General features: G+C 72.4%; 47 protein-coding genes (2 of these 47 only partly in view). 21 read left to right on the top strand and 26 right to left on the bottom strand.

Annotated features, from left to right (window positions below; all coding sequences use genetic code 11):
- Positions 1-1,343, bottom strand: the 5' portion of a protein-coding gene (locus EDD33_RS06510) for a WS/DGAT/MGAT family O-acyltransferase (protein WP_123389614.1). It extends 64 nt beyond the left edge of the window; 1,343 of the gene's 1,407 nt are visible here — the first part of the coding sequence; it begins with the start codon at positions 1,341-1,343; its stop codon lies beyond the left edge, outside the window.
- Positions 1,344-1,466: 123 nt separating this feature from the next.
- On the opposite strand from EDD33_RS06510, the gene EDD33_RS06515 reads away from it, so the two are divergent.
- Positions 1,467-2,594, top strand: coding sequence for an FUSC family protein (locus EDD33_RS06515; protein ID WP_246003396.1), 1,128 nt, complete (start codon positions 1,467-1,469; stop codon positions 2,592-2,594).
- A 13-nt stretch (positions 2,595-2,607) separates the two neighbouring features.
- Here EDD33_RS06515 and EDD33_RS06520 read toward each other — a convergent pair whose 3' ends face one another.
- The 4 genes from EDD33_RS06520 to EDD33_RS06535 are packed head-to-tail and all read right to left on the bottom strand — an operon-like array spanning position 2,608 to position 6,734.
- Entirely contained in the window at positions 2,608-3,720 is a 1,113-nt protein-coding gene (locus tag EDD33_RS06520) for a glutamate--cysteine ligase (RefSeq protein ID WP_123389615.1), read from the bottom strand.
- A gap of 25 nt (positions 3,721-3,745) precedes the next feature.
- Entirely contained in the window at positions 3,746-4,291 is a 546-nt protein-coding gene (locus tag EDD33_RS06525) for a ribonuclease FAU-1 family protein (RefSeq protein ID WP_123389616.1), read from the bottom strand.
- Between the two features lie 44 nt (positions 4,292-4,335).
- Positions 4,336-5,187: an SDR family NAD(P)-dependent oxidoreductase gene (locus EDD33_RS06530; RefSeq protein ID WP_123389617.1), complete on the bottom strand. Its 852-nt coding sequence runs from the start codon at positions 5,185-5,187 to the stop codon at positions 4,336-4,338.
- A complete protein-coding gene (locus tag EDD33_RS06535) occupies positions 5,184-6,734 on the bottom strand; it encodes a flavin-containing monooxygenase (protein ID WP_123389618.1) in 1,551 nt (516 codons plus the stop codon). The genes EDD33_RS06530 and EDD33_RS06535 overlap by 4 nt, the downstream gene beginning before the upstream one ends.
- A gap of 72 nt (positions 6,735-6,806) precedes the next feature.
- On the opposite strand from EDD33_RS06535, the gene EDD33_RS06540 reads away from it, so the two are divergent.
- Positions 6,807-7,412: a TetR/AcrR family transcriptional regulator gene (locus EDD33_RS06540; RefSeq protein ID WP_246003397.1), complete on the top strand. Its 606-nt coding sequence runs from the start codon at positions 6,807-6,809 to the stop codon at positions 7,410-7,412.
- A gap of 55 nt (positions 7,413-7,467) precedes the next feature.
- Here EDD33_RS06540 and EDD33_RS06545 read toward each other — a convergent pair whose 3' ends face one another.
- The 4 genes from EDD33_RS06545 to EDD33_RS06560 form a co-directional block, all read right to left on the bottom strand.
- Positions 7,468-8,685 carry a bifunctional glycosyltransferase family 2/GtrA family protein gene (locus EDD33_RS06545; RefSeq protein WP_246003398.1) on the bottom strand — a complete coding sequence of 406 codons (1,218 nt, stop codon included), beginning with the start codon at positions 8,683-8,685 and terminating at the stop codon, positions 7,468-7,470.
- Positions 8,682-10,730 carry an ArnT family glycosyltransferase gene (locus EDD33_RS20665; protein ID WP_123389620.1) on the bottom strand — a complete coding sequence of 683 codons (2,049 nt, stop codon included), beginning with the start codon at positions 10,728-10,730 and terminating at the stop codon, positions 8,682-8,684. The genes EDD33_RS06545 and EDD33_RS20665 overlap by 4 nt, the downstream gene beginning before the upstream one ends.
- 81 nt (positions 10,731-10,811) lie before the next feature.
- Positions 10,812-12,242 carry a sensor histidine kinase gene (locus EDD33_RS06555; protein ID WP_123389621.1) on the bottom strand — a complete coding sequence of 477 codons (1,431 nt, stop codon included), beginning with the start codon at positions 12,240-12,242 and terminating at the stop codon, positions 10,812-10,814.
- A 1-nt stretch (position 12,243) separates the two neighbouring features.
- Positions 12,244-12,990, bottom strand: a complete 747-nt coding sequence (locus EDD33_RS06560; protein ID WP_056538412.1) for a response regulator transcription factor — start codon at positions 12,988-12,990, stop codon at positions 12,244-12,246.
- Between the two features lie 137 nt (positions 12,991-13,127).
- On the opposite strand from EDD33_RS06560, the gene EDD33_RS06565 reads away from it, so the two are divergent.
- Together EDD33_RS06565 and hrpA are read left to right on the top strand one after the other, a co-directional pair.
- A complete protein-coding gene (locus tag EDD33_RS06565) occupies positions 13,128-13,715 on the top strand; it encodes a hypothetical protein (protein ID WP_123389622.1) in 588 nt (195 codons plus the stop codon).
- Positions 13,716-13,784: 69 nt separating this feature from the next.
- Positions 13,785-17,582 (top strand): ATP-dependent RNA helicase HrpA, encoded by a 3,798-nt coding sequence (gene hrpA, locus EDD33_RS06570; RefSeq protein WP_123389623.1) that lies wholly within the window; start codon positions 13,785-13,787, stop codon positions 17,580-17,582.
- 130 nt (positions 17,583-17,712) lie between these two features.
- Here hrpA and EDD33_RS06575 read toward each other — a convergent pair whose 3' ends face one another.
- From EDD33_RS06575 to EDD33_RS06585, 3 genes are all read right to left on the bottom strand, one after another.
- The gene (locus tag EDD33_RS06575) at positions 17,713-18,204 is read right to left on the bottom strand and encodes a DUF2243 domain-containing protein (RefSeq protein WP_123389624.1); all 492 of its coding nucleotides are present in this window, start codon (positions 18,202-18,204) and stop codon (positions 17,713-17,715) included.
- Between the two features lie 25 nt (positions 18,205-18,229).
- On the bottom strand, positions 18,230-18,790 hold the full coding sequence (locus tag EDD33_RS06580; RefSeq protein WP_123389625.1) for a type II toxin-antitoxin system PemK/MazF family toxin: 561 nt from the start codon (positions 18,788-18,790) through the stop codon (positions 18,230-18,232).
- A gap of 189 nt (positions 18,791-18,979) precedes the next feature.
- Positions 18,980-19,591 carry a hypothetical protein gene (locus tag EDD33_RS06585; RefSeq protein ID WP_123389626.1) on the bottom strand — a complete coding sequence of 204 codons (612 nt, stop codon included), beginning with the start codon at positions 19,589-19,591 and terminating at the stop codon, positions 18,980-18,982.
- 136 nt (positions 19,592-19,727) lie between these two features.
- Between EDD33_RS06585 and EDD33_RS06590 the strand changes: the two genes are divergently transcribed.
- Positions 19,728-21,131: an ABC transporter substrate-binding protein gene (locus EDD33_RS06590; protein ID WP_211332441.1), complete on the top strand. Its 1,404-nt coding sequence runs from the start codon at positions 19,728-19,730 to the stop codon at positions 21,129-21,131.
- On the opposite strand, the gene EDD33_RS06595 is transcribed toward EDD33_RS06590, so the two are convergent.
- Complete coding sequence (locus EDD33_RS06595) at positions 21,132-22,466, bottom strand: HRDC domain-containing protein (RefSeq protein ID WP_123389628.1); 1,335 nt, start codon at positions 22,464-22,466, stop codon at positions 21,132-21,134. It abuts the gene before it with no gap.
- On the bottom strand, positions 22,466-23,065 hold the full coding sequence (locus EDD33_RS06600) for a DUF3000 domain-containing protein (protein WP_123389629.1): 600 nt from the start codon (positions 23,063-23,065) through the stop codon (positions 22,466-22,468). The genes EDD33_RS06595 and EDD33_RS06600 overlap by 1 nt, the downstream gene beginning before the upstream one ends.
- A 69-nt stretch (positions 23,066-23,134) precedes the next feature.
- Between EDD33_RS06600 and hemE the strand changes: the two genes are divergently transcribed.
- Positions 23,135-24,187: a uroporphyrinogen decarboxylase gene (hemE, locus tag EDD33_RS06605; RefSeq protein ID WP_123389630.1), complete on the top strand. Its 1,053-nt coding sequence runs from the start codon at positions 23,135-23,137 to the stop codon at positions 24,185-24,187.
- Positions 24,188-24,238: 51 nt separating this feature from the next.
- On the opposite strand, the gene EDD33_RS06610 is transcribed toward hemE, so the two are convergent.
- Entirely contained in the window at positions 24,239-25,183 is a 945-nt protein-coding gene (locus EDD33_RS06610) for a DUF4349 domain-containing protein (RefSeq protein WP_123389631.1), read from the bottom strand.
- A 115-nt stretch (positions 25,184-25,298) separates the two neighbouring features.
- Between EDD33_RS06610 and hemG the strand changes: the two genes are divergently transcribed.
- Entirely contained in the window at positions 25,299-26,699 is a 1,401-nt protein-coding gene (gene hemG, locus EDD33_RS06615; protein WP_123389632.1) for a protoporphyrinogen oxidase, read from the top strand.
- Positions 26,696-27,409, top strand: a complete 714-nt coding sequence (hemQ, locus tag EDD33_RS06620; RefSeq protein WP_123389633.1) for a hydrogen peroxide-dependent heme synthase — start codon at positions 26,696-26,698, stop codon at positions 27,407-27,409. The genes hemG and hemQ overlap by 4 nt, the downstream gene beginning before the upstream one ends.
- A gap of 18 nt (positions 27,410-27,427) precedes the next feature.
- On the opposite strand, the gene msrB is transcribed toward hemQ, so the two are convergent.
- Entirely contained in the window at positions 27,428-27,847 is a 420-nt protein-coding gene (gene msrB, locus EDD33_RS06625) for a peptide-methionine (R)-S-oxide reductase MsrB (protein WP_123389634.1), read from the bottom strand.
- Between the two features lie 117 nt (positions 27,848-27,964).
- Here msrB and EDD33_RS06630 point away from each other — a divergent pair, with 117 nt between their 5' ends.
- Genes EDD33_RS06630 through EDD33_RS06640 form a run of 3 tightly spaced genes read left to right on the top strand, consistent with a single transcriptional unit; the run spans position 27,965 to position 30,724 of the window.
- Positions 27,965-29,074 carry a ferredoxin reductase gene (locus tag EDD33_RS06630; protein WP_123389635.1) on the top strand — a complete coding sequence of 370 codons (1,110 nt, stop codon included), beginning with the start codon at positions 27,965-27,967 and terminating at the stop codon, positions 29,072-29,074.
- 55 nt (positions 29,075-29,129) lie between these two features.
- Positions 29,130-30,326 carry a fatty acid desaturase family protein gene (locus EDD33_RS06635; RefSeq protein WP_123389636.1) on the top strand — a complete coding sequence of 399 codons (1,197 nt, stop codon included), beginning with the start codon at positions 29,130-29,132 and terminating at the stop codon, positions 30,324-30,326.
- On the top strand, positions 30,323-30,724 hold the full coding sequence (locus EDD33_RS06640) for a hypothetical protein (protein WP_123389637.1): 402 nt from the start codon (positions 30,323-30,325) through the stop codon (positions 30,722-30,724). Before EDD33_RS06635 ends, EDD33_RS06640 begins: the two co-directional genes overlap by 4 nt.
- 66 nt (positions 30,725-30,790) lie before the next feature.
- Here the strand turns inward: EDD33_RS06640 and EDD33_RS06645 are convergent, their stop codons facing one another.
- Positions 30,791-31,915: a CDP-glycerol glycerophosphotransferase family protein gene (locus EDD33_RS06645; protein WP_123389638.1), complete on the bottom strand. Its 1,125-nt coding sequence runs from the start codon at positions 31,913-31,915 to the stop codon at positions 30,791-30,793.
- Between the two features lie 253 nt (positions 31,916-32,168).
- Between EDD33_RS06645 and EDD33_RS06650 the strand changes: the two genes are divergently transcribed.
- Positions 32,169-33,248: a DNA polymerase domain-containing protein gene (locus tag EDD33_RS06650; RefSeq protein ID WP_123389639.1), complete on the top strand. Its 1,080-nt coding sequence runs from the start codon at positions 32,169-32,171 to the stop codon at positions 33,246-33,248.
- 16 nt (positions 33,249-33,264) lie between these two features.
- Here EDD33_RS06650 and EDD33_RS06655 read toward each other — a convergent pair whose 3' ends face one another.
- The 3 genes from EDD33_RS06655 to EDD33_RS06665 are packed head-to-tail and all read right to left on the bottom strand — an operon-like array spanning position 33,265 to position 35,286.
- Positions 33,265-33,600, bottom strand: a complete 336-nt coding sequence (locus EDD33_RS06655; RefSeq protein ID WP_123389640.1) for a hypothetical protein — start codon at positions 33,598-33,600, stop codon at positions 33,265-33,267.
- Positions 33,600-34,175, bottom strand: a complete 576-nt coding sequence (locus EDD33_RS06660) for a hypothetical protein (protein ID WP_123389641.1) — start codon at positions 34,173-34,175, stop codon at positions 33,600-33,602. Before EDD33_RS06660 ends, EDD33_RS06655 begins: the two co-directional genes overlap by 1 nt.
- Before the next feature lie 10 nt (positions 34,176-34,185).
- Entirely contained in the window at positions 34,186-35,286 is a 1,101-nt protein-coding gene (locus EDD33_RS06665) for an ATP-dependent DNA ligase (protein WP_123389642.1), read from the bottom strand.
- A gap of 109 nt (positions 35,287-35,395) precedes the next feature.
- Here EDD33_RS06665 and EDD33_RS06670 point away from each other — a divergent pair, with 109 nt between their 5' ends.
- On the top strand, positions 35,396-36,121 hold the full coding sequence (locus EDD33_RS06670) for a CDP-alcohol phosphatidyltransferase family protein (protein ID WP_123389643.1): 726 nt from the start codon (positions 35,396-35,398) through the stop codon (positions 36,119-36,121).
- On the opposite strand, the gene EDD33_RS06675 is transcribed toward EDD33_RS06670, so the two are convergent.
- Positions 36,112-37,314, bottom strand: coding sequence for a hypothetical protein (locus EDD33_RS06675; protein ID WP_148076956.1), 1,203 nt, complete (start codon positions 37,312-37,314; stop codon positions 36,112-36,114). The genes EDD33_RS06670 and EDD33_RS06675 overlap by 10 nt on opposite strands.
- Before the next feature lie 280 nt (positions 37,315-37,594).
- On the opposite strand from EDD33_RS06675, the gene EDD33_RS06680 reads away from it, so the two are divergent.
- Positions 37,595-38,005: a DapH/DapD/GlmU-related protein gene (locus EDD33_RS06680; RefSeq protein ID WP_246003399.1), complete on the top strand. Its 411-nt coding sequence runs from the start codon at positions 37,595-37,597 to the stop codon at positions 38,003-38,005.
- Positions 38,006-38,043: 38 nt separating this feature from the next.
- A complete protein-coding gene (locus tag EDD33_RS06685; RefSeq protein WP_211332442.1) occupies positions 38,044-39,153 on the top strand; it encodes a glycosyltransferase in 1,110 nt (369 codons plus the stop codon).
- Here EDD33_RS06685 and EDD33_RS06690 read toward each other — a convergent pair.
- A complete protein-coding gene (locus EDD33_RS06690; protein ID WP_123389645.1) occupies positions 39,142-40,611 on the bottom strand; it encodes an oligosaccharide repeat unit polymerase in 1,470 nt (489 codons plus the stop codon). The two genes, EDD33_RS06685 and EDD33_RS06690, sit on opposite strands and share 12 nt — an antisense overlap.
- 141 nt (positions 40,612-40,752) lie before the next feature.
- Between EDD33_RS06690 and EDD33_RS06695 the strand changes: the two genes are divergently transcribed.
- Positions 40,753-42,186, top strand: a complete 1,434-nt coding sequence (locus EDD33_RS06695) for a tyrosine-protein kinase domain-containing protein (RefSeq protein ID WP_123389646.1) — start codon at positions 40,753-40,755, stop codon at positions 42,184-42,186.
- Positions 42,187-42,255: 69 nt separating this feature from the next.
- Here the strand turns inward: EDD33_RS06695 and EDD33_RS06700 are convergent, their stop codons facing one another.
- Both EDD33_RS06700 and EDD33_RS06705 read right to left on the bottom strand, forming a co-directional pair.
- The gene (locus EDD33_RS06700) at positions 42,256-42,936 is read right to left on the bottom strand and encodes an SGNH/GDSL hydrolase family protein (RefSeq protein ID WP_170169717.1); all 681 of its coding nucleotides are present in this window, start codon (positions 42,934-42,936) and stop codon (positions 42,256-42,258) included.
- Positions 42,937-43,028: 92 nt separating this feature from the next.
- Complete coding sequence (locus tag EDD33_RS06705) at positions 43,029-44,432, bottom strand: endo-1,3-alpha-glucanase family glycosylhydrolase (RefSeq protein ID WP_170169718.1); 1,404 nt, start codon at positions 44,430-44,432, stop codon at positions 43,029-43,031.
- A 266-nt stretch (positions 44,433-44,698) separates the two neighbouring features.
- Between EDD33_RS06705 and gmd the strand changes: the two genes are divergently transcribed.
- From gmd to EDD33_RS06720, 3 genes are read left to right on the top strand one after another with little or no spacing between them, the layout of a single operon-like run.
- Positions 44,699-45,820 carry a GDP-mannose 4,6-dehydratase gene (gene gmd / locus EDD33_RS06710; RefSeq protein ID WP_123389649.1) on the top strand — a complete coding sequence of 374 codons (1,122 nt, stop codon included), beginning with the start codon at positions 44,699-44,701 and terminating at the stop codon, positions 45,818-45,820.
- Between the two features lie 7 nt (positions 45,821-45,827).
- Entirely contained in the window at positions 45,828-46,799 is a 972-nt protein-coding gene (gene fcl / locus EDD33_RS06715; protein WP_123389650.1) for a GDP-L-fucose synthase, read from the top strand.
- Positions 46,792-48,012, top strand: a complete 1,221-nt coding sequence (locus EDD33_RS06720; protein ID WP_211332443.1) for a glycosyltransferase — start codon at positions 46,792-46,794, stop codon at positions 48,010-48,012. The genes fcl and EDD33_RS06720 overlap by 8 nt, the downstream gene beginning before the upstream one ends.
- A 31-nt stretch (positions 48,013-48,043) precedes the next feature.
- On the opposite strand, the gene EDD33_RS06725 is transcribed toward EDD33_RS06720, so the two are convergent.
- Both EDD33_RS06725 and EDD33_RS06730 read right to left on the bottom strand, forming a co-directional pair.
- Positions 48,044-50,734, bottom strand: coding sequence for a glycoside hydrolase family 71 protein (locus tag EDD33_RS06725; protein WP_123389651.1), 2,691 nt, complete (start codon positions 50,732-50,734; stop codon positions 48,044-48,046).
- A gap of 230 nt (positions 50,735-50,964) precedes the next feature.
- Positions 50,965-56,463 (bottom strand): LamG-like jellyroll fold domain-containing protein, encoded by a 5,499-nt coding sequence (locus tag EDD33_RS06730; RefSeq protein ID WP_211332444.1) that lies wholly within the window; start codon positions 56,461-56,463, stop codon positions 50,965-50,967.
- 223 nt (positions 56,464-56,686) lie between these two features.
- Between EDD33_RS06730 and EDD33_RS06735 the strand changes: the two genes are divergently transcribed.
- Both EDD33_RS06735 and EDD33_RS06740 read left to right on the top strand, forming a co-directional pair.
- Positions 56,687-57,130: an FAD synthase family protein gene (locus EDD33_RS06735; protein WP_123389653.1), complete on the top strand. Its 444-nt coding sequence runs from the start codon at positions 56,687-56,689 to the stop codon at positions 57,128-57,130.
- A 29-nt stretch (positions 57,131-57,159) separates the two neighbouring features.
- On the top strand, positions 57,160-57,671 hold the 5' portion of the coding sequence (locus EDD33_RS06740; RefSeq protein ID WP_123389654.1) for a PPK2 family polyphosphate kinase. The gene runs 355 nt beyond the window's last position; the window shows 512 of its 867 coding nt (coding positions 1-512); its start codon is at positions 57,160-57,162; the stop codon falls past the right edge of the window.

Consider the following 57,671-nt stretch of genomic DNA (forward strand, 5'->3'; position numbering starts at 1 on the left):
TGCAGCGACGGCACGCTGCGTCGGCACCCGGTGAGCCCGAAGCACATGTCGTCGACGTAGCTGTTGCAGGTGATGTTCAGCGCCATGCCGTTGATCGGGATCGACAGCGGGTAGGTGCCCACCATCCTGGCGCCGTTGAGGTACTGCGTCTTCCTGGGTCCCGGGACGTTGCTGATGATGAGGTTGAACGGCGGGCGCAGCAGGCCGTGCAGCCGCAGCGTCGGGATCACGATCGAGGGGGCCATGCCCAGCGCCGTCATGGCGGTGATCTGGAGCGGTGTCATCGAGCTCAGCGCCTGCTTGCCGGTGACCATCGAGGCGTGGATCGACGACAGCCGGTCGGCCGCGTCGGGCAGCTCGGTGCCCAGCTTGACCATGACGGCCCCCACGGCGTTGCCGCCGTCCCCGGAGGCCTCGCCGGCCTTCTTGGCGTTGAGGCCGACCGGGACCATCGCGACCAGGCTCGTGTCGGGCAGGGCCTGGCGCTCCACCAGGTAGCTGCGGATGGCGCCCGAGCACATCGCGAGCACGACGTCGTTGAGCGTGGTGCCGCTGGCCCTGCCGACCGCCCGCAGCCGCTCCAGGGGCCAGCCCTGCGCGGCGAAGCGCCGCGACCCGGTGATCGTGGTGTTGAACATGGTGCGCGGGGCGTAGAGCGAGAGCGCTGAGGTCTCGTTGCGGACGCCGTGCAGCAGCGTCCTGACCAGCGCACCGGGCAGGCCCGCCGCGTCGGCGGTGATCCCCAGCGCGGTGCGGAACGCCTCGACCGGGACGCCCGCGACGCTGCGCTCGGCGTCCGCGCGCGCCGCGCGGGTGCGGGCCCGGGGGCGGGCGGCCCACATCGGGGCCATGCCGCGCTCGTCCGGGTCGGTCGACATCACGCTCTGCAGCAGCCGCATCGCCGAGACGCCGTCGACCAGCGAGTGGTGCAGCTTGGTGTAGAGCGCCACGCGGCCGTCGTCGAGCCCCTCGATGAGGTGGGCCTCCCACAGCGGTCGCTCCCGGGCCAGCCGGGTGCTGTGCAGCCGGGAGCACAGCTCGAGCAGCTCGCGCACCCGTCCGGGCTCGGGCAGCGCGCTGTGGCGGAAGTGGTACTCCAGGTCGAAGTCGTCGTCCTCGGTCCACACCCACTGCCCGGCCGTGGTGATGCCCCGGGTCGGGCGGCGCAGGAACAGGGGGGCGATGTCCCCGGCCTCGCTCATCGACTCGTAGATCTGCCGGGCGTAGTCCTCGGCGGCGCCCTCGGGGCGCTCGAAGAGCTGCAGGCCCCCGACGTGCATCGGCATCTGTCGGTTCTCGGCGAACAGGAACGCAGCCGAGGTCGGGTCGATCGGAACCACCACAGGTTTGGCCTCTCTTGGGTTGTCCTGATCCTCTCGGCTGGTGACGCCCGGCACAACCGGCCGGTAACCCCCGTCCGACCTGCGGTCACGAACGGCCGTCCCGCGCTTGGGTAGGTTCACCGGGTGGACCAGCCCCGTCGCCGCGCCGCCGGTGCCTCGCCGATGATGGGCACCGCCCTGGCCGCGGGTCGGCTGAGCATGCGGCAGCGGCGCGCACGGCTGCGGGCCAAGTCGTGGCAGGTGGCGCAGTGCGCCGTCGCGGCCGGCGTGGCGTGGTTCGTCGCCCGCGACCTGCTGCAGCACCCCACGCCGTTCTTCGCCCCGGTGGCAGCGGTGGTCAGCCTCGGGACCAGCTACGGCCAGCGGCTGCGGCGGGTTGCGGAGGTGACCGTCGGGGTGGCCGTGGGCGTCCTGCTCGGCGACGTCATCACCTACACGCTCGGCAACGGCCCGCTGCAGATCGTGCTGCTCGTGGCGCTGGCCATGACCGCCGCGCTGCTGCTCGACGCCGGCACGCTGCTGGTCACCCAGGCCGCCGTGCAGGCGATCATCGTGGCCACCCTCGCGCCCGCCCCGGGCGCCTCGCTGCTGCGCTGGACCGACGCGCTGGTGGGGGGTGGGGTGGCGCTGGTCGCCGCCGCGGTGGTGCCCAGGGCACCGCTCCGACGACCGCGCGAGCAGGCGGCGGTCGTGGTGCGCAAGATCTCCGCGCTGCTGCGCGCGGCCGCCGAGGGGGTCCTCGACGGCGACGCCGAGCGCTCGATGGAGGTGCTGCGGGACGCGCGCACCACCGACGGGCTGGTCGAGGAGCTGCGGGCGGCCTCGGCCGAGGGGTTGTCGGTGGTGGCGTCCTCGCCCTTCCGGCTGCGGCACCGTGGCGGCGTACGGGCGATGGCGGAGCTGGTCGAGCCGCTGGACTTCGCGCTGCGCAACACCCGGGTGCTCGTACGCCGCGTGGCCGTGGCCGGCATGCGCGACGAGCCCGTCCCCGCGTCGTACGCCGCGCTGCTGCGCGAGCTCGCCGAGTGCAGCGACGCCGTCGCCGAGGAGCTCGCCGCGGGCAGGCTCCCGGGGTCGGTGCGCGCCCGGCTGATCGAGCTGGGCCGGGCGACCTCGCGGGCCGAGCGGGTCCACGACCTCTCCGCCGAGGTGGTGCTCGCCCAGGTCCGCTCGATCGTGGCCGACCTGCTGGCCGTGAGCGGCATGGATCCCGTGGTGGCGACCAACCAGATCCCGCGGCTGCCCGACTGAGGCGTGGGGCGGGCTACAGCTCGCCGACGACCGACTCGACGACCGAGACGAGGTCGCCGCCGGTGCGCTCGGCGACGCGCCGCTGGCGTTGGTAGGACGCCCCCTGCCGGGGGATGTCGGCGACCGAGGCGAGCTCCTCGACGCAGTCCAGCCGTTCGGCGACGGGGGCCAGCTCCACGAGGAGGTCGGCGAGGTCGTCGCGCAGCAGCCGCTCGGCCGAGGTGTCGTCGAGGATGATCCAGGCGTCGAGGCCGTAGCGCGCCGCCCGCCACTTGTTCTCCTGCACGTGCCACGGCGGCAGCGTGGGCAACGTCTCGCCGCGCTCGAGCCGGTCGACGAGGTGGACGACGAGGCAGTGGGTCAGGGCGACCAGGGCCCGCATCTCGCGCAGCGTGGAGACGCCGTCGCAGATCCGGACCTCGACGGTGCCCAGCGTGGGGGCGGGGCGGACGTCCCAGCGGATCTCGTCGATGTGCTCGATCACCCCGGTGGTGATCAGGTCGTCGGCGTACCGCTCGAACCCGGCCCAGTCCTCGAAGGCGAAGGGCAGGCCGGCGGTCGGCAGCTGCTGGAACATCATCGCGCGGTTGCTGGCGTAGCCGGTGTCGGTGCCGGCCCAGATGGGGGAGGAGGCCGAGAGGGCCTGGAGGTGGGGGTACCACTTCAGCAGCGCGGAGACGACGGGCATCGCGTGCTCGCCCTTGACGCCGACGTGGACGTGGACGCCCCAGATGAGCATCTGGCGACCCCACCACTGGGTGCGGGCGATCAGCTCCTCGTAGCGCTGGCCGGCGGTGAGCTGCTGGCGCGACCACTCGGCGAAGGGGTGGGTGCCGGCGGAGTAGAGGTCGACGCCGAGCTCGGCGGCCAGCGGTCGGACCAGGTCGATCAGCTCGGCGAGCTGGTCGACGGCCTCCCCGGTGGTGCGGCAGATGCCGGTGGTCAGCTCGACGGTGTTGCGCAGCAGCTCGCGGTGGATGCGGGGCTGCTCGCCGTGGCGCTTGTGGACGAGGTCGAAGAGCTGGGAGGCGGCGTTGACGAGGTCGCGGGTGTGCCGGTCGACGAGCCCGAACTCCCACTCGACCCCGAGGCTGGGGGTGGGGGAGTCGTGGAAGTCGATGGGCACCGGCTCATCGTTCCACGGCCCGGTCTCAGCGCTGCGTGCGGCGCAGCCGGTCCAGCCAGCCGAGGTGGGTGCCGTCGAAGGCGCCGGTGCGGTCGGTGACGGCGGCGAGCACCTCCTGGCAGCTGCGCACCGCTCCCTCGACGACCTCGTCGGGGTAGTCCAGCTCCACCCGGTGGGCGGCGAACTCGTCCTCGTCGTCGACCCAGACGCGACCCGTGGTGCCCCGGATGACGTCGAGGTCGAGGTCGACGGCGCGCACCAGGTGGTCGTCGTGCCAGGTCGCGGGGGTGGCGATGTCGACGTAGACGTCGAAGGGTCGGCGGGCGTCGTCGCCGTAGAACGTGGCCAGCCACCAGGCGTCGTGGGGCACCAGCGTCACGTGGTCGGCGGCGGCGTGGAAGGCGCGGGTGGGGCTGGCCAGGAGGGTGCCCTCGGTGATGCCCACCCAGGTGCCGTGGCCGTCCTGGCCCAGGCGGACCGCGTCGAACTCCCAGTGCGGCGAGTCGGGCCACTTGCGGCACTCCACCCGCGCGGCGGCGGCCGCGCGGGTGGAGTCGGGTGCGGGAGGCATGCGGGCGAGGATACGACCAGCGGGGCCGGTCGTCCCGGAGCCCGTCAGACGATCTTCTTGCCGGGGTTCATCCGACCGGCGACGCGGGCCACGACGTCCTGGTAGCGGGCTCCCGCGATGCGGCCGAACTGGTGCAGCGCGTGGGCGTCCAGGCCCACCAGCTGGCGCGGCTTGCCGGCCAGGGCGCCCTCGAGGATGATCCGGGCGGCCTTGTCGGCCGTCATCTTGGCCAGCTTCTGGTCGAAGAAGTCGTCGGTGGCCTGCACGTCGGTGCCGGCGACCTTGCGGCCGTTGCGCGCGATGCCGGTCTTGATGCCGCCGGGGTGCACGCAGGTGACCTTGACCGGGTGGCGGTTGACGATCATCTCCTCGCGCACCGCCTCGGTGAAGCCGCGCACGGCGAACTTGGTGGCGTTGTAGGCGCTCTGGCCGGGGATGCTGATCAGGCCAAAGAGGCTGGAGATGTTGACCAGGTGGCCGTCGCCGGAGGCGATCAGGTGCGGCAGGAACTCCTTGGTGCCGTGGACGACGCCCATGAAGTTGATGCCGACGATCCAGTCGAAGTCGTCGTACGGCATCTCCTCGAAGTCGCCGGCATAGCTGACGCCCGCGTTGTTGACGACCACGTTGACGGTGCCGAACTGCTCGGCCACGGCGGCCGCCCAGTCGATGACCTCCTGCCGGGCGGCCACGTCGACGCGGTCGCTGCGGACCTCGGCGGCGCCGGCATGCTTGAGCAGGTCGACGGTCTCGGCCAAGCCCTGCTCGTTGACGTCGCTGACGGCGACGCGGGCACCGTGCTGCGCCGCGAGCAGCGCGACCTCGCGGCCCATGCCGGAGCCGGCGCCGGTGACGACGACGACCTTGCCCTGGAGTCGGTCCAGTCGTGAGCTCATGCTGCGTTCTCCTCGGTGTCGGTGGTGTGCTGCTGGGGTGTCGCGACGTACGCCGCGGGGTCGAAGCCGGCGAGCTGGCGGCGCAGCGTGAAGAGACTGCGCGGCCAGAGCGTGGTGTTGCGGCCGTGCTCGTCGAGGTACCAGCTGGCGCAGCCGCCCTGGTGCCACACGGTGTGCTGCATCCGGCGCTGCAGGCGCTTGTTCCAGCGGCGCTGGGCCTCCGGACGCGGCTCCACCGTGGCGACGCCGTGCTCCTCGAGGTGCGCCAGCGCGGCCCGGATGTAGCGGATCTGGCTCTCGATGACGAAGACCATCGAGGAGTGGCCGAGCCCGGTGTTGGGGCCGACGATCTGGAACAGGTTGGGGAAGCCGGCGATCGTGGTGCCCTTGTACGCCGTCATGCCGTGCTCGCGCCACACGTCGGCCAGGGTGCGGCCGTCACGACCCTTGATGTGGTGCGCGATCGGCTGGTCGGTGGTGTGGAAGCCGGTCGCGACGACGAGCACGTCGATCTCGCGCTCGGTGCCGTCGGCGGTGACGATGCCGGTCGGGGTGACCCGGGCGATCCGGTCGGTGACCAGCTCGACGTGGTCCTGGGCCAGCGCGGGGTAGTACTCGTTGGAGATCAGCACCCGCTTGCAGCCGAGCTTGAAGTCCGGCGTCACGGCCTGGCGCAGCGCGGGGTCGGAGATGCCCTTGCGGATGTTGGCCCGGGCCATCAGCTCCGCCGGCTTGGCGATGTCGGGAGCGGCGGTGAAGGCCGGCACGTAGGTCTCGCGGGCCAGGAACACACCGAGCCGGTAGAGCCGCTGCAGCCCGGGGACGTGGCGCAGGGCGGCGCGCTCGAGGGCGGGGTAGGCGCGGTCCTGCCGCGGGACGATCCACGGCGCGGTGCGCTGGTAGACGTCGAGGTGGCCGACGGTCTCGGCGAGCCGCGGCACGATCTGGATGGCCGAGGCGCCGGTGCCGATCACGGCGACGCGCTTGCCGGCGAGGTCGGTGTCGTGGTCCCAGCGCGCCGAGTGGAAGATCCGGCCGCCGAAGGAGCCGATGCCCTCGATGTCGGGGAGACGCGGCTCGGACAGCCCGCCCGAGCCCGTCACCAGGACCTCGGCGGTCACGGTGCCGTGGTCGGTCACGACCTGCCACACCCGGTCGGTCTCGTCCCAGGTGGCGTCCTCGACGGTCACGCCGAAGGCGAACCGGTCGAGGACGCCGGCCTCGCGGGCGGTGCGCTCGAGGTAGGCGTGGATCTCCGGCTGCTGGGAGAACGAGCGGGACCAGTCGGGGTTGGGCGCGAAGCTGAAGCTGTAGAGCTGGCTCGGCACGTCGCACGCGGCACCGGGGTAGGTGTTGTCGCGCCAGGTGCCGCCGACTCCTGCGCCCTTGTCGACGACGACGAAGTCGGTCACGCCGTCCTCGTCGAGCTTGATCGCGGTGCCCAGTCCGGCGAACCCGGCGCCGACCACCAGGACCCGCACCCGGGAGGGGAGCGAGGGGCCGCCGGACTGCTGCGCGTCCTTCGTGCTGGTCTGCTGCTGGCTCATGTCCCCTACGCTCCCAGCCTGTTGAACGCGCGTCAACAACGTTGTTGAAAGAAGTTCAGTAAGATGGCCCACATGACGTCGTCACGGGTCCGCATGTCCCCGGACGCCCGCCGCGAGCAGCTGCTCGAGCTGGGCGTGCGCCTGCTGGGCTCCCGGTCGCTGGAGGACCTCTCGATCGAGGTGCTGGCCGAGGAGGCCGGCATCTCGCGCGGGCTGCTCTACCACTACTTCGGCGGCAAGCAGGAGTTCCACGTGGCCGTCGTACGCCGTGCCGCGGACGACCTGTTCGCCGTCACCGCCCCCGACGGCGTCGGCACCCAGCTCGAGCAGCTCGCCGGCTCGCTGGAGCGCTACGTCGACTACGTGGCAGCCAACTACCGTGGCTACGTCTCCCTGGTCCGCGGCGCCGCCGGCGGCAGCGCGGAGCTGCAGGAGATCTACGAGCAGTCCCGCAACGCGCTCACCGACCGGCTCTTCGACGGCGCGGTGGCCCAGGAGGCCGCCCAGCTCGGGCTGACCGACACCCCCGCCGTACGGCTCCTGGTGCGCGGCTGGGCCGCCTTCATGGAGGAGGTCGTCGTGGAGTGGGTCCGTGACGACCGCGGCGTCTCCCGCGACGAGCTCCTCGCCCACCTCGCCGCCTCCCTCCCCGGCATCCTGGCGCCGCTGCGCCCCTGAGGGCGGGCGCGGCGGGCGTCGGTCTGCCTGCCCGGGAGTCCTGCTGTCGGCCCACCTACCGCCGCACGAACACCCACCACCGCAGCGCGACGAACCGCAGCACCGTGACGGCGAGGTTGGCCGCGGTGAGGACGACGACCTCGGTGGTCGGGCCGGGGTCGGAGACGCGGTGGACGAGGTGGAGGGCGCCGGTGGTGACGGCGAGGCCGACGGCGAGGACGACGAGCCCCTGCACCTGGTGGCGTACGACGTCACGGCGACCGCGCACCCCGAAGGTGAACCGCCGGTTGGCGGCCGTGTTGGCCACCGCGGTGACGAGCAGCGCCAGGGCGTTGGCCCACCACGGCGACAACGTGGAGCGCAGCAGCACGAACAGCAGGGCGTAGGCCAGCGTCGAGGCGGCGCCGACCAGCACGAACATCCCCAGCTGGAGCCCCAGCCGACCGCGACCCGCCCCGGCGCTGGTGCGGCCGAGGCGCTCGCCGACCTCGCGCAGCGGCAGCGTGCCGCGCAGCAGCGCGGTGCCGAGCCGGGCGACGCCGCGCAGGTCGTCGAGCGCGGTGCGGACGAGGTCGACGCTGCTGTCCGGGTCGTCGACCCAGTCGACCGGCACCTCGTGGATCCGCAGCCCGGCGCGCTCGGCCACGACGAGCAGCTCGGTGTCGAAGAACCACGCGTCGTCGCGCACCAGTGGCAGCAGCTCCCGGGCGGCGTCGCGCCGGATCGCCTTGAACCCGCACTGCGCGTCGCTGAACCGCGCCCGCAGCGCCTGCCGCAGGACCAGGTTGTAACCGCGCGAGATCAGCTCACGCTTGGCGCCCCGCTGCACCCGCGAGGTGCGGGCGAGCCGGGAGCCGATCGCCAGGTCGGAGTGGCCGCTGACCAGCGGGGCGACCAGGGGCAGCAGCGCCGCCAGGTCGGTGGACAGGTCGACGTCCATGTAGACGAGGACCTCGCTGGCCGAGGCGTGCCACACCCGCTTCAGCGCCCGGCCCCGCCCCTTCTCGGCCAGGTGCACCACCTCGACGTCGGCGTGGGCGTGGGCCAGGCGGCGGGCGATCAGCGCCGTCTGGTCGGTGCTGGCGTTGTCGGCGATGGTGACGCGGGCGCTCCACGGCAGCGTCCGCAGGTGCTCCAGCACCCGCGCGACCGACGCCTCGAGCTGCGCCTCCTCGTTGTAGACCGGGATGACCACGTCGAGCACCGTCGCCAGGGCCGTGCGCTCCGACCCGGCGGGGAGGGGACCCCCCGCCGGCTCGAGCAGGGCGCTCACCGGATCCCGGCCGAGAGGTCGTAGACCGCCGTGCCGTCGACCGTCCGTGCGGTGAAGCTCTCGCTCACCCAGGTGGCGATCTCGCTGCTCCCGGCGCCGCCGACCCCGTCGCCGTTGCCGCCGGAGGCGATGAACCAGTGCACCTGGCCGTCGGCGACGTACTGCTGGAACTGCGCCAGCGTGGGGCTCGGGTCGCTGCCGTTGAAGCCGCCGATCGCCATCACCGGCTCCTCGCTGGCCAGCTGGTAGCCCGAGGCGTTGTTGGCGCCCACCGTCGCCGCGACCCAGGTGTAGGCGTCGGCGTCGGCCCGGAGCAGCGCGGTCATCTCGGCCGAGGACTCGCTGGCCTGGAGCAGCCCGCCCGTCCCGCCGCCCGTCCCGGCGCCGGGAGCGCCGGCCGCGGTGGCGCCGGGCATCCCACCGGGCATCCCTCCGGGCATCCCACCGGGCGCCCCACCGGGCGCACCCCGGCCACCGGGACCGGTCGACGACGCCGGGCCGGCGCTCGGGATCGAGCCGGTGTGGGGCGTGGCGGCCGTGCTGACGGCGTACGCCGCGGGGCCGGCGAGGCCGACCGCGAGGGCGGTCGCGGCCACACCGAGGGCGAGGGTGCGGGGGAGCTGACCCAGCGCGGACAGCGCCAGTGCCGCGACCAGGCCGAGGACCAGGACGACCCACTTCAGCCACGGGAGGAAGTCGCTGGTGCGGTCGAGCAGCACGAAGGCGAGCACCGAGGTCATCGCCGTGGTGGCCGACAGCACGCCCGCGGCCACCAGCGAGGAGCGGTGCTGCCACAGCACCCAGGCGCCGGTGCCGACGAGCGCCGCGATCGCGGGGGCCAGGGCGACGGTGTAGTAGGCGTGGAAGATGCCGGCCATCAGGCTGAACGTCAGGCCGGTGACCACCAGCCAGCCGCCCCACAGCACCAGCGGGGCGAGCACCGGGGGACGGCGTCGCACGAACCACACTGCCGCGACGGCGAGGACGACGGCCGCGGGCAGCAGCCAGGCGACCTGGCCGCCGACCTCGCTGCCGAAGAGCCGGAACAGGCCGGTCGAGCCCCAGCCGCCACCACCGCCGACCGACCCGGTCTCCTCGCCGTTGAGGCGGCCGAGGCCGTTGTAGCCGAGCGTGAGCTCGAGGATCGAGTTGGTCTGCGAGCCGCCGATGTAGGGACGGCTCGAGGCGGGCCAGAGCTCGACGATCGCGACCCACCAGCCGCCGGCCAGCAGCATCGCGCCGAACGCGACCAGCAGGTGCCCGAGCCGCTTGCCCCACGAGGTGCGGGCGAAGAGCAGGTAGACCAGCGCCAGGGCGGGCAGCACCAGGAACGCCTGCAGCATCTTGGCCAGGAAGGCCAGTCCGACCAGGGCGCCGCCGAGCGCGACCCAGCGCACCGGGCGGCCGGTGGCCCCGGCCCGGGTCTCCTCGACCGCGCGCAGGGTGGCCCCGGCGGACCCGACGAGCAGCAGCACCAGCAGCGCGTCGGGGTTGTCGAACCGGAACATCAGCACTGCGACCGGCGTCAGCGCCATCACGGCGCCCGCGACCAGGCCGGCGGCCGCCGATCCCGTCGTACGCCGCACCAGCCGGTGCAGCAGCGCGACGGTCGCCACCCCCATCAGCGCCTGGGGGACGAGGATGCTCCAGCTGGAGAGCCCGAAGACCCGCACCGAGAGCGCCATCGGCCACAGCGCGAGCGGCGTCTTGTCGACCGTGATCGAGCTCGCGGCGTCGCTGGAGCCGAAGAAGAAGGCCTTCCACGACTCCGAGCCGGCCTGGACGGCCGCGGCGTAGAACGAGTTGGCCCAGCCGCTGGCGCCCAGGCCCCACAGGTAGAGCAGCGCCGTGAGGCCGAGCAGCGCCAGCAGGGCCGGTCGGGCCCACCCGGGGTCCGCGTCGGGGCCGCGCCAGGCCCGGCGCAGGGCCTGGCCGGCGCCGTCGCCGTGCCGGGCGGGGCGGGACCCCGTGGTGGTGGGCGGGGTGGGCGAGGGGGCCGGCGGGGTCGGGGCGGTCGACCGCGACAGCGTGCTGGTGGTGTCCATGGGGCCACCGTGCCGAGCGGGACTGCGAGCGCCGTGTGGCTCCTCTGTGCAGGTCCTGTGAGGCCCGGTCGCGCAGCGAGGTCAGCGGGGGAGCGAGACGACGAAGGTCGTGCTCCCGGGACGCGACTCCACCGCGACGGTGCCGTGGTGGGCCTCCGTGATCGCCGCGACGAGCGAGAGCCCGAGCCCCGCGCCGCCGGAGGACCGTGTGCGCGAGGAGTCGCCGCGGGTGAACCGCTCGAACGCCTGCGTCACCAGGGCGGGCGGCAGCCCGGGCCCGTCGTCGTGCACCGCGACCCGTACCCGGTCGCCGGCCACGGCGGCCCCGACGGTCACGGTCGTGCCCGGCGGGGTGTGCGCGCGGGCGTTGCCCAGCAGGTTGCGCACCACCTGGTGCAACCGGTCGACGTCGCCGGTCACGGTCACCGGCTCGTCGGGCAGGTCGAGGCGCCAGTGGTGGTCGGGGGCGAGCACCCGCGCGTCGGTGACCGACTCGAGCAGCAGCAGCGTCACGTCGACCTCTTCGCGCTCCAGCGGGCGCCCGGAGTCCAGGCGCGCGAGCAGCAGCAGGTCCTCGACCAGCGCGGACATCCGGTCGGTCTCGGTCTCGACCTTGGTCAGTGCCCCGGAGAGCGCGACCGGGTCGTCCGGCGTGCGGCGCGACAGCTCGGCGTACCCGTGGATCGTGGCCAGCGGGGTCCGCAGCTCGTGCGAGGCGTCGGCGACGAACTGCCGCACCTGCTGCTCGCTGCGGTGCCGCGCGCCCAGCGAGGACTCCACGTGCACCAGCAGGCTGTTCAGTGCCGCCCCGACGCGCCCGACCTCGGTGCGCTCGTCCGTCAGGTGGGCCGGCACCCGGTCGTCGAGGGCGATCTCGCCCGAGGACAGCGGCAGGTGGGAGACCCGGTCGGCGGTGGCGGCCACCTCGTTGAGCGGCCGCAGCTGGCGGCGTACGACGACGGTGCCGAGGCCGGCGGCCAGCCCCAGGCCCAGCAGGACCAGCAGCGCCTCGTAGCCGACGAGCGTGGCGACCGTCTCGTCGACCTCGCCGGTCGGCAGCCCGCTGACCACGGTGCTGCCGTCGGTCGTCGACCGGGCGGCGACGCGGTAGTGCCCGACGGCCGGGAGGTCGACGGCGTGCACGCGTCCGTCGACCGGGACGTCGGCGAGCTCGTCCAGCGCGGTGCTCGACAGCGCCCGCGTGCCGCCGTACCTGGTCAGCACCACGCCCTCGGTGGCCGCGGCGCCGGCCGAGCCGTCGATGAACGAGATCAGCGTCCCGGGCCCCTGGTTGCGGCGGTCGAGCCGAGGCGGGGGGCCGTCGCCGTCCCCGTCGGGGTCACCGGGGCCCTGCCCGATCTGCACCGACGCCCGCACGTCGTCATCGAGCCGGTCGAGCAGCGAGGAGCGGATCGCCAGCGTGGTGATCGCGGCGATGAGCAGCGACACCGCCGCCACGAGGGCGACGGCGGTGACGACGAGGCGGGCGGTGAGCGTCCGCGGCGTACGCATCTCAGCCGGCGTCCGCGGCGGCGGCCTCGACCGGCTTCAGCACGTAGCCCGCGCCGCGCATGGTGTGGATCATCGGCGCCCGTCCGGCGTCGATCTTCTTGCGCAGGTAGGAGATGTAGAGCTCGACCACGTTGGCCTGGCCGCCGAAGTCGTAGTTCCAGACCCGGTCGAGGATCTGGGCCTTGCTCAGCACGCGGCGCGGGTTGCGCATGAGGAACCGCAGCAGCTCGAACTCCGTGGCCGTCAGGCTGATCTCGGTGCCGCCCCGGCTGACCTCGTGGCTGTCCTCGTCCAGGCTGAGGTCACCGACGGTCAGCGTGGAGTCGCTGCGGGCCTGCTGGGCGCCGGCGCGCCGCATCAGCGCGCGGAGCCGGGCCACGACCTCCTCCAGCGAGAACGGCTTGGTGACGTAGTCGTCCCCGCCGGCCGTGAGCCCGGCGACGCGGTCCTCCACGGAGTCGCGGGCGGTCAGGAACAGCACGGGCACGTCGGCCGCGTCGGTGCGCATCCGGCGCAGCACCTCCATGCCGTCGAAGTCGGGCAGCATCATGTCGAGCACCACCGAGTCGGGGCGGAACCGCTTGGCCGCCGCGACGGCCCTCGAGCCGGTCAGGGCGACCTCGACGTCCCAGCCCTCGTAGCGCAGCGCCATCCTGAGCAGCTCGGCGATGTTCTCCTCGTCGTCGACGACGAGCACCCGCAGCGGCGAGCCGTCGGGGCGGGTGAGGTCGGGGGAGCCGTTCTTCATGACTCCACTGTGAGGCGGCTGTCCGGCGTGAGTCCATGAACACGCTGTGCATCACCTGTGAAGGTGGGCCAGGACCCGCAGGTCGCGGCCAGCGTCGTCACAGGGCCCTGACAGGTACGGCGGCGACGGTGCCTGGCATGAACGACGACACCCAGCCACAGCGTCCTGTCCCCCCGGGCGAGCGACCCGACCCCGCGTCCGCCGGCCCCGACCCGACCGTCTCGCTCCCCGCAGGCACCTCTCCCGGCGACGAGCGATCCGCCGCGCCCGCGGCCCGCGTGGGCCGGCTGCAGCGGCTCACGGGCTGGCGCGGCGCGGCCGTCGTCGGCGCCGCCGCGGTGATCCTCGGCTCCGCCGGCGGCGTCGCCATCGCGGCGGCCGGCGACGGCGCGGACGGCGCCGACGGCAACGGCGCCCGCGGCGGCCTCCAGGGCGGCCAGGGCCCGGGCGGGTACGGCGCCCCGGGCTACGGCACCGCCCCCCGTCCCGGCACGGCTCCCGGCCAGGGGGACGACGAGGCCCCCGAGGGTGCCGCCGGCTGCGACGGGGACGGCGACCACCGCCACGGTCCCCGCGGGGACGGCGACGGGCCCCCGGCGCCGCCGCAGGGGGCGCCGCAGGGGGCGCCGGACGGTCCCCGGGGCGAGGCTCCCGACGGGGCTCCTGACCGGGCTCCCGACGGGGCTCCCGAGGCGCCGAGCGGGGCGTCCGACCCGACCACCTAGGTCCTCACGACGACGGGCGCGGCCTCCCGGTTGGGCCTGCGGGGCCGCGCCCGTCAGACTGGTGGGGCTGTGCGCCTCCACTTCCCTCCCGACCTCCCCGTCTCGGGCCGACGCCACGACATCGCGGCCGCGATCCGCGACCACCAGGTCGTCGTGGTCGCCGGCGAGACCGGGTCCGGCAAGACCACCCAGCTGCCCAAGATCGCGATGCTGCTGGGACGGGGCGAGGGGACGGCCGCCGGCGGCAAGCTCATCGGCCACACCCAGCCCCGCCGGATCGCCGCCCGCAGCGTCGCCGAGCGGATCGCCGAGGAGCTCGGCACCGAGCTGGGCGAGACCGTCGGCTACCAGGTCCGGTTCACCGACAAGACCTCGAAGCAGGGCCGGGTCAAGGTGATGACCGACGGCATCCTGCTGGCCGAGCTGCAGCACGACCGCGACCTGCAGCGCTACGACACGCTCATCATCGACGAGGCCCACGAGCGCAGCCTCAACATCGACTTCATACTCGGCTACCTCCGGCGGCTGCTGCCGCGCCGGCCCGACCTCAAGGTCGTCATCACCTCGGCCACCATCGACCCGGAGCGGTTCGCGCAGCACTTCGCCGCCGCCGACGGCACGCCCGCGCCGATCATCGAGGTCTCGGGCCGCACCTACCCCGTCGAGGTCCGCTACCGGCCCCTGGTCGAGGAGTCCTACGACGACGACGAGGGCGAGCCCGTCCAGCGCGACCAGACCGAGGCGATCCGCGACGCCGTCTCCGAGCTGGTGCGCGACACCCCCGGCGACGTGCTGGTCTTCCTGCCGGGCGAGCGCGAGATCCGCGACACCGCGGACGCGCTGGCCGACCTCGCCGAGGGACCGCGCGCGGTGCGCGGCGGCTTCGACGTGGTGCCGCTCTACTCCCGGCTCTCCGGCGCCGAGCAGCACCGGGTGTTCGAGCGCCACACCCGCCGTCGGGTGGTGCTCTCGACCAACGTCGCCGAGACCTCGCTGACGGTCCCCGGCATCACCGGCGTCGTCGACACCGGGCTGGCGCGGATCAGCCGGTGGTCGACCCGCACCAAGGTGCAGCGGCTGCCGATCGAGGCCATCAGCCAGGCCAGCGCCCAGCAGCGCTCGGGCCGGTGCGGCCGCGTCGAGGCGGGGGTGGCGGTCCGGCTCTACAGCCAGGAGGACTTCGAGTCGCGCCCGGAGTTCACCGAGCCCGAGATCCTGCGCACCTCGCTGGCCAGCGTGATCCTGCAGATGACCTCGTTGGGGCTGGGGCAGGTCGAGCGGTTCCCGTTCGTCGAGCCCCCGGACACCAGGGCGGTGCGGGCCGGCGTGCAGCTGCTGGAGGAGCTCGGGGCGCTGGTCCCGACGAGCTCGACCGGCGGGCGAGGGGGCGGCGGTCGCGGCGGGCGCGGACCGCGGCTGACCCGGACCGGGCGGTCGCTGGCGCGGTTGCCGATCGACCCGCGGCTGGCGCGGATGATCCTGGAGGCCGACCGGCTCGGCTGCCTGCGCGAGGTGCTGGTGATCACCGCGGCGCTGTCCATCCAGGACCCGCGCGAGCGGCCCGTCGAGCACCGCGCCCACGCCGACCAGCTGCACGCGCGGTTCCGCGACCCGCGCTCGGACTTCCTGACCTGGCTCAACCTGTGGCGCCACCTCAAGGCGCGGCAGGCCGAGATGGGCTCGAGCGCGTTCCGGCGGCTGTGCCGCGAGGAGCACCTCAACTACCTGCGGGTGCGGGAGTGGCAGGACTTCGAGTCGCAGCTGCGCCAGGTCGCCAAGCAGGTCGGGCTGACCCCCGGACGTGCGGCCGGCGCCGACGACCCGGTCGACGACGACGCGGTCCACCAGGCGCTGCTGTCCGGGCTGCTCAGCCACATCGGGCTGCGCGACACCGAGAAGCGCGACTACCTCGGCGCGCGCGGCACGCGGTTCTCGATCTTCCCCGGATCCGGGTTGTTCAAGAAGCAGCCCGACCTCGTGATGGCGGCCGAGCTGGTCGAGACCTCGCGGCTCTACGCCCGGCAGAACGCTGCCATCGACCCCGTCTGGGCCGAGCGGCTGGCCGGCGACCTGGTCTCGCGCCAGCTCGGCGAGCCCCACTGGTCGAGCAAGCGGGAGGCGGCGATGGCCCACGAGCGCGTCACGCTGTACGGCGTGCCGCTCGTCGCCGACCGGCTCGTGGCCCTCGGCGCCCGCGACCCCGTGCACGCCCGCGAGCTGTTCATCCGCCACGCGCTGGTGCAGGACGAGTGGCGCTCGCGGCACAAGTTCTTCGAGACCAACCGGCAGCTGCTCGACGAGGCCGCCGAGCTGGAGAACCGCGCCCGACGGCGCGACATCGTGGTCGACGAGGACACGCTCTACGACTTCTACGACGCGCGGATCCCGGCCGAGGTCGTCTCGGGCGGCCACTTCGACGGCTGGTGGAAGCAGGAGCGGCGCCGCCGTCCCGACCTGCTGACCTTCGACCCGGACATGCTCGTCCACGACACCGCCGGCGAGGTGACGGGGCGCGACTTCCCCGACGCGTGGCAGGAGGGGCCGCTGACCTTCTCGCTGAGCTACCACTTCGAGCCCGGCTCCGACGACGACGGCGTGACCGTCGACGTGCCCCTGGCCACCCTCAACGCCGTCGGCCCGGCGCCCTTCACCTGGAACGTCCCCGGTCTGCGCCACGAGCTGGTCACCGCCCTGATCCGGTCGCTGCCCAAGCAGCTGCGGGTCAACTTCGTGCCGGCGCCGGACTTCGCCCGGCGCTTCCTCGACGTCGCGCCGCCCGGCGAGGAGGACCTGCTCGACGCCCTGTCCCGACAGCTGCGCGCGATGACCGGGGTGCACGTGCCCCGCGACGTCTGGGACCTCGCCAAGGTCCCCGCCCACCTGCGCCCCACCTTCCGCGTGCTCGACGAGGACGCCCGCGAGGTCGCCGTCGGCAAGGACCTCGAGGCCCTGAAGACCCCGCTCCGCCCCTCCTTCGACGCCGCCGTGCAGCAGGTCGCCTCGGAGTCCGGCATCAGCGCGACCGGTCGGACCCGCTGGAGCTTCGGCACCGTCGAGACGTCGTTCACGCAGTCGCGCGCCGGCCACGAGGTGCGGGCCTACCCGACGCTGGTCGACGAGGGCAGCACCGTGGGGCTCCAGGTGGTCGCCTCGGCGGCGGAGCAGGAGGCCCACCACCGCCTCGGCGTACGGCGCCTGCTGCTGCTCGCCGTGCCCTCGCCCGTGGCCGCGATGGTCGAGGGGCTGGACAACGCCGCCAAGCTCGGCCTCGCCGCGTCGCCGTACCCCGGCGCCCGCGCCCTCGTCGAGGACTGCGTCGTCGCGGCCGCCGGCTCGCTCGTCGACGAGGCCAGGCCGGTGCGCGACGAGGCGGCCTTCGACGCGCTCGTCGTCCGCGCCCGCCAGGAGCTGCCCGACCGCGCCGCCGGCGTGCTCCACCAGGTGCTGCGCGTGCTGGCCGCCTGGCGCCCGGTCGACAAGGCGCTGCGCGGTCGGGTCGAGATGGCCGCGCTCCCGGCGATGAACGACCTCCGTGCCCAGCTCGGCCGCCTGGTCGGCCCCGGCTTCGTCGCCGACGCGGGGGCCGAGGCGCTGCGGCACTACCCGCGCTACCTGCAGGCGATGCTGCTGCGCGTCGAGCGGCTCGGCGACCTGGTGCGCGACCGCCAGCTGATGGACTCCGTCTCGCCGCTCCAGCAGGCGTGGGAGCACCGCCTCGCCGCCCTGCCCTCCGGCGTCCCCCCGACGGCGCCGGTACGCCGCGTGCGCTGGATGCTCGAGGAGTACCGCGTCAGCCTGTGGGCCCAGCAGCTCGGCACCGCCCAGCCCGTCTCCGACGCCCGCATCCGCAAGGCGCTCGACGCCTGACGGTCGGTCGGTCGGTCGTGCTGTGGGCCCGACCGCCCCCGGGGACCCGCACGGCTCGGGCGCGCTCGGGAGACCGTGGCACGCGCCACCCTCTCCCGAGTCCTCGCGCAGTCCGCCGGGCCACGCCCCCTCAGCGACGTACGCCGCGCCGGTGGACCGCCCACCCGACGACGACGAACAGCAGGCCGGAGGCGAGGAAGCCCAGGTCCCAGGACAGCGGTGCGCCGAGGTCGTCGCGGACGTGGTGGACGCCGAGCAGCTGGTGGTTGACCAGGCCCTCGACGAGGTTGAACGAGCCCCAGCCCGCGAGGAGCAGACCGAGGTGGAACGACCAGGTCGGCGCGATCCGGTCCTGCCGCCAGGCCGACACCGTGGCCAGGGAGCCCGCCAGCACCAGCACCCAGGTGAGCACGTGGAAGAAGCCGTCAGCCAGCGTGTTGGCCTCCAGGCCGGCGACGGTCGTGGTGGGGCTGCCGGGCACGGAGCTGATCATGTGGTGCCACTGCAGCACCTGGTGGAGGACGATGCCGTCGACGAAGCCGCCGAAGCCGATGCCGAGCAGCAGGCCGGGCAGGCGGCTCGGGGGGAGCCGGGTGGATGCGGGCGAGCGGGTGCTGGTCACACCGGCCCGTACCCGCTGGCCGCGGCTACAGCCAGGGGCGGGCGGCCTCGACCACGGCGTCGAAGGTGGTGCGGTCGAGCGCCGCGCCCTCGCGTCGCACCGAGGCCGGGTCGAGCTGCAGCAGCCGGTTGAGCCGCACCTCGCTGGGCCGCCGCTGGGCGTCCCACTCACCGGTGCCGACGTCCATCCAGACGCGCCCCGCGCGTCGCTCCTGCTCGGCGTCGCGGTCGTGGTCCTGCGAGGTCAGCTGCAGCGCGAGCAGCGAGCTCCCCTCGGAGCCGATCACGAGCACGGGGCGGTCCTTGCCCTGGGAGGCGTCCTCCTCGTAGGGCACCCACGCCCAGCACACCTCGCCCGGGTCGGGCCGCCCGTCGGCGCGGGCGTCCCAGCCGACGACACGGTCACCGGAACGTGCGCCCGAGCCGGGTGCCGGTGACGACCCCGTGCGCCGCGGTGAAGCGCGACCCGAGCTTCGCTTGCCCGAGGACCGGCGACCCGCCCGGGTGACCTGCTCGAGCGCGTCGCGGACGGCGCCGCGGGGGATGAGCGGGGTGATCGCCCGGAGGTCGGAGAGCCGGAGCCTCATCGTCGTCCGCCTTCGAAGTAGGGCGTCGGGCCGGGAGCGCCTCACGGCGCGTGGCCGCTCGTAGCGGCTAAATGTGGGACCCGGGGCTGCCGCGGCCCGACGCACTGCTCACCCTACAAGCGGACCCGGCGTCGCACACGCCCATCGGGGGCGACGATGTTCACACCGCGCCGCAGGGACGGCCGGCGCTCAGCCGAGCTGGCCCGTGAGCTCGAGGCGACCGGCCCGCTCGAGCTGGTCCGACAGCGTGAGCAGCCGCGAGGCCGACACGTCCGTGGCGTACGACGCCCCGCCGCGCGACTCGTCCACCCGGCCGGCCGCGGCCACCCGGGCGAACGCCGCCGCCCGGAACAGCGTGTCGGCGAAGTCGCCCTCGACGACGCCGCCCAGCACCTGGTCGACCAGCGCCCGCACCTCGTCGGGCCCCGGCGGCTCGACCACCCCGGAGATCGCCTCGGCGACCGGCACGTGCCGACGGCCGCGGTCGAACTCGGCGGCGGCGGTCTCGGGGTCGGCGTACACCCAGCTGCGGAGCAGGTAGAGCCGCCACAGCGCCCCGGCGAGGGAGTCGGCCGCGGCCCCGGACCAGAGCTCGGCGAGCGTCTCGAGGCCCTCGGTGTCGGCCAGGCGCACGACGCGCGCCACCAGGTCGGCGTCCCCGGCCCGGCGGGCGCCGCGCACCAGCGCGGTCGCGGCCCGCTCGGCCGCCTCGGTCATCGTCGCCGGGTCGACCTCGCTCTCGATGGCCTCGAAGTGGCGGGCACCGGGCAGCGACGGCCGGTGGTGGGGACGCTCGCTCATCCGCCCATCCTGGCCGCCCCGCCCGCGAGGTCGCGCCGGAGGGGGTCGCGGCATGGGGCCGACCCCCGGCGTGAGCGGGCCGATATCGTGGCGGCCGCGTGGCCGTCCGGCCGCGCCCGGGGAAGGGGACTCGCAGATGGTGGACGCGTCGTCGGTACGCCGCTCGGTCGCCGGCGTGGTGGCCCTCGTCGCCGTGGCGGCGTTCGCGGGCGGCTGCACCTCCGAGGAGCAGGAGCCACCGGAGGCCGACCCCAGCCCCAGCGCCAGCGCCTCCGACGACGGTGTCCTCGACTTCACCGTCTACGGGCCCGAGGCGGTCACCGACGCCTACCGCGGTCTCGCCGAGCAGTGGAACGCCGACCACCCCGACACCCGGGTCGAGGTCACCGCCTACCCCGACCGCCAGCGCGCGTCCGCGGCGGTCGCGAATGCCCGCGAGGCCGGCACCGCCCCCGACCTGTTCCTCGCCGACCGGCAGGACCTCGGCACGCTCGTCGAGGACGAGGCCGTACGCCGCGTCGACGACCTGCTCGCCGCCCGCGAGGTCGACTTCGGCGACGGCTTCTCCCGGGTCGGCCTGGCGGCCTTCAGCGACCAGGCCGCGCTGCAGTGCATGCCGGTCGACGTCTCGCCGCTGGTCGTCTACTACAACCCGCAGCTGATCGAGCTCGACCAGATCGCCGACGAGGGCCGGGCGGAGATCACCGCCGAGCGCGGCTGGACGATCGGCGAGTTCGGCCGGGCCGCGGCGCAGCCCCGTCGTCCCGGCGTACGCGGTCTCCACGTCGAGCCGACGCTGGAGCAGATCGCGCCGTTCGTGTGGTCCGGCGGCGGCGAGGTCGTCGACGACCAGGTCGACCCCACCACCCTGACGCTGTCCGACGACGCCAGCCGTGACGCCCTGGAGCGGCTGCTGGAGGTCGTGCGCGACCCGGGCCTGACCTTCGGCCAGGACGCGCTCGAGCGGCGCTCGGCGCTGGCCCGGTTCAAGGCCGGCCAGCTCGGGATGATGCTGGGCTACCGCGACCTCACCGCGGAGCTGCGTCGCGACCCGAGCCTCACCTTCGACGTGATGCCGCTGCCGGTGGTCAACAGCGGCGCGACCATCGCCAGCATCACCGGTGCCTGCATCTCCGCGGACTCCACCGACGAGGCCGGGGCGGCCGACTTCCTGGCCGCGCTCACCTCGCAGTCCGCGCAGGACGCGCTGGCCGCCACCGGCTACGTGATGCCGGCCAACACCGCGAGCCTCGACGACGAGGCGTTCCTGCAGGCCGGGCAGCGCCCGCTCAACTCGCAGGTGTTCCTGCGCGAGGTGCGCGACGTGCAGCTGCTGCCCGCGACCGCGTCGTGGAGCGAGCTGGAGTCCTCGCTGACCGGGGCGCTGGACGACCTGTTCTACCTGCCCGTGATCGACCCGCTCGAGGAGCGGCTGAGCGCCATCGACGACGCGTCGGTGCCGTTCCTGGACCCGGAGGCGGCCTCCGAGAGCCCCTCGACCGACTCCTCGTCCAGCCCGGCGCCGTCGCCCAGCGACTGACTACTCCGCGGGGGCAACCGGGGCGTCCGGGGCCGACGGCGGGGTGGCCGGACGCGGGTCCAGCACCGCCTCGGCCAGCATCGGCGCGGTGATCTCGACCTGCCAGGCGCGGGCACCGAGGCGGCGCAGCTCCTCGGCGACGGCCGTCTGCACGGTCGCGGCGTCGGCGTCCGGCGCGACCGGAGGCTTCCACATCACCCGTCGCAGGTAGTCGGGGGTCAGCAGGTTCTCGATCGGCACGCGGTGCTCCTCGGCGTACGCCGAGACCAGGTCGCGCGCCCGGGCCAGCCGCCCGGCCGCGACCGGGTCGCGCTCGGCCCACACCCGGGGGGCCGGAGGAGCGTCGCTGCGCATCGTGAGCGGCGGGAGCTGCTGGTCGGGGATCTGGCGGGCGGCCTCGAGGGCGCCCAGCCAGCGGTCGGCGAAGCGGCGGGCGCCGCGGCCGTGGAAGCCCGGGGTGTCGAGCAGCGCGGAGCGGCTGGTGGGCATGGCGTTGGCGGCGGCGATCATCGCGGCGTCGGGGATCAGCCGGCCCGGGGTGGTGTCGCGCTGCTCGGCGATCTGGTCGCGGACGGTCCACAGCTCGCGGACCGCGGCCAGGCCGCGGCGTCCCTTGGCCTTGTGGATGCCCGAGGTGCGGCGCCACGGCTCGGCGCGCGGGGCGGGCACGTGGTCGACGAGGTGCTGGAACTCCTCGGCGGCCCAGCGCTCCTTGCCCTGCTCGGCCAGCTCGGCGGCGAGGACGTCGCGCAGCTCGACGAGCACCTCGACGTCGAGGGCGGCGTACTCCAGCCACGGCGTGGGCAGCGGGCGCTTGGACCAGTCGACCGCCGAGTGCTCCTTGCGCATCGTGCGGTCCATGATCACCTCGACCAGCGTGGCCAGCCCGACGCGCGGGTAGCCCAGCAGCCGCGCGGCGAGCTCGGTGTCGAACAGCGCCCGCGGCTCCAGCCCCAGCTCGCGCAGGCACGGCAGGTCCTGGCTGGCCGCGTGCAGGATCCACTCGGCGTCGCCGATGGCGGCGTCGAGGTCGGCCAGGTCGTCGAAGGCGATGGGGTCGATCAGCGCGCTCCCGCTGCCCTCGCGGCGCAGCTGGATCAGGTAGGCGCGCGAGGAGTAGCGGTAGCCCGACGCCCGCTCGGCGTCGAGGGCGACCGGACCGGTGCCGGCGGCCACGCGGCGCACGACCTCGGCCAGGGCGTCCGGGGTCTCGGTGATGTCGGGCAGGCCGTCGCGCAGCGTCAGCAACGGAGGCGGCTCGGGCGGTGCGAGCGGCTCGGGCGGGGGAGTCGTCCCGGCCTCGTCGGTGGGGGCGGTCTGGGGCTCCGTCGGCATCAGGCGGGGCCACGCTGTCCGCGGCGCGACGGCATCACGGCGATGCCCTCGGGCACCGGCGGGAGCCCGACCGCGGTGCACAGCAGCTCGCCCCAGGCCTCGACGTGGGGGGTCAGGTCGCCGCTGGGCGACCACGAGGCGCGGATCTCCAGCTGCGCGGTCGCGGGCTCCTCGGCCATCCCGCCGAAGCTCTCCGAGGACACGCAGGTGACGCTGCCCGAGGGGGCGGAGTAGGTCGCACCGTGCGCGTCGAGCGCCTCGACCAGCCAGCTCCAGCCGACCTCGGCCAGCAGCGGGTCGGTGACCAGCTCGGGATCGATCTCGGCGCGGGCGTAGACCACGCAGCGGAAGGTGCCGTCCCAGGCGTCGTTGCCGGCGGGGTCGTGGAGCACCACCAGGCGGCCGGAGCCGACGTCCTCGCCGGCGACGGTGACGTCGGCGGACAGCGCGGAGGCGTGGGGGGCGATCCGCTGGGGAGCGGGCATCTGCTCCACGAAGAGCTCGGGGCGGAAGCGCGCAGCCTGAAGCTGGGTCACGGCCCGCCGGAAGTCCGGGGGCGCCGCGGCCGGCTCGAGGCGTGGGTGGTCGGGTGCCGCCATGGCCTCAGGGTAGGCCGAGAGGCGCCGACCCGTGTCTCGACTCGCCGCCTGACCTGGGAGGATCGGACCATGCCCGCTGCCTCCACGACCGACCCCGCCGTGCACGACTCCGCCTTCCTCCGGGCGGCGCGTCGCGAGCCGGTGCCGCACACCCCGGTGTGGTTCATGCGCCAGGCGGGCCGCTCGCTGCCGGAGTACCGCAAGCTCCGCGAGGGCACCACCATGCTGGAGTCCTGCATGGAGCCCGACCTGGTCGTCGAGATCACGCTGCAGCCCGTACGCCGCTACGGCGTCGACGCGGCCATCTTCTTCTCCGACATCGTGCTGCCGCTCAAGGCCGTCGGTGTCGACCTCGACATCACCCCGGGCGTCGGTCCCGTCGTCGCCCACCCGGTGGAGACGCTGGCCGACGTGGCGGCGATCCCCGACCTGACGCCGGCCCACGTCGACTTCGTCACCGCGTCGGTGCAGCGGCTGGTGGGCGAGCTGGGCGCGACGCCGCTCATCGGGTTCGCCGGCGCGCCGTTCACCGTCGCGTCGTACCTCGTCGAGGGCGGGCCGTCCAAGGACCACGCCCGCACCAAGGCGATGATGTTCGGCGCCCCCGAGGTCTGGGAGGCGCTGATGCGCAAGATCTCCGGCATCGCCGCTGCCTACCTCGAGGTGCAGGTCGACGCCGGCGCCTCGGCCGTCCAGCTCTTCGACTCGTGGGCCGGCGCGCTCTCGCGTGACGACTACGCCCGGCACGTGCTCCCGTGGTCGACGCAGGTCCTGGAGCGCATCGGTGCGACCGGGGTGCCGCGGATCCACTTCGGTGTCGGCACCGGCGAGATCCTCGACCTCATGGGGGAGGCCGGCGCCGACGTCGTGGGCGTCGACTGGCGGGTGCCGCTCGAGGCGGGCATCGCCCGGGCCGGGGGCCGGGCCGTGCAGGGCAACCTCGACCCGACCCTCGTCTTCGCCCCCACCGAGGTGATGCTCGAGCGCGCCCGCGAGGTCGTCGAGGTGGGCCGCAGCGCACCCGGACACGTGTTCAACCTGGGCCACGGCGTCATCCCCGCCACCGACCCCGACCAGCTCGCCCGGCTCACCGACTTCGTGCACGAGGTCTCCGCGCGCTGATCCCGGCCGTCACACCCCGGCCGTCACACCCCGGCCGTCACACCCCGGCCGTCACACCCCGGCCGTCACGCCCTGGGTGCGTCGGCGACGCAGCGCCAGCACCACCGGCAGCCCGAGCAGCGCGAGCAGGGCGGCGAACGGCAGCAGCGCCCCGACCACGGTCGCCAGCGCCACGGCGGAGCCGGCCATCGCGTCCCAGCCGGCGTCGAGACCGGCGAGGAAGCCCCGGGTCTCCTCGCGGGCCGGCTCGTCCGCGGCCGTGCGCTGGAGGTGGAGCGTGATGGTGCTCAGCGAGGTCTGGTCGGCGAGGTAGGCCTGCTGCTGCTTCAGCGAGTCGAGGTCGGCCTGGCGGCGGGCCAGGTCGGACTCGATGCGGATGACGTCGCCGAGCTCCACGGCCCGGGAGAGCAGCCGCTCGATGCTGCGGATGCTGCGCTCGGCGGCCCGCACCCGGGCCTGGGTGTCGACCACCTGGGTCGTGACGTCCTCGGCGCTGCGGGTCTGGTGGACCACCCGGCCGAGGCCGGCGAGGTCCTCCAGCGCCGGGGAGAAGCGGGGGGTGGGCACGCGCAGCACCAGGGTGGAGTCCGTCGGACGCCCGCGGTCGTCGCTGCTGGTCTGCTCGTCGGCGACCAGCCCGCCCCACCCCCGGGTCAGCCGCAGCGCCTCGTCGCGGGCGGTCCCGACGTCGTCGGCGACGACGCTCACCTCGCCCGTGGCCACCACCGCGCGCTCCAGGGCGGGTCGTGCGGCGGAGGCGCCCACGACCGAGCGGCCGTCGTCCGGCGCACCGGGCGCCACCTCCTCGGTCGTGGTCCCGCTGTCCGTCGAGGACGGCCCCGAGCGCGGGTCCGCGGTGGACCCGCCCGCGGAGTCGGTTCCCGATCCCGACGAGCCCCCGCCCGGGCCGCAGCCGGTGAGCACCAGCAGCAGCAGCGCCAGGGGCGCCAGCAGCAGCAGGCGGGAGGGACGGGCGGCGGTGCGGGTGCGTGTCATGCCGGTGTGACGCAGTCGACGCCCGACCGGTTCCCCACCCGGTGCGCAGGTCGTCGTACGCCGTGGGTGTGCCACGCTGGCGAGGTGCCCGACCGCCCCACCGTGCCCCCCCCACGTGGTCGTCGTCGGCGGCGGCGTCTCCGGCCTGGCGGCCGCGCACCGGCTGCGGACGCTGCGCCCCGGCGTCGCGGTGACCGTGCTCGAGTCCTCGCCGCGCCTCGGCGGCAGCCTGCGGGTCGAGGAGGTCGGCGGCGTCGCGGTCGACGTCGGGGCCGAGGCGGTGCTGCACCGCCGGCCCGAGGCGACCGGTCTGGCCCGCGAGGTCGGCCTGGGCGCCGACCTGGTGCACCCCGCGACGACGACGGCCCACCTGTGGAACCGCGGGCGGCTGGTGCGGATGCCGCGCACCCTGATGGGGGTGCCGACCGACCTCCGGGCGCTGGACGGCGTGCTGTCGACCGCCGGGGTCGCCCGGGCCGCGCTCGACGGGGTGCTGCCCGCCACCGACCTGGGCGAGGACGACGTGAGCGTCGGCCGGCTGGTCGAGGAGCGGCTCGGTGCCGAGGTCGTCGACCGGCTCGTGGAGCCGCTCCTCGGTGGGGTGTACGCCGGCCACGCCCGGGAGATCTCCGCCCGTGCGGCGGTGCCCCAGGTCGTGGCGCTGCTCGGCCGCGACCGGGCCCTCTCGCGGGCGGCGAGGGACGCGCTGCCCCCGGCCGACCAGCCGCTGGCCGCCCCGGTCTTCGCCGGCCTGCGCGGGGGAGTGGGGCGGCTGCCGCTCGCCGTGGCCGAGGCCGCCACCGCCGCCGGCGTCGTCGTCCGGACCGGTGCGACCGTCCGCGACCTCGCCCGTCGCCCCGGTGGCGGGTGGCACCTCGTCGTCGGCTCGGCCCACGACCCCGAGCTGCTCCGGGCGGACGCCGTCGTGCTGGCCACCCCGGCGCGGGCGACCGCGCGCCTGCTCAGCGACGTCGCCCCCGCGGCGGCGCTGACCCTGGCCCGGCTGGAGTACGCCTCGGTCGCGATCGTCACGCTCGCCGTGCGCGAGGTCGACCTGCCGGCCGTCGCGGGCTCGGGCTTCCTGGTGCCGCCGGTCGACGGCCACCACATCAAGGCCTCCACCTTCTCGTTCGCGAAGTGGTCCTGGGTCCGGGAGGCGGGCGCGGCCGACGGGCTGCTGTTGCTGCGCTGCTCGCTGGGGCGTCACCGGGAGGAGCAGGTGCTGCAGCGGCCCGACGAGGAGCTGGCCGCGCTGGCGGTCGCCGACCTGGGCGCCGCGATCGGCACGACCGTGCACCCGGTCGACGTGCACGTGCAGCGGTGGGGCGGGGCGCTGCCGCAGTACGCCGTGGGCCACCTCGAGCGGGTGGCGTCGGTGCGGCGCGAGGTCGGGCGGGTCCCGGGGCTGGCGGTGTGCGGCTCGGCGTACGACGGGGTGGGTGTGCCGGCCTGCATCGCCTCGGCCGAGCTGGCGGTGGCCGAGGTGCTTCTGCGGCTTGACACAATGGAGCCATGACCGAGGAGCAGAAGTCGCAGGGCAAGAAGGCACGCGAGCTGAACGACACGATCCGCTACACGATGTGGTCGGTCTTCTCGCTGCGCGACCTGCTCGGCGGCGAGGCCGACCGCGAGGTCGAGGCCCGCGAGCTCGACGAGCTGGTGGCCAAGCTCGAGGCCGGCGACGTCGTGGTCCGCGGCCTGTACGACGTGGCCGGGCTGCGCGCCGACGCCGACGTGATGGTGTGGTGGCACGCCGAGACCGTCGAGCAGCTGCAGGCCGCCTACCACCAGCTGCGGGCGACCCGGTTCGGCCGCCGCCTGGCGCCGGTGTGGTCCCAGGTGGCGCTGCACCGCCCCGCGGAGTTCAACAAGAGCCACATTCCGGCGTTCCTGGCCGGCGAGGACGCGCGTGACTACGTCTGCGTCTACCCGTTCGTGCGGTCCTACGAGTGGTACCTCCTCGAGGACTCCGAGCGCCGCGCCATGCTCGCGGAGCACGGCCAGATGGCGCGCGGCTTCCCCGACGTGCGGGCCAACACCGTCGCGAGCTTCGCGCTCGGCGACTACGAGTGGCTGCTGGCCTTCGAGGCCGACGAGCTGCACCGCATCGTCGACCTGATGCGCCACCTGCGCGGCTCGACCGCGCGGCGCCACGTGCGCGAGGAGCTGCCCTTCTACACCGGCCGGCGCCGCACCCCGACCGAGCTGGTCACCGCGCTGCCCTGAGGGCGGCGCGCGCTCGGCTCAGGCGTCCTCGGGACCGGGCTCGGCGTCGAGGGTCATGCTGACCGAGTTGATGCAGTAGCGCTGGTCGGTGGGAGTGCCGTAGCCCTCGCCGGAGAACACGTGGCCCAGGTGCGAGCCGCAGGTCGCGCAGCGCACCTCGGTGCGGACGCTGCCGAAGGAACGGTCCTCGAGGTACTCCACCCGGTCCTCGGCGAGGGGGGCGTAGAACGACGGCCAGCCGCAGTGGGAGTCGAACTTGGTCTCGGAGCGGAACAGCTCCGCCGAGCACGCCCGGCAGCGGTAGACGCCGACGGTCTTGGTGTCGGTGTACTCCCCGACGTACGGCGCCTCGGTGCCGGCCTGGCGCAGCACGCGGAACTCCTCCGGGGTGAGCTCGGCCTTCCAGTCGGCATCGCTCTTGTTCACCTGATAAGTCATGCCGCCAACGATAATCTCGGCGCCCAAGCGGTGAAATCCGCCACACAGGGTATTGACCTCTGCAGTGGACATCTGTTCACTCAAACGGACACCCGGCCAAGGAAGAGGACGTCGTAGATGGTGGCTGAACGAGTGCCCGAGAAGGTGACGGGGGCGGCGAGCAAGCTCCCGTGGTCCAACATCCGCAAGATCGGTGCCGGACTGACCACGCCGCTGCACCCGGACGACTACCTGTCCCTCATCAACCCGCTGTGGACCGCGCGCGAGCTGCGCGGACGCATCGAGAAGGTGGTCCCCGAGACCGACGACGCCGCCACGATCGTGATCCGCCCCGGGTGGGGCTGGCACTACGACCACGTGCCGGGCCAGTACGTCGGCATCGGCATCCAGGTCGAGGGCAAGTTCCACTGGCGCTCCTACTCGGTGTCCTCGCCGCCCAAGCGCACCGGCCGCACCATCGCCATCACGGTGCGCGCCATGCCCGAGGGCTTCCTCTCCGAGCACCTGGTCTCGGGCCTGGAGCCCGGCACGATCCTGCGCCTGGCCGCCCCCAACGGCGACTTCGTCCTGCCCGACCCGCCGCCGGCCAAGCTGTTCTTCCTCGTCGGCGGCAGCGGCATCACCCCGGTGATGTCCATGCTCCGCACGCTCGACCGTCGCGACACGATGCCCGACGTGGTGCTGGCCTACAGCTCGCCCACCGAGGACCGGATGATCTTCCGTGACGAGCTCCGGCAGCTCAGCGAGAAGCACGAGGGCCTGCGGCTGCACCTGCAGCACACCGACGAGGACGGCATCCTGGAGATGTCCGACCTCGACCGGGTCTGCCCCGACTGGAAGGAGCGCGAGACCTACGCCTGCGGTCCCGCGCCCATGCTCGACGCCTGCGACGAGCACTGGGAGTCCGCCGGTCTCGAGGACCACCTGCACCTCGAGCGCTTCTCCCTCGACCTCGGCGGCGACGGCGCCGAGGGCGGCACCCTGACCTTCACCAACTCCCACAAGGAGATCGAGGTCGACGGTGCCAAGACCGTGCTCGAGGCGGGGGAGGAGGCCGGCCTCGGCCTGCCCTACGGCTGCCGCATGGGCATCTGCCACACCTGCACCCTCACGCTCGCCGAGGGCACCGTGCGCGACCTGCGCAACGGCGACGAGTACAACGGCCCCAACGTCTCGATCCAGACCTGCGTCACGGCTCTCGCCGGCGACTGCAAGCTCGACATCTGAGCCACCCGGCTCGCCCCGCACGCCCACCTGCACCACCGATGAAGGAGTCGCACACATGGCCATCGCCGATGTGAAGGAGTACACCCATCTCTCCCCCGAGGAGGTGGAGGAGCTGGGTCGCGAGCTCGACCAGGTCCGCGCGGACATCGAGGAGTCGCGCAACGCCGACGACGCGGCGTACATCAACCGCATGATCACCATCCAGCGCCGCCTGGCCACGGCCGGCCGGATCACGCTGTTCGCCAGCAAGTGGAAGCCGGCCTTCTTCGCCGGCGCCGCGATGCTCGGCGTGGCCAAGATCCTCGAGAACATGGAGATCGGCCACAACGTCATGCACGGCCAGTGGGACTGGATGAACGACCCCGAGATCCACTCCAGCACCTGGGACTGGGACACCGCGCAGCCCGGTGAGCAGTGGAAGCACAGCCACAACTACGTGCACCACCAGTTCACCAACGTGCTCGGCCACGACAACGACATCGGCTACGGCATCCTGCGGATGGCCCGCGAGCAGAAGTGGAACATCGTCAACCTCGGGCAGCCGATCTACAACGCGCTGCTCGCCTCGCTGTTCCAGTGGGGCGTCGCGCTCCACGACCTCGACATCGAGTCGATCCGCAAGGGCCAGAAGGACCCGGAGGTGATGAAGAAGCAGCTCAAGCAGATCGGCGTGAAGGTGCGTCGCCAGGTCGGCAAGGACTACATCCTCTTCCCGCTGCTGACCGGGCCCGCCGCGATCCAGACCGCCAAGGCTAACGCCCTGGCCAACCTGAGCCGCAACCTGTGGTCCTACATGATTATCTTCTGCGGCCACTTCCCCGACGGTGCGCTCCACTTCTCCGAGGAGGAGATCGAGGACGAGACCCGCGCGGAGTGGTACCTCCGCCAGATGCTGGGCTCGGCCAACTTCCAGGGCGGCCCGCTGCTGCACATCATGTCGGGCAACCTCGGCTACCAGATCGAGCACCACCTGTTCCCCGACCTCCCCAGCAACCGCTACGGCGAGATCAGCGACCGGGTGCGGCCGCTGTGCGAGAAGTACGGCGTGCCCTACACGACCGGTCCGCTGCACCGCCAGTACGGCCAGGCGCTGCGCACGATCATGAAGCTCTCGCTGCCCAACAAGTTCACCAAGCCGGCCCGCCACGACTCGGCGGACTCGATCGAGGTGCCGCGGGGCCGCAAGAAGGACTCCGAGCGCCCGACGCGTCGTACGGAGACCGGCACCTGGACCAGCCGGGCCTCTGCATGATCGATCAACCCCGCACCGGGATCGGCGAGCTGCCGTTCGCGAGCATGGGGGACCTGGGCCTGGACAAGAAGCGGGTGACGCAGTGCGCGCTCAGCCGCATCTGCGGTGTCTGCGCCCTGTCGCTGGACCGTCCCGTGGCCTTCGTGGGGAGCGGCGAGGAGCTGGAGCGCAACGCGTTCCACTTCCCGCCGACCCACCGGGCGTGCGCCGAGCACGCGCTCGAGCACTGGGCTCCGAGCTGGAGCGCCTCGCTGGGACACCCGACGCAGCCGGAGAGCTGGGTGATGGTGACGACCTCGGGCTTCGAGTTCGTGCGCCAGAACGCCGACGCGGAGGACCGCCGCCCGGTGTTCTCGCCCAACTCGATCCTCGAGCAGCACAGCCAGACGGTGGCCTGAGCCACCGGCACCGCACGACGCGCCGATCCCCGGGACGCCCCCGGGGGTCGGCGCGTCGTCGTCGTCCTAGGTGCGCGCGTGCGGGGTGCGCAGGGCCGGGTGCCCGAGAGCGGCCATCAGCCGCTCCGTGGCCCCGAGGGCGGTCACGGCGCCGATCTCGGTCGCCACCCGCTCGCGGCGCTCGCCCTCGGGGTCGCCGCCGTCCAGCACCTCCTGCAGGAAGCCGAGCAGGGACGTCCGGTCCTGGAGCAGGGGGCCGGCCAGCGAACCGGCGAAGTCGGTGACGTTGAACCCGCGCCCGAGCTGGTACTCCTCCAGGTCGGGGCAGAAGTGGCCGATCGGTCGGTCCAGCGTGAGGTAGTCGGTCCAGATGCTGCTGTAGTCCGTGACGAGGCAGCGCGAGTGGCCCAGCAGCCCGTAGAAGGAGACCTGGGCGGCCGCGAGGTCGGCGTCGGTGATGACGCGGAAGCCCCCCGTCGCGTAGTCGTCGGCGTCGAGCATGTGCGGCTTCACGACGATCTGGCCGCCCAGGCGGCGTACGAGGTCGTCGGCGGCACGCAGGTCCTCCAGCAGGTCGGCGCGGGTGCTCAGCCGGCCGGAGTCCGACCACGACTGCCCCTCGCCGCCGCCGGACTCACGGTAGGTCGGCGCCCACACCACCACGGGCGCGGCGGGGTCCAGGCCCAGGGCGGCGAGGGCCGCCGGGGCCACGGGGCGCCCCATCTGGTCGACGCGCGGGTTGCCCGTCACCAGCAGGGCCGAGGGCGACATCCCGAGCCCCGCGGCCTTGCTGCGCCCGAACTGCTCGGTGCCCGCCACCAGGTAGGTGGACGACAGCTGTGCCCGGAACGCGGAGTTGGCCGTCCGCTTGGGGCCGTCGCCGTGCCAGACGTTGACGACGGTGCGGTCGGCGGGCGGTGGTGGCGAGCCGAAGAGGCCGTGGGTGAAGAACACCAGCTCAGCCGTCACGTAGCGGTGGAAGGCGCGCAGCGAACGCTTCGGGACCGGGTGCAGGCGTGAGCGGTCGAGGTCCGCGAGCATCCAGGTGGCGTCGCTGCCGTCGGAGGCCACCAGCCAGTAGACCTCGCCGTCGTAGTGCTGCAGCAGGTGGCGCAGCACCTCCACCGCGTTGCCCTCCCGGTCGGGGACACCGTGGACGACGGCGTGACGACGCGGCCGGACGGACCTCATCGACGTCAGGGTGGCCCAGGTCAGGAGCCGGCTCAGCCACCGTGAGCGAGTGCCTGCGGCACCTACGAACCGCGCTCGCACCTGTGCGCGGAGACGGCTCGCGCGCGCCGCGGCGCGGGAGGAAGAGGGCACGGTGACCGTGGCTTTCTGCTCGGGGGCGGAGCGCGGGAGGTCGGTCTGGTGCGACCGGGAGCACGACGGACCGATTATGCAGTGTCGGGCGACCGCAGGGGGCGAGTGCTACTAGGTTGGGCTGGTGGCCACTCCTCCTGCGATCGTCGCGGCCGACGACCACGAGGTGCGGGTCACCAGTCCCGACCGGGTGGTCTACCCGGCGACGGACCGCACGCCCGAGGTCACCAAGCTGCAGGTGGTGGAGTACTACGTCGCCGTCCGTGACGGCATCCTGCGCGCCCTGGAGGACCGGCCGGTGGCGCTGGAGCGGTGGACCACCGGGGTGCACGAGGGCATCACCCTCGCGACCGGCCGCGGCGACAAGAGCGACGCGTTCTACTCCAAGCGGGTGCCCAGGGGCGCTCCGCCGTACGTCGGGACGGCCCGCGTCGCCTTCCCCAGCGGCCGCCCCGCCGAGGAGGTCTGCGTGACCAACCTCGCCACCGTCGGCTGGTGCGCCCAGATGGGCACGATCACCTTCCATCCGTGGCCCACGCGCAGCGGCGACAACGACCACCCCGACGAGCTGCGCATCGACCTCGACCCCCAGCCGGGCACGACCTTCACCGACGCCGTCCGGGTCGCCGGCGTCGCGCGCGAGCTGCTCGAGGAGCTCGGCATCACCGGCTACCCCAAGACCAGCGGCAACCGGGGCGTGCACGTCTACGTCCGCATCGAGCCGCGCTGGGACTTCGTCGACGTCCGCCACGCCGCGATCGGCTTCGGCCGGGCGCTGGAGCAGCGCGACGAGGGCGTGACGACCCGGTGGTGGAAGGAGGAGCGCGGCGAGCGGATCTTCGTCGACTTCAACCAGAACGCCCGCGACCGCACGATCGCCTCGGCGTACTCGCTGCGGCCCAGGCCCGGTGCCCCCGTCTCCACGCCCGTCACGTGGAAGGAGCTCGCCGGGCTCACCGACCCCCGCGACCTCCACCTGTTCTCGGTGCCCGACCGGCTCGCCGACGGCGACCCGTGGGCCGGCATCGACGACACCGCGCACTCGCTGGAGCCGCTGCTGCGGCTCTACGAGGAGTCGGGGGAGGGGGAGGCCAACTACCCGCCCGACTACCCCAAGATGCCCGGCGAGCCGCCCCGGGTGCAGCCGTCGAAGAAGGTCGCCTCGCACTGGGACGACGACGGCAACCGCGTGGCGGACTGAGCGTCGCGGTGCGACCTCAGCCGGTGAGGCTCTCCACGAACGAGCGCAGCGCCGGGAGGCCGAAGCTGTCGATGGGGGTTTGGGTGGCCGGGACGACCTCGGCCACCACCTGAGCGGCGAGCGGCAGCCCGAGCGTCGCGGCGAGGACGGCCTTGGCCGCCTCGTCGCGGTGGTCGGGGCCGAGGTCGGCGAAGACCGGGTGGTGGACCTCGACACCGAGGCGTCCCCGGTCGACGCGCGCCCCGACGACCACGTCGCGCAGTGCGAGGTCGTGGCCCGCGACGACCACGGAGGCGGTCTCGAGGTCCTCGACGGCCGGCTGCACCTCGGGCTTCCTGCGGAACAGTGCCATCAGAACCCCGAGATCCCCTCGCCGTCGCCGGCCTGCTCCTCGAAGCTCTCGTGCTCGAGCAGGTGGAGGACCGGGACGCCGAGCTTGCGGCGCGCGCGGGAGGTCCAGTCGACGTGGAACAGCTCGGCCACCACGTGCGGCCGGGTGAGCACGATGACCTCGCGGGCGTCGACCTCGCCGGCCCGCCGCACCAGCGCGTCGACCGGCTCGCCGGTGACGGCCAGGCCAACCGCCCGGGCCCCGGTGCCCTCGAGCGACGCGACGGCCGCGGCGACGTCGGCGTCGCAGCGCTCCCGGACGTCGTGGCGCAGCTCCTCGGCAGCCTCGGCGTCGACGAGCACGGGTGGGCTGGTCAGCATCTCGCCGGTGCCGAGCGCGCCGATCGCGCTCTCGACGCGGGCGGCGGGGTCCTCGACGGGCAGCAGCACGTGGTAGCGGACCGGCTCGTCCACGCCCTCGTGCAGCGCGACCAGGTTGCTGACGTCGGTGGGGCTCAGCGGCTGCTCGACCAGCACCACCACGTCGTACGACGCACCGGGCCGGCGTGCGTCGGGGTCGGGGGTGTGGTCGGTCATGCGGGGCTCCTCACGGTCGGGTCCCCAACACCCTAGTGAGGTCGTAGCCCACGGGCTCCTCGAGCTGCTCGTAGCCGCAGGACCCCGGGTCCCGGTCGGGGCGCCAGCGCTTGAACTGGGCCGTGTGCCGGAACCGGCTGCCCTCCATGTGCTCGTAGCCGACCTCGAGCACCCGCTCGGGCCGCAGCGGGGTGAACGACAGGTCCTTGCCGACGCTCCAGCGGCTCTGGGTGCCCGGCACCCGGTCGGGGTTGGCGATCGCGTCGCCGGCCCAGGCCGACCACGGGTGGTCCTCGATCGAGCACTCCAGCGGGGCCAGCTCCTCGACCAGCTCGGCCCGGCGGGCCTCGGTGAAGGACGCGGCCACGCCGACGTGCTGGAGCCGGTCGCCGTCGTGGAGCCCGAGCAGCAGGGAGCCGAGCAGCGGCCGCTCGGGGGTGGAGTTCTTGTGCAAGCGGTAGCCCGCGACGACGACGTCGGCGGTGCGGGCGTGCTTGACCTTGAACATGGTGCGGCCGTTCTCGACGTACGCCGAGGACAGCGGCTTGGCCATCACCCCGTCGAGACCGGCGCCCTCGAACTGCTCAAACCACTGCTCGGCCTCGACCGGGTCGGTCGTGGTGCGGGTGAGGTGGATCGACCCGGCGACGCCGTCGAGGTGGGCGAGCTCGGCCTCGAGCCGGGCGCGGCGCTCCGCGAGCGGACGGTCCACGAGCGACTCGTCGCCGATGGCCAGCAGGTCGAAGGCGACGTAGGACGCGGGGGTCTTCCCCGAGAGCATCGTGATGCGCGACTCCGCGGGATGGATGCGCTCCTGCAGCACCTCGAACTCCAGGCGGGGCCCGATCGCCACGAACAGCTCGCCGTCGAGCACGCACCGCTCCGGCAGCTGCTCCAGCACGGCCGCGACGACCTCGGGGAAGTAGCGCGTCAGCGGCTTGGTGTTGCGCGAGGCCAGCTCGACCTCGTCGCCGTCGCGGAAGACCAGGCAGCGGAAGCCGTCCCACTTGGGCTCGAACAGCAACCCGCCGTCGTGCCGTGCCGGGTCGGGCACGCCCTTGACGGACTTGGCGAGCATCGGCCGCACGGGCGGCATCACGGGGAGGTCCACGCTCCCGACCGTAACGTCCTGTGCACGGTGGTTGGACGTCGTCCGGTCGCTCTCGTAGGTTGGGAGCGCGTTGGGGGTCGACGCAGGTCTGGCTGGGGGCGAGAGACGGATGACGGCATACCGCGACGCCGTGTCCGCGCTGGGCGCCCGGCAGAAGTCCCAGCGAGGGGTCTCGCTGTACTCCCGCTTCGTCAACCGCCCTCTCGGTCGCCTGGTCGCGGCCGCGGCCCACACGCTGGGCCTGTCCCCCAACCTCGTCAGCCTGCTCTCCGCCGTGGTCACCCTGGCCGGGGTCGCGGTCCTGGCCCTCGTGCCGCCGACGTGGTGGTCGGGGGTGCTGGTGTGGCAGCTGCTGGCCTGGGGCTTCGTCCTGGACTCGGCGGACGGCCAGGTGGCGCGCCTGCAGTCGCGTTCCTCCCCGGGAGGGGAGTGGCTCGACCACGTCATCGACGCGGGCAAGATGGTGGTGGTGCACGCCGGGGTGCTGGTCGGCTGGTACCGCTTCACGGACCTCTCCGACGGGCTGCTGCTGGTCCCGCTGTTCTTCCAGCTCGTGGCCGTGGTGATGTTCGCCGGGCTCACCATCGTGGCGCTGCTCAAGCGCGTGGCCGGCGTCACCAGGAGCGAGGGACAGGGCGGACCCTCGTGGGTGCGTGCCGTCGGGCTGCTGCCGGCCGACTACGGCATCCAGACGCTGTTCTTCGTGCTGTGGGGGGCCGTCGGTGTCTTCGCCGCGGCGTACACGCTGCTGGCGGTGGTCAACGCGGTCCTGCTCGTGCTGCTGAGCGCCAAGTGGTGGGGCGAGCTCCGGGCGCTCGCGGGGCCTCAGGGCTGAGGGATCCGCTCGGGCGTGGCGGCTGCCTCGGCGCGTAGGGCGTTGCGCCGCAGCTCGCGTCGCACCGCGATCGAGGACATAGTGACGCGCACCACCAGCCCCGCCACGACACCGCCCAGGGTCGCCTCGATCGAGATGGTGGCCCCCAGGGCAGTTAACGGCAGACCGACGACGGCGCCGACCGCGGTGGCCCGGCTGACGGTGTCGAGGCGCTGCAGTGTGGACAGCACGGCATTGGACAGGCACAGCTGAGTGAAGGCGAGCGCCACGATGCTGCCTGCAAGGGGGTACACCCAGGGGCTGACGCTGATCTGGCTGTTGCCCAGCCAGCGCACGAGGAAAGGCATGGCCACGGTCACCCCGCCGAGAAGCGGAACGGCCATGGAAGCGATCAGTTTTGACGCAGACGCGATGCGCGCGAACGGGGTCGGGCCTCGCGGTACCCAGCCCTGGAGTAGCGAGTTCAGCGGCGTGAGACCGACCGTGATCTGTCGTTGCAGCTTGTCGATCAGCGCATAGGCCGGTTGCAAGGAGGGCGCGATGAGCGACACGAGGACCAGGGGCGCTGCGGCAGACACGTTCGTGGTCACCGTGGCCCCGAGGCCGTGCCGGTGCGCCCGTGCCACCTGGCGCAGGGTGGACCTCGTGGCGGGCGACCCGCTGCGGGTCGCCCTGTGGACGGCGACGCAGGAGACTGCAGCGGCGAGGAGCATGCCGCCGAACTGGCACAGCAGGCCCTCCAGCGCGCTGCCACCGGCATACATCCAGCCGATCCCCGCAGCCGTCCCGGTGACGCGCGGCACGGTCTCGAACCACAGCAGACCCGACGGCTGCGCCATCCCGACGAAGAACCAGCCCGAGGTCAGGCCGATGCCGACGGTCGTCACGGCGCCCGCGACCGCAAGATCGGTGCGCTGATGGGCGAACCCGGCCGCCAGTGCCCCACTCGCGGCCGCCACTGGGAGGTAGAGCGCCAGCCGCAGCCGCACTGAGTCGAAGAAGACCGTCCGTCGTGTCCGGGTGTCGCCCATGGCGACGAGCGCCGGCCCGGAGGTCTGCCAGCCGTATGCGACCACGACCGAGCCAATCGTGCCGAGCGACTGCCCGAGCGCGATGGAACCCCACGCGGCACCCCCGTCCGCCTTGATGAGGGCAGGAACAATCAGTAGCGACGCGATGGTCAGCAGCGCCATGGGGAGGGTGAAGGTGGCCAGACGACGTGCGCCTGCCCACGTGAGGGTGAGCTTGGCCTCTCGGCCTGATGGCTGGACCATCAGCGTGTCGTGACCGGGTGTCGAGTAACGATCACCGGACAGGCCGTGAGCCGTAGGATGCCGACGTGACCACGTTCCGCTCTCTCGGTGACTTCACAGGGATGAACTAGACAAGGGTAGGTCACTAGCCTGGCAGGCTGCCTGGTTCGCGACCTCGAACTTGGTCGTCAGGGCATGGTGGTGTCCGGGGCGGCTCCGTGTGGCGATCCTACGGGCGTTCGGGGCCGCTGTCGGCAACGGCGTCGTGATGCGCGGCGACGTGCGCGTGCACTGGCCGTGGAAGCTCACGGTCGGGAACGACTGCTGGATCGGGGAGGGGGTGTGGATCCTGAACCTCGAGCCGGTGGTCCTTGGTGACGACGTTTGCGTCTCCCAGGGTGCAATGCTCTGCACTGGGAGCCACGACAGACGTTCGCCCAGCTTCGAGTTCGACAACGCCCCCATCCGGGTGGCCGACGGAGCGTGGATCGCTGCGCGCGCCACCGTGCTGCGCGGGGTGAGCATCGGCGCGGACGCCGTCGTGGGTGCCACTGCACTGGTGACCCAGGACGTGGCCGTCGGCGACGTCGTCCACGCCCCCGCGTCGGTCGTCCGGCAGAGCAGGAGCTGAGTCACCTGCCCGCCAAGCCCAAGCGTGTCCTCTCGGTGGTGACGCTCGTCACGCCCCACGGGGAGTACGGCGGGCCTGTCAGGGTGGCGGTCAACCAGGCGAGGAGCCTCCGGTCGGCCGGCTGGGACGTCGTGCTGGTGGGCGCCCATCGTGGTTGGGGCTCGACGGGTCCGCCTACCAAGGTCGACGGCGTGCCGACGATGCTCTGGCCCGCGCGGACCCTCGTCCCGGGCGCCGGCTTCGCCGGGGTCGGCTCGCCGGGTCTGTGGCGGTGGGTGCGTCGGCACGCCCGGGACTTCGACGTCGTCCATGTCCACCTGGCGCGCGACCTGGTCACGCTTCCCGCCGCCTGGCTGGTGCGACGTCTGGGCGTGCCGTACGTCCTGCAAACCCACGGAATGGTGGACGCCACCTCGAACCCCCTGGCGGTGCCGTTGGACGCGGCCATGACCCGACCGGTCCTGCGCTCGGCCGGCCGCGTCCTCCACCTCACCCTCGAAGAGCTGCACGGGTTACAGCAGGTGGTGCCGAGCGGGCTACGGACCGCGGTCCTCCACAACGGCGTGCCCCTGCCCTCGGATCCGGCCGGCGGAGGGTCCCGCACGGTCCTCTACCTGGCGCGGCTGGCGCCGCGGAAGCGTCCGGGGGCCTTCGTCGAGGCTGCGCGTGTGCTGGCCTCGCGCCATCCGGACGTCGAGTTCGTGATGGTGGGCCCAGACGAGGGCGAGGGGGCCGCGGTCAAGGAGGCGATCCGCCAGGCGGTGGCAGGGGGAGCGCGCGTGAGCTGGACCGGGGCCGTCGCGCCGGAGAACACCGAGGCCGCCATGCGCCAGGCCTGCTCCTACGTCCTCCCAGCGGTCGACGAGCCCTACCCGATGTCCGTGCTCGAGGCCATGGCGCTCAGTCTCCCTGTACTCGTCACCGACAGTTGCGGACTCGCGCCGGCCATCGCTCGGGCCGGCGCGGGGATCGTCGTCGATGCGTCCCAGGAGTCGCTGGTCGAGGCACTCGATCGGCTACTGTCAGACCCCGTTGCAGCCGCTGCAATGGGGATCCGCGGCCGTGCTCTCGTTCAGCAGGAGATGGACATGGCCGAGGTGGCCGACCGTCTGTCCAACACCTACATCGAGGTCATCTCACCTGGCTGACCAGCGCCGGACGAACAGGACGCAGGCGATCGCGACCACCAGACCGCCCGTGGCCTGGAGGAGCGACCCTCGCAGCAGGATGGTCAGGAACACGGGGAAGACGGCCCCGACGATGCCCCAGACGTCCCCGAGGTGCAGTCGGTCGGCGAGGCGGATGTCCATCCGCTGCAGCCAGTAGCCCAGCAGGACGAACACGATCAAGACGCCCGCGGGGCCGAGGTTGATCATGCCCTCGGCCCACATCGGTGCCGACAGGTTCTCCACGGAGTAGTTGCGGTACTGGGCCAGCAGGATGCCGGTGTCGGTCGGCTTGTCGGCCCAGATCGAGCGTGGCACCCAGAACAGGAGGCTGCCGGTTATCTGCCGCAGGGGCTCCACCAGGCCGTCGTGCCAGTACGCGTAGCTGTTGGCGATCTGCCAGAAGGCGTCGTAGTCCGGGTTGGCGCGGTACTCGCCGAAGAAGCCTGCTCGTGCGAACGAGGCGGTCTGGTCAGCCCGCCGGAACGCGTCGGCCAGAGGGAACAGGAACAGGAAGGCCGCGATGGTGCCAAGCCCCAGCGCTCGGGCGCGCGCGGGGGTGCGCGCCGCGCCGAGGTAGACCGCGATCGCGAAGGCGACGATGCCGAAGCCGTAGCGGGCGGTGGACACAGGATTGTTGCTGACCAGGAGCAGGGCGACACCCACCAGGGCGACAGCAGCGAGCCAGGCGCGCCGGGTGGGCTCCCGCGACCGGATCCGCAGCTGCACCAGGGCCCCAGTCCCGATGAGCAACGGGTAGACCGCCAGGGCCGAGATGATCGCGTTGACTGACGGGTCGGGGAACGCCGCCGACGTGGCCTCGCTGGCGGCGTCCCGGCTGGCGATGAGCGTGCCGGGTCCGATGCGGGAGACGAAGAAGGCCAGGAAGACGAGTCCGGCCGCGTAAAGCAGGTAGGTCCGCGCGGGGTGGGGAGCGGTGTCTCGGGCAGGAACGGGCCTGGCTCGCGTGCGTGCGGTGCCCCGAGCAGTCGGAGGCACGGCCCGGGACCGCACCACCGCTGCGGACCGTCCCACCTCGTAGGCCAGCAGACCCGCCACCACGATGTATGTGGCAGGCCTGTCCAGGACCGGGTCCATGCCGGGAGTGGTTCCCGAGATCTGGTCGGAACGGATCTGGACGCTCGGCGCGAGACCGAGGAAGAGGTAGACGAAGAGGCAGAAGAAGAAGTCGAACAGCCGGGGGCGGTTCGCGCAGCAGATGAAAGCGAGCCGCCCGCCGTACACGGCCATCACCACTAGCGTGATCCGCCAGGCGTCGGAGCGGCCCACGTCGGGCACGGTCGTTGTCAGCCACAATGGGAGCAGGACAGCGAGGCCGCTCACCAGGGCCACCAGACCGGCGACCCCCGGCCCGGCTCGCTGGGTTACCAGGGTGGTCGCGCCGCGGTCACCGAGGAGCTTGTCGCCACCGCGGGTCATCGGCAGACCTGCCCTCCGTTGCCATCAGTCCCCGGTCCGTGCCCGGGGCGGGCTATCATCGCACGGCTGGCCCGACCGATCTCGGGGACTGGCTGGCCCTCGTGGCGAGGGGTTCACTGCCGACCAAGGAGTCTTCTTTCCATGACGCTGCGTGGCATCTGGGGTCTCGTACGGTTCAACTGGCTCACCCTCGTCGCCGTCACGGCGGTCGGCGCCGGACTGGGCGCGCTCCTGGCCAGCAGCATGACGCCGCAGTACACCGCCCGCTCCGAGGTCTTCGTGTCGGTCAACAACGGAAGCAACACGAGCGAGATCGCGGAAGGTGCGAGCTACTCGCAAGATCAGGCAAGGAACTTCGCCGCGGTAGTCACCCGGGAAGTCGTGCTTGAGGACATCGTCGACTCGCTCGACCTTCCCATGACAGTCAGTGATTTGCGTGATCACGTGTCAGCCACGGTGCCTCTGAACACTTCCATCATCACGATTTCCGTGGTGGACACCTCGGCCCAGCGCGCCGCTGCCATTGCGAACTCGCTCTCCCAAGGCCTGGCACGTGAAATTCCTCAGTTGGCGCCTAGCTCGAGCAACTCGTCGACACCGCTCAGCCTGAAGCCTGTGGAACGAGCGGTACCGCCGCAGTCCCCGTCCTCGCCTCACACCAACCTCGTCATCGTCCTGGGAGCGCTGTTGATGCTCTCTGCGACCGTCCTCGTCCTTGCTGTGAGGGACCTCATCAAGGGGAAGGTGCGTTCGGCCGACCAAGCGGTCGAGATTACCGGTGCTCCTTTGCTGGGCACCATCACCAGCCACCGTGCGCTGCACAAGCGGCCCATGGCGTCGGCTACCGAGAATGCGCTGCGCGCCGAGCAGTACCGGCAGATCCGCACCAACCTGCGCTTCATCCAGATGGACCACGGCCATAAGGTCTTCCTCTTCACCTCGTCAATACCGGGCGAAGCCAAGAGCACCACTGCTGCCAATGTCGCTGCCACGCTGGCCGAGGACGGAGTTCGGGTCTGCCTCGTGGAAGCAGACCTGCGCAAGCCGCGGCTGGCCGAGACGATGAACCTGGTCGACGGCGTCGGCTTTACCAGCGTGCTCGCGCGGTCTCTCTCACTGGACGACGCCCTTCAGCCTTGGGGTGATCATGGACTGAGCGTCTTGCTGGCTGGAGAGGTCCCTCCGAATCCCAGCGAGCTGCTTGGGTCGTCGCGCGCACAAACGCTGCTGAACGAGATTCGAACCAGGTTCGAGGTGACCATCATCGATGCGCCGCCGCTGATTCCTGTGACAGACGCGACACTTCTGGCCAGATTCGCCGGCGGTGCCGTCATGGTGGTGTCCGAGGGGACGGTGGAAGTGCGCGAACTGCGCCGCGCTGTGGAACGGATGGGGATGGTCGACGCTCCCGTCCTCGGAACCATCGTCACCATGTCGAAGGACGCCACCTCGGGCACTTACTACGGCTCGTACGTCACGCAGAGCAACCGCTCAGCTCGGGGGAACCGGGCCTACGCCGAACGGGCCCCTCGATCTGATCCGGCTGGACGCAGCCGTGCGAGGTCGGACGCCTGAGCACAAGCCGACGCGGCGTGGCGCGGGGTCGTTCAGTCGCCGCGACTGGGAGCGCCCGCGTCAGGCCTGTCAATTTTTGAGGGCATCCCCGAGGAGGGGACGGATAGCACGGGCGATCGCAGCATGACCTTGGTCATTGGGGTGCACGTCGTCGTCGGCAACGCGATCGGGTCGTCCTGCTAGCGGTTGTCCCAAGTCGAGGAAGTTGGCCCCACCTACCCTTTCCCGGATGTAGTCGCCAAGTTTGCTGAGGGCGGCAGGAGCGTCCGACGCATCCCAGAGGGGGTTGGTGGCCACGATTCGAGCGTGTGGGAATCGCTTCTCCAGAAACAGGAAGAGGCTCCGGACTGCTGTCTGCTCCTGACCTACTGGTTGCGACAGGTCGTTGCGCCCTCCCGACACGACGATAAGGTCAGGGTCGACACCGTCTCGGTAGGCGCGTTCCGCCATCGTCTGGAAGTCGGGGCACTCTTCTTGGCCACACGCAGAGAAACCCCCGGTCTGGTAACTCTTGAGGAAGCCCGTGCCCCCTCGCGCCAGATTGGTCACGGTCCAATCGGTATTCGTGCTCACAAGCCCAGCCCATGATTTGCCCGGCAAAGACGCGCCGGTTCCGGCGGCGTAAGAATCCCCGAGGAGGAGGATGGACGGGAGGGGCTGGACAGCAGGGGTTTCGAACGGCGCGCCCGTGGATGGCTGCTTCGAGACGACTGAGACAACGACCACTACTGCCAGGATCGTGGCTGCCACGCTGAGAGCGTCCCTGAATCGTGCCAGCGTTGGTCCCATGGCCCCAATCCTAGTCGGGCCGTTCGGTGTCTTATGGCCCCGCCGGACGCAGGTCAATCAGACTGGGTGCCGACGGCGTAGTACTGCAGGTCGAGATTCAGTGGCGAGAGCGCCACGGTAAAGGGCGATCTGAGTCTGGCCACGGTTACTCCGTCTCGGGTGATCTGGGCCATGACCGACCCCGGACCCAGGGGAACTGTGAAGGAGGAGACGCCCTTCTCGGCACGGAAAGACGTTTGCGACCCGGCTACCGATATCGCGACTTCGGCTGGAGCCTTGAGGAACACGAGGGCTTCCGCACGGTCTGACACGGGCGTTCCGGGGCCGAGGCTAGGCCGCATGCCTGCCTGCCCCGGCGGGGGCTCGGCTGCGGCCAACTGGTTTCGGTGGGTGAGGAACAGGCGATCATGGTCCACGGTGGGCGCGCTGCCCTCCTTGAACCATCGGATGTACCACTCAAGTATGTCGAGAAACGCCTGGCCATGGGCGACAGACGGGGCTATGTGGGTGGACTCGCTGTAATCGTTCCACGTGACGATCTGAACCTCGTCCGCACCACCGGATATCGCGCTTCGCCAGGATGCCCGCAGCGTGGCGGTATTCGAGGCTTCAGCGTAGATGTGTTCCCGGGGTCGAGAATCCTGAACAGCTATCGGTGACATCCACCTGCGCCCGAGGCGGTGGGCGCGGGCGGCGTCACCCACGTGGGCTTCCATCCCGCGCGTTGTTCGCTCTCCCCAGCGACCGAAGCCGCGACTGAACGGAGCGTATGCGGCCAAGTTGGAGTCGCTCGCGTCGAGAAACACAGCGGTGAACGACACGCGTATTCCGTGCGCTGACCGGAGACCGAAGATCAGCGCCTGCCACCAGGACGTGGGACGTCGCTCGGCGGCGAACGAATCGAGGCGGAACACGCCGCCGGTGCGGGCTGCGGCGGGGGAGCGGTAGAGCTCGGCGAGCCGTTCGGCCACGAAAGTGGGGTCCGCCCTGCCGATCGAGGCGGTGGCGTCGACCGAGACCGCGACCTGGAACCCGCCCACGTCCGTGGCCGCCTGCATCAGGTCCACCCCCGCCCGCCAGTTGCTGCCGTCCAGGGTCATCACGTTGAGGATGAACCCGTCGATACCGGCCGACTTGGCCTGCTCAACCTCGGTGCGCAGGTCCGCGAGCCGGAAGCCCTCCCCGCGCGGGGATCGCGGGACGGGGCGGTCGCGCAGCAGCCCGCCGTACGCCGCGTGCCTGCCCCCCTCGCCCGCGGGGTCGAGGTAGTTGCGCGTGTAGTAGTCGGACTCGGCGGGCTCGTCGTCGATGGAGATTGGGTAGGGTGGAAAGTAGTGGGCCCAGACGGTTGCCTCGGTGGCACCCGCACCACCTCCGGGTGTAGCACCCGGGACGACGGGGCGGCAACCCGTCCATGCCACGAGCAGAGCGAGGACCAGAAGGCCGATGCTCGCCACCCTGGTCGAACGGTGGTTCCGGGAGGTGCACATGCGCTTCTTCCCTGCCGACGTCGGCTCCGACGCGATGACGGACCCACCGCGGGCCCGGCTGGCTCCACGGTAGGCGAGGCCCCCCAGGGAACGCCACGTCGCGTCGGGGTCGTCTGGACCAGTGCCCAACCCGCGCGGCAGGAGTGGGCCGAGGACCCAGTTTTCCGTCGCTAGACTCCACGGGTCGTCCACGCGTGGTGGTCGGACCGAATGCCATCTGGGGGACGAGGCACGTGGCCAAGACAGCACTGATCACCGGGATCACCGGTCAGGACGGCTCCTACCTGGCCGAGCACCTGCTGGCGAAGGGGTACGACGTGCACGGCATCAAGCGCCGCGCGTCCATGCTCAACACCCAGCGCATCGACCACATCTACGAGGACCCTCACGAGCCGGACCCGCGGCTCCACCTGCACTACGGCGACCTCACCGACTCCTCCAACCTCACCAGGATCGTCGGCGACGTCCGGCCCGACGAGATCTACAACCTCGGCGCCCAGTCGCACGTGGCCGTGAGCTTCGAGCAGCCGGAGTACACCGCCGACGTGGACGGGCTCGGCACCCTGCGGCTGCTGGAGTCCGTGCGGCTGCTCGGCCTGACCGACACCGTGCGCTTCTACCAGGCCTCCACGAGCGAGCTCTACGGGCTCGTGCAGGAGACCCCGCAGACCGAGACGACACCGTTCTACCCGCGCTCGCCGTACGCCGTCGCCAAGCTCTACGCCTACTGGATCACGGTCAACTACCGCGAGTCCTACGGCATGTACGCCTGCAACGGGATCCTCTTCAACCACGAGTCGCCCCGGCGGGGCGAGACGTTCGTGACCCGGAAGATCACGCGCGGGCTCGCCCACATCGCCCTGGGCCTCGACTCCTGCCTCTACCTCGGCAACATGGACGCCCTCCGCGACTGGGGCCACGCCAAGGACTACGTGGTGCTGCAGTGGATGCTGCTGCAGCAGGACCAGCCCAAGGACTACGTCATCGCCACCGGGGAGCAGCACTCGGTGCGCGACTTCGTCCGGTGGAGCGCCGAGGCGCTGGGCGTGACCTTGCGGTTCGAGGGCGTCGGCGTGGAGGAGGTGGGCGTCGTGGAGGCGGTCGACGGCGACCTCGCCCCCGGCCTGCGTCCCGGTGACGTGGTGGTGCGCGTGGACCCCCGCTACTTCCGGCCCGCCGAGGTGGAGACCCTGCTCGGCGACCCGCGCCTGGCGGAGGCCGACCTGGGCTGGAAGCCCACGGTGGGGGTGCGCGAGATGGTGCGCGAGATGGTCGAGCACGACCACGACGCTGCCCGGCGCACCGCCCTGCTCAAGCAGCACGGGTTCGACGTACCGCTGACGGCGGGGGAGTGAGGACGCCATGACGACCCGCAAGCGCGTGTTCGTGGCGGGCCACCGGGGCATGGTGGGCTCGGCCATCGTGCGCCAGATCGAGGCCCGCGACGACGTGGAGCTCGTGACCGCCACCCGGGACGAGGTCGACCTCGTCGACCAGCGCCAGGTGACCGAGTGGTTCGCACGGACGCCGCTGGACGAGGTCTACCTGGCAGCCGCCAAGGTCGGCGGGATCCAGGCCAACAACACCTACCCGGCCGACTTCATCTGGCACAACCTGATGATCGAGGCCAACGTGATCAAGGCGGCCCACGACCAGGATGTCGACCGGCTGCTCCTCCTGGGGTCCTCGTGCATCTACCCCCGCGAAGCACCGCAGCCGATGTCCGAGGACACCCTGCTCACCGGGGTGCTGGAGCCCACCAACGAGCCGTACGCCGTCGCCAAGATCGCCGGCATCAAGCTCTGCGAGAGCTTCGCGCGGCAGTACGGCCGCGACTACCGCAGCGTCATGCCCACCAACCTCTACGGGCCGGGCGACAACTTCCACCCCCAGAACAGCCACGTGCTGCCCGCGCTGATCCGCCGGTTCGACGATGCCGCGCGCAACGGCACCGAGGAGGTCCTGGTCTGGGGCAGTGGCCGACCACGCCGCGAGTTCCTGCACGTGGACGACATGGCGGCCGCGTCGGTCCACGTCATGGAGCTCGACCGCGAGACCTACGCGGCGAACACCGAGCCGATGCTCTCGCACATCAACGTCGGCACCGGGAGCGACCTGTCGATCCGCGAGCTGGCCGAGCTCGTCGCCTCGGTCACGGGCTTCCGTGGCCGGATCGCCTTCGACGCGAGCAAGCCCGACGGCACCCCCCGCAAGCTGCTCGACGTCTCGCGCCTGGCGCGACTGGGGTGGGAGGCCACCGTGCCCCTCGACCGCGGTGTCGCCGAGGTCTACGAGTGGTACCGCGCGCAGGGACACGACGTCCGCGGTGGCTGAGGGCGCCAGCAGGATCCTGTTCGTCGGCATCAACTACGCCCCTGAGCCGACCGGCATCGCTCCCTACACCGCGGGCATGGCCTCGGGCCTCGCCCGCCGTGGCCACGACGTGCGTGTCGTCACCGGCTACCCGCACTACCCGTGGTGGGAGGTCCCCGAGGGGTACGCCGGCCGCCGCATGCGCGAGCAGGTCGACGGTGTCCCCGTGGAGCGCAGGCGCCACCACCTGCCCGGCGACCACGGCACCCTGCGCAGGGCGGCGATGGAGGTGGACTTCGGTGTCCGCTCCACGTTCACGCGGTGGGGCCGTCCCGACGTGGTCGTCGCGGTGAGCCCCGCCATGATCGCCGCCCGCATGACCGTGGCGCGTGCCCGGGCCGCGCGGATCCCCGTCGTGACCTGGGTCCAGGACATCTACACCCTGGGCCTGGTGGAGACGGGTGGCAGCGCGCGGCAGCAGGGCGTCGTACGGGCGGTGGAGCGGGGGCTGCTGCAGGCCTCGACCCGTGCCGTCGTCATCCACGACCGGTTCCGGAGCCGGCTCGTGCAGGACCTCGCCGTCACGACGCCGATCGACGTCGTCCGGAACTGGTCGCACGTCGAGGGCGCCGACGACCCCGACCGCCGGGCCACCCGCGCCTCGCTGGGCTGGGCGGACGACGACGTGGTCGTGCTCCACGCCGGCAACATGGGCGCCAAGCAGGGCCTGGAGAACGTCGTGGACGCCTCGAGGCTGGCCTCCGACCGCCGGTCGCGGGTGCGGTTCGTCCTCCTCGGGGGCGGCAACCAGGCCGAGAGCCTGCGGCGGCGCGATCCCAACGACCGGCTGCAGATCGTCGACCCCTTGCCCGACGGCGAGTTCGAGCGCGCCCTCGGCGCGGCCGACGTCCTGCTGGTCAACGAGCTGCCCGGCCTCACCGAGATGTCGGTCCCGAGCAAGCTCACGACGTACTACGCGACGGGCCTGCCCGTGCTCGCCGCCGTGGGCCCGGCGAGCACGACGGCCCTCGAGGTCGGGCTCTCCGGCGGTGGCGTCGTCGTGCCGGCGGGCGACCCGGCGGCGCTGCTGGGTGCAGCGGAGTCCCTGGGGTCGGACCCCGGACGCGCTGCCGCCCTGGGGGCAGCCGGCGGGGAGTTCCGTCGTCGTCACCTCACCGAGGCGGCGGCGCTCGACGCCTTCGAGCAGACGCTGAGCAGGGCGGTGGGAGCCTGATCGGCTCCCACCGCCCCGCTCGGTCCTGCGACTAGCGGCCGAAGGCCCAGTACTGGAAGTCCTGGACGAGCGGCAGGGCAGTGACGTCGCGGTTCGACGTCAGGTCCATCACGGTGGCGCCGTCTCGCACCAGCGTGGCGCGGACCTCACCGTCCCGCAGCGGGATGGTGACCGCAGAGCTCCCGGCAGGGAGCGAGAAGCTCTGCGCGCTGCCGCCGCTCACCAGCTTCAAGGTGGCGGGCTGCTTGAGGAAGACCAGCCCCTCGACCGTGTCCCTAGGCGGCTTGCTCATGCCGCCCAGCGTGTTTGTCCATGCGTTGATACCCAGGGTCGTTCCCAGAACGGAGAATCGGTGCACACGGTGCGTGACGAAGACGTGGTCCTCTGTAATCGCCGGGGCGGCACCCGTCTTGAACCAGGAGGAGTAGTACTTGGTCAGGTCAGTCAGGACGTGACCGTGTGCCATCGAGGGATTGATCTGGGTCGACTCGCTGTAGTCGTTCCAGGTCACGACCTGCACCATGTCGGCACCGCGTCGGGCACGGGACCACATGGCCCGGAAGGCCTCGGAGTTGCCAGCCTCGGCGAAGGTGAGGGACTTGGGGCGGGCGTCCTGGAAGGCGACGGGCTCCATCCACCTGCGACCCAGGACGTGAGCCTTCGAGGCGTAGTCAGGTGCCCGCTCGACGCTGTCCGGGGTGCGTACCCCCCAGTTGCTGAACCCGTAGCTGAAGGGGGCGAAGGCCTTCATGTTGGTGTCCGAGGCATTGAGGAAAACCGCCATGAACTTGACCGGGACCTGGAACTTGGCCTCGAGGGCCGTGACGACCTGGTCCCACCAGGCCGCACCCTTCTTCTCGGCGTAGAAGGAGGAGAGCAGGAACTCGCCGCCGACCTTCTCCGCGGACGAGTAGGTGTAGAGCTCGGCGAGCTTCGCGGCCACGGCGTCCGGGGTCAGGGTGGCGATCCCGCCGTTGGCGTCGACGTTGGGGACCACGGTGAAGCCGCCGACGTCGCGCGCCGCCTTCATCAGGTTGACGCCGGCGTCCCAGTTGCTGCCGCTCGCGCCCATGATGTTGAGGGTGAAGCCGTCGATGCCGGCGGCCTTGGCCTGGCGCACCTCGGTGCGGAGGTTGGCGATCTTGTAGTCGCTGCCGCCAGGCGTGACACCCAGCGGGCGATCGCGGAGCAGGCCGCCGTAGGCCGCGTGCTTGCCGCCCTCACCGAGGACGCTGAGGTAGTTGCGGGCGTAGTAGTCCGAGGTCCACGTCTGGTTGTCGAGCGAGACGGGGTAGGGCGGGAAGTAGTGGGCGAAGACGCGACGCCCGCTCTCCTGCGGCTCGGCCGGGGGCGTGGTGGGGGCCGGCGCCGTGGTGGGTGACGGCGACGCCGTCGGCGACGGCGAGGTGGTCGGCGTCGGGGACGCGGTGGGGCTCGGAGACGCGGTCGGGGTCGGGGAGGCGGTCGGCGAGGGCGCGGCCGTAGGGCTGGGGGCCGGCACCGAGACGGCGACCGGGGCCGTGGTGGGCGTGGGGGTCGGAGTGGGGGTGGGAGTGGGCGTGGGGGTCGGCGTCGGCGTGGCGGTGGGCGTCGCGGTCGTGGTCGGGGAGAAGGTGAGCACGAGCGCCGGCATGTAGGGCGTGTAGCCCACCTCGCGGGAGAGAACGCGGATGTTGTCGAGCCCGCTGCCCGTCATGCGGACGGTCACGGGCTTGCCCAGCTTGCCGGACAGCGAGGTGACCGAGCCGGTCGCGCGGTAGAGCGTGTTCAGCGCAGTCGTGTTCGCGAGCGAGGCCAGGGCCGCGCCCGTGGCGGTCGGCCGGTTGGCCCAGGTGAGCCCTGTCTCGGTCCAGCCGGTGTTGTCGAGCACCGCGAAACGGGTGGTGTCACGGGACGCCGCGGTGCTGTCGTTCGAGGTCCGGACCTGCATCGTCACGCCCGTCAGGGTCGTGCCCGACGGAGCCGACGGGAGGGTGAACCGCAGGTAGGACTCCAGCAGGGAGGTGCCCGAACCGCGGGAGGAGAGCTGGTCCTGGCTTCCGTAGTTCTGGGACGGGCTCAGCGAGGCCACCATGGCATCGGCGCTCGGCACGATGGTCGAGACGACGGGCGAGGTGCGCGTGCTCTCGACCGCGGCGGTGCGGGCCGTGGTCACGCGCAGCCGGGGTCCGGACTGACCGGACTTGGCGAAGAGGATGCGTCGCACGGCCGAGGAGTGGGTGATCTTGAGGGCCACCGTGGCGGAGCCGGTCAGTCGCACCGGGACCGCGAGGGTCGCGCCGGAGCGGGGGGTCGGACCGGTGCCGACGACCCGGCCGGAGAAGCCGCGCGCCGAGCGGTGGGTGAGGCGCGAGCTCCAGCCCGAACCGACGGACTGCACCCGGATACTCCCGGAACGCGCCGACGAGCTCACGACCTTGAGCTCCAGGGTGGCGCGACCCGAGGCAGCACGCGCCAGCGCGGGGTCGCTGAACTTGAGATAGGTGGCGTTGCGGTGGGTGACAGCGAGGTAGCGGCTGCCCTGGTGACTCGCCCGCGGCCGGGCTGCACTCGTCCACGTCGCGGTGGTGGGCCGCACGGTGACGTCTGTCCCGGCCGTCGTGGTGGCGGCGGGGACCGAGGCCGAGGCCACGGTGGAGGCCGTGGACGGCAGCGCGCCGCCGAGCGCGACGGTGACCAGGGCCAGGGAGAGGCCGATGTTCGCCAACAACTTGTTCTTCACGGGGGTCCTCGCTCACGCTGCGGATCGGAACCGGGGCGCGGTATGCACCTAATGTCCGGTTCCCGTAGCGTAAGACGGTCTAGTCCGCGATTCGTCCAAATCGGACATTTACCGCGAACTTGCTAGTACTGGCCTACTTTTCGTCCCGGTCGTGCTCGGGGACGACGAAGGCCCCGAGCACCGGGGTGCTCGGGGCCTGTCGGGCTCGGCTGCAAACAGCCGAGCTGGGGCTATTCGGGGGTGTAGGTGAGGGTGAGCGTGGGGACGTACGGGAGATAGCCGACTTCGCGGGCGAGTAGGCGCAGGTTGTCGTTGCCGGACCCGCTCAGGCGCAGGGTGATGTTCTGACCGCCTAGAGGGCTCAGTGCGGTGGGGTCTCCTGTGGCCCTGTACAAGGTGTTGAGCGCGGTGGTGCCGCTCAGCGTGGCGAACAGGGTGCCGACACCGGTGGGGCGGTTGTTCCAGTTCAGGGCAGCCTCGGTCCAGCTCGCCCCGGGGAGCACTCGTGCCTGGGTGGTGTCGGTCGATGCCGCCGCAGCGTCATTGGAGGTGCGCACCTGGAGCACGGCTCCGGTCAGAGTTGTTCCGGAGGGCGTGTCGGGCATTGCGAACCGCATGAACGCTTCCTGCGCACTCGAGCCTCCCCGGGCTGCCACCTGGTCATTGCTGCCGTAGGTCGTCGTGGGGGCGGCTTGGTTGGCCAGGGAGTCTTCAGTGGCTCTGACCGTCAGCGTGACCGGCTGCGAGGGGGGTGCAGAACCCACCGTGGCCCGGGCGGCGCTCGAGGCGGCGCTGGTGTTCCCGGCGGCGTCGCGTGCCACCACCTTGTAGTAGTAGGTGCCGGCCGCGACGCCGCCTTGCTGGAAGGCGGTCGAGGTGACCTGGCCGACCCGGTTGCCGGCCCCGACCGCGAAGTCGGCCGTGGTGCCTCGGTGGACGTCGTAGCCGTCCACCCCGACGTTGTCGGTGCTGGGGGACCACGACAGCGAGACGACGTCGCCGGCCACCGCGGCCGACACGCCGGCCGGCACCGACGGCGCCACCGAGTCCGCCGGCGGCTCGGTGGCCCCCGGCGTGTAGGTGAGGGTGAGCGTGGGGACGTACGGGAGATAGCCGACTTCGCGGGCGAGTAGGCGCAGGTTGTCGTTGCCGGACCCGCTCAGGCGCAGGGTGATGTTCTGACCGCCTAGAGGGCTCAGTGCGGTGGGGTCTCCTGTGGCCCTGTACAAGGTGTTGAGCGCGGTGGTGCCGCTCAGCGTGGCGAACAGGGTGCCGACACCGGTGGGGCGGTTGTTCCAGTTCAGGGCAGCCTCGGTCCAGCTCGCCCCGGGGAGCACTCGTGCCTGGGTGGTGTCGGTCGATGCCGCCGCAGCGTCATTGGAGGTGCGCACCTGGAGCACGGCTCCGGTCAGAGTTGTTCCGGAGGGCGTGTCGGGCATTGCGAACCGCATGAACGCTTCCTGCGCACTCGAGCCTCCCCGGGCTGCCACCTGGTCATTGCTGCCGTAGGTCGTCGTGGGGGCGGCTTGGTTGGCCAGGGAGTCTTCAGTGGCTCTGACCGTCAGCGTGACCGGCTGCGAGGGGGGTGCAGAACCCACCGTGGCCCGGGCGGCGCTCGAGGCGGCGCTGGTGTTCCCGGCGGCGTCGCGTGCCACCACCTTGTAGTAGTAGGTGCCGGCCGCGACGCCGCCTTGCTGGAAGGCGGTCGAGGTGACCTGGCCGACCCGGTTGCCGGCCCCGACCGCGAAGTCGGCCGTGGTGCCTCGGTGGACGTCGTAGCCGTCCACCCCGACGTTGTCGGTGCTGGGGGACCACGACAGCGAGACGACGTCGCCGGCCACCGCGGCCGACACGCCGGCCGGCACCGACGGCGCCACCGAGTCCGCCGGCGCTGCCACGGTGGCTGCCGCGGCCGCGCTGGGCTCGCTCCGGTTGCCGGAACCGTCGCGTGCGACCACCTTGTAGTAGGAGGTGCCGGCCGGTCGGCCGAGGTCCTGGTAGGACGCGTCGGTGGTGTCGGCCAGACGACTGGCCTCGCCCACCTCGAACCCGGCGCTCGCGCCCCGGTAGACCGTGTAGCCGACGATGCCCACGTCGTCGCTGGAAGGAACCCAGGAGACGGTCACGTCGGACCCCGCGACGCTCGTCGAGACGTCGGTGGGGGTGGAGGGCTTGCTGTAGTCGGGGACGTCCACGGCGACCGAGTCCGACGGCTGGCTGCTGTTGCCTGCCGCGTCCTGGGCCACCACCTTGTAGAAGTAGCGCCCGCGCTGCAGGCCGGAGTCCGCGAAGGACGGCGACGTGGTCTCGCCGACCCTGGTGGCGCTGCTGACCTCGAAGTCGGCGGTCGTGCCACGGTGGACCTGGTAGCCGGTCACCGCGACGTCGTCGGTGGATCCGTTCCACGTGACGGTCGCGCCGCCGGCCCCCTGGGCCGTCGCGCTGAGACCGGTCGGGGCCGAGGGCGGCGTCCGGTCGGCCACGGTGGCCGCGGCTGCCGAGGAGGGCAGGCTCTGGTTGCCGGCGCCGTCGACGGCGACGACGCGGTAGTAGTAGGTGCCGGGAGCGGGAGCCGGCTGCTGGAACGAGGTCGAGGTGGACTCCCCGACGAGCCTGCTCTCCGAGGGTGTGAAGGTCTCCGAGTCGCCCCGGTAGACGCGGTAGCCGGAGACGCGCAGGTTGTCCTGGCTCTCGGTCCATCCCAGGGTCACCGTGCCCCCCGACACCGACGCCGTGAGGGCGGACGGGGCCGTGGGGGGCGTCGCGTCGGCCACGCCGGTGCCGAAGTGCTGCGAGACCTGGGCCGCAGTGAGGGCGGTCGGGTAGACGGCGAACTCGTCCACGGCGCCGGCGAAGTAGGTGTTCGCCGGAGCGTCGGGCCACCCGTTGAGGTTGCCGCCGCCGACGCGCCAGTAGCCGGAGCCGGTCTCCGCGGTCGAGGTGGAGTTGCTGCCGACCTGCTGGCCGTCGACGTACAGGCGGGTGCCCGCGGCGTCCTGGGTCGCGACGACGTGGTGGAAGACACCGTCGTCGTAGCGGGCGGCGGACCTGACGGTCGACATCGCGCCGTTGTAGGTGCCGAAGGTGAGGCGGCCGTCGCCGCTCATGTAGAGCATCTTGTCGTAGCTCGCGCCGTTGCCGACCGCGGCGTTCTCGAACCCCAGGATCTTGCCCCCCGGGGTCGTGGTGGAGAACCAGGCCTCGGCGGAGAACACTCGGGTCGGGGACAGCGGCTGCTGTGTGGCCACGGTCCCGAGGGTGGTGCCGCTCGTGCGGACGGCGCCGTCGCCCTCGACGGCCCCGCTCACGTCGCGGGTCGTCGCCGGGCCGTAGGTGCCAGGGGCCTCGGCGAAGTAGGACGAGTCCTGCGCCGTGGTGCCGGCGGCCTCGGACAGGCGCCAGTAGAGCGACGGGTCGTCGTCGTAGACGGACGCGCCGTAGGCGTCGGTCGGGCGGGGGGTCACGTTGACGGTGCCGCCACCGGCTCGGAAGTGCTCGGTGATCCTCCGGGCGGGGAGCACGCCGGGGTAGACGGCCGTCTCGTCGACCTGGCCGGCGAAGAAGTCGCTGCTCGGGCGGTTGGGCCATCCGTTGAGGTTGTCGCCGCCGACGTGCCACACGCCCTTGTAGGCCTGGGCGGCGGACACGGCGTTGGTCGCGACCCGGCGGCCGTCGACGAACAGCTGCATGCCGCCGCTGCCCTGGGTGCCCACGACGTGGTGCCACTGGCCGTCGTTGAGCGCGGCGGGCGTGCGGAGCACGGTGGTGGAACCGTTGTAGGCGCCGAGGGCCACGCGTCCGCCGTCCTCCATGTACAGGTGCCGGTCGTAGCTGCCGCTGAGCTGCGTCGCCCCCGTGTCGGTGCGCGGGCGGCCACTGCCGTAGCCGATGATCTTGCCGCCGCGGGGCGTCGTCGTCTTGATCCACGTCTCGATGCTCCACGTCGTGGGGGCAGCGGCGTACTCGTCGTTCCAGACGTAGTCGTCCACGCCGTCGAGGGCCAGCGAGCCCGAGGCGTCCCCGGCCACGGCGCCCTGGGTGCTGGTCGTCGCGCCCTTCGCGCCGAGGCCGTTGAGGCGGCGGGTGGCCGTGCCGCCGGCGCCCGCGTCCTGGACCCAGGTGCCGTTGGTCGCGCCGGTCCAGTAGAGCGTGGGGTTGTCGGCCCGCACGGTCGAGGCGTAGGACCCGGCAGCGGCGCGGGCCGTGGCCGACGTCGCAGTCGAGAGAGCCGACCGGTTGGTGCCGTCGCTCGCGACCACGCGGTAGCTGTAGGTGGTGCCCGGGCTGACGGCCGTGTCGACGAAGGAGACTTGGGGCCGCTTCCACCACAGCGAGCTCGACTGCCCGACCCACACCGGGACGGGGTTGCCGTTGCGGTAGACCTCGTAGGTGATCTCGCTGTCGTCGGGGTCGACGACGGTGCGCCACCGCACCTGTACGGCCGCCTCGGAGGTCGCCTCGGCGACCACCGGGCCCGGCGTCGGGGGCTTCACGACGTCGTCGGGTCCGAACCGCACCAGCCCGCGCTGGGGCTTGCCGTTGATGGTGGTGAACTCGCCACCGCCCCAGAGGTACTTCTTGCCGGTGGTCTTGCCCGTGGCCACGGTGAGGGCACGAGGCCCGATGCCTTCGCCGATGCCGTCGTTGGTCTTCGGGTCCCAGCCGAGCAGCGTGGCGTCGGAGGCCTTCTGCGCCATGAAGTAGTTGCGCTTGCCATCCTGGAACGCCTCGGCGCTGCAGTCGTGGGCGTGGCTGGCCGAGTAGAGGGTGCCCGAGTACTCGTACGTCGCTTGCGTGGCGCCCAGGCAGGTGTCGCGCCACACCTGGTCGAGGGTGGTCCAGTCGATGGCCAGGCGGCCGTCGAAGACCCCGCCGCCGGTGCCCTCGTTGCTGACGTAGAAGCGGCCGTCGTCACCGCTGAAGATGTGCTTGGTCACGGAGTTGTTGTGGATGAACCCGGCCGGGTAGGTCCGCAGGTTGGCCCCGGTGCGACCGTCCACGACCGCGATCGAGTGGGAGTAGACGCCGTTGACGTTGAAGAAGTCCCCGCCGATGGCGACCTTCGCGCCGTCGGGGGACACCACGACCGCCCGCCCGGGGGCGTCGACGTCGGCGACGAAGGGGAGGACCGTGCGCTGGCGCACGTCGACCGCGGCGTAGCGCAGACGCTGCAGGCCGCCGACGGACTGGAAGTCACCACCGAGGTAGAGGGTGTCGCCCGTGATGGCCAGCGAGCGGACGGTCGAGGACACGGTCGGCACCCGGAAGGCGGTGACCGAGCAGGTGGTGAGGTCGAGGGCGGCGACGCGGCCGGTGGCGACGCCGTTGACGCTGCCGAACTCGCCGGCGACGTAGACGGTGCCGTCTGTCGCGGTGGTGATGGCCCGGACGGTCGGGGCCGGGCCGCCGGTGACGTCGAACTGGCACAGGTCGGGGGCGCCCGACTCGGCGTCCAGGACCGCCAACCGACTGGCCGGGACCGCCGGTGCCACGCTGCCGTCCGGGGGGACGAGCTGGGTGAAGTCGCCACCGGCGACCACCTTGCCACCGGACTGCCCGAGGGCCCAGACCCTCCCATTCGTCTGCCACGTCGAGGACGCCGCGCTCGAGAAGTGCACCCCGGGTGAGAGCGCCCGGGCCGGTGGCCCGGCCAGCACCACCAGGAGGGCAGCCAGGAGGCTGCCGATGGCAGCCGTCGCCGTGGTCTTGCGAGCTGAGTAGTGGTGCACGTTACCTCGATGCATCATGGCCAGCGGCCCCCGTTGACCGCCGCGACGACGGTATGCCGGAACAACGCGCGATGGCTCGTCAGGTGACGCCCTGGGGACAAATGGTCTAGCCCGCAGGGCCGGTCCTGACGGCGTCTGCCTAGGGTTGGTGCCCTGGTCGGGGCTCGCGGCGTGGCCCGGGAACGGGTGGCGCCTCGAGCGAGACGTGTCTCGGGGGAGTGACATGACCTTGTACCGCGTGGGCTACGCGAGCGGTGTGTTCGACATGTTCCACGTCGGACACCTCAACATCCTGCACGAGGCCAGCCAGCGCTGTGACCTGCTCGTGGTGGGGGTGGCGACGGACGAGTACGTCGTGCGGCTGAAGGGGGTGCCGCCCGTGATCCCGTTCATCGAGCGGACGCAGATCATCGCGGCGCTGCGTGTCGCGGACGAGGTCGTGGCCGACAGCTCCGCCGACAAGCGGCTCGCCTGGGAACGCCGCCCCTTCGACGCGATCTTCAAGGGCGACGACTGGAAGGACGCTCCCAAGGGGCTCGCCCTGGAGCGCGAGATGTCGTCCATCGGGGTCGACGTCGTCTACTTCCCCTACACGGTCCACACCTCGAGCACGAAGCTACGTGCCTTCCTCGACCTCCACCTCGACGTGGAGCGCGGTGCGGGCTGACCGGGCCGCTGCTCCGACATACTCGGCCCATGAGCGACGACCGCGACGACCGCTACGCCCTGGCCGACCAGCTGCGCCTGCCCCCGGGCCCGGTCCGGCTGGCCGACCTGCCCACTGACGCCACCCCCGTCCTGGACGGCGACAAGGCCGGCGGGCAGCGGGCGCTCGCCGCGCTGGGGGAGGAGCTCGCCGACCTCCAGGAGCGGATGTACGCCCACGCCTACACCGGCGGAGCGCGCCGCGTGCTGGTCGTGCTGCAGGGCATGGACACCTCGGGCAAGGGCGGGGTCGTGGAGAAGGCGATCGGCCTGCTGAGCCCCAACGGCCTGCGCATCACCTCCTTCAAGAAGCCCACCGAGGAGGAGCTCGGGCACGACTTCCTGTGGCGGATCGACCGGGCCCTGCCGGGGCCGGGTGTCGTGGGCGTCTTCGACCGGTCGCACTACGAGGACGTGCTCGTCCACAAGGTGCACGAGCTGGTCGACGAGCCGGAGCTCGAGCGGCGCTACGAGGCGATCAACGCCTGGGAGAAGAGCCTGGT

Source organism: Nocardioides aurantiacus (genome assembly GCF_003752505.1).
GTDB classification, from domain to species: Bacteria; Actinomycetota; Actinomycetes; order Propionibacteriales; family Nocardioidaceae; genus Marmoricola; species Marmoricola aurantiacus.

Coding starts and splice junctions, on each gene's coding strand:
- EDD33_RS06525 (WP_123389616.1), bottom strand. CDS start 4,291: ATGCCTCCCGCACCCGACTCCACCCGCGCGGCCGCCGCCGCGCGGGTG.
- EDD33_RS06530 (WP_123389617.1), bottom strand. CDS start 5,187: ATGAGCTCACGACTGGACCGACTCCAGGGCAAGGTCGTCGTCGTCACC.
- EDD33_RS06535 (WP_123389618.1), bottom strand. CDS start 6,734: ATGAGCCAGCAGCAGACCAGCACGAAGGACGCGCAGCAGTCCGGCGGC.
- EDD33_RS06540 (WP_246003397.1), top strand. CDS start 6,807: ATGACGTCGTCACGGGTCCGCATGTCCCCGGACGCCCGCCGCGAGCAG.
- EDD33_RS20665 (WP_123389620.1), bottom strand. CDS start 10,730: ATGGACACCACCAGCACGCTGTCGCGGTCGACCGCCCCGACCCCGCCG.
- EDD33_RS06555 (WP_123389621.1), bottom strand. CDS start 12,242: ATGCGTACGCCGCGGACGCTCACCGCCCGCCTCGTCGTCACCGCCGTC.
- EDD33_RS06560 (WP_056538412.1), bottom strand. CDS start 12,990: ATGAAGAACGGCTCCCCCGACCTCACCCGCCCCGACGGCTCGCCGCTG.
- EDD33_RS06565 (WP_123389622.1), top strand. CDS start 13,128: ATGAACGACGACACCCAGCCACAGCGTCCTGTCCCCCCGGGCGAGCGA.
- EDD33_RS06580 (WP_123389625.1), bottom strand. CDS start 18,790: ATGAGGCTCCGGCTCTCCGACCTCCGGGCGATCACCCCGCTCATCCCC.
- EDD33_RS06585 (WP_123389626.1), bottom strand. CDS start 19,591: ATGAGCGAGCGTCCCCACCACCGGCCGTCGCTGCCCGGTGCCCGCCAC.
- EDD33_RS06590 (WP_211332441.1), top strand. CDS start 19,728: ATGGTGGACGCGTCGTCGGTACGCCGCTCGGTCGCCGGCGTGGTGGCC.
- EDD33_RS06595 (WP_123389628.1), bottom strand. CDS start 22,466: ATGCCGACGGAGCCCCAGACCGCCCCCACCGACGAGGCCGGGACGACT.
- EDD33_RS06600 (WP_123389629.1), bottom strand. CDS start 23,065: ATGGCGGCACCCGACCACCCACGCCTCGAGCCGGCCGCGGCGCCCCCG.
- hemE (WP_123389630.1), top strand. CDS start 23,135: ATGCCCGCTGCCTCCACGACCGACCCCGCCGTGCACGACTCCGCCTTC.
- EDD33_RS06610 (WP_123389631.1), bottom strand. CDS start 25,183: ATGACACGCACCCGCACCGCCGCCCGTCCCTCCCGCCTGCTGCTGCTG.
- hemQ (WP_123389633.1), top strand. CDS start 26,696: ATGACCGAGGAGCAGAAGTCGCAGGGCAAGAAGGCACGCGAGCTGAAC.
- msrB (WP_123389634.1), bottom strand. CDS start 27,847: ATGACTTATCAGGTGAACAAGAGCGATGCCGACTGGAAGGCCGAGCTC.
- EDD33_RS06630 (WP_123389635.1), top strand. CDS start 27,965: ATGGTGGCTGAACGAGTGCCCGAGAAGGTGACGGGGGCGGCGAGCAAG.
- EDD33_RS06635 (WP_123389636.1), top strand. CDS start 29,130: ATGGCCATCGCCGATGTGAAGGAGTACACCCATCTCTCCCCCGAGGAG.
- EDD33_RS06640 (WP_123389637.1), top strand. CDS start 30,323: ATGATCGATCAACCCCGCACCGGGATCGGCGAGCTGCCGTTCGCGAGC.
- EDD33_RS06645 (WP_123389638.1), bottom strand. CDS start 31,915: ATGAGGTCCGTCCGGCCGCGTCGTCACGCCGTCGTCCACGGTGTCCCC.
- EDD33_RS06655 (WP_123389640.1), bottom strand. CDS start 33,600: ATGGCACTGTTCCGCAGGAAGCCCGAGGTGCAGCCGGCCGTCGAGGAC.
- EDD33_RS06660 (WP_123389641.1), bottom strand. CDS start 34,175: ATGACCGACCACACCCCCGACCCCGACGCACGCCGGCCCGGTGCGTCG.
- EDD33_RS06670 (WP_123389643.1), top strand. CDS start 35,396: ATGACGGCATACCGCGACGCCGTGTCCGCGCTGGGCGCCCGGCAGAAG.
- EDD33_RS06675 (WP_148076956.1), bottom strand. CDS start 37,314: ATGGCGCTGCTGACCATCGCGTCGCTACTGATTGTTCCTGCCCTCATC.
- EDD33_RS06690 (WP_123389645.1), bottom strand. CDS start 40,611: ATGACCCGCGGTGGCGACAAGCTCCTCGGTGACCGCGGCGCGACCACC.
- EDD33_RS06695 (WP_123389646.1), top strand. CDS start 40,753: ATGACGCTGCGTGGCATCTGGGGTCTCGTACGGTTCAACTGGCTCACC.
- fcl (WP_123389650.1), top strand. CDS start 45,828: ATGACGACCCGCAAGCGCGTGTTCGTGGCGGGCCACCGGGGCATGGTG.
- EDD33_RS06735 (WP_123389653.1), top strand. CDS start 56,687: ATGACCTTGTACCGCGTGGGCTACGCGAGCGGTGTGTTCGACATGTTC.